This is a genomic window from Streptomyces sp. NPDC005808 (assembly GCF_042871385.1).
Lineage (GTDB): Bacteria > Actinomycetota > Actinomycetes > Streptomycetales > Streptomycetaceae > Streptomyces.
Genome location: NZ_JBIAIK010000006.1, coordinates 171,669 through 229,339, shown reverse-complemented (window position 1 = coordinate 229,339; position 57,671 = coordinate 171,669). Strand labels below are relative to the sequence as shown.

Genomic DNA, 57,671 nt, shown 5'->3' with positions numbered 1-57,671 from the left:
GACGGCGTACGGACGGTGTCCGCGGTGTCCCGGCTCGGGCCGGTCAGCCGGAGCATCGACCTGGTGGTCCGGGCGCTGTGGATCGGTACGCCGGTGCTGACGGCGTTCGTCGGGCTGCTGACCTGGTTCACCGTGGACCGCGCGCTGCGGCCGGTCGAGGCCATCCGCAAGAGGGCCGAGGCGATCAGCCACTCGACGCTCGGCGAACGGCTGCCCCGGCCGAGGACCGGCGACGAGGTGGAGCGGCTGACCACCACGCTGAACGCCATGCTGGACCGCATCGACGAGGGCGCCAGGCGGCAGCGCGAGTTCGTGTCGGACGCGTCCCATGAGCTGCGGACCCCACTCGCCGCGATCCGGGCGGAGCTTGAGGTTTCGCTGGCCCACCGGGGTCCCGACGACTGGCGGGGCGTCGCCGGGCGCCTGCTGGATGACCACCGGCGGCTCGACCGCCTCACCGGCGACCTGTTGATACTGGCCCGCACCGAGGATTCGGCGGTGTCCCGGCGGGCCGAAACCGTACGGCTGGACGAGGTCGTTGCCGGAGAGCTGGTTGCCGTGAGCAGGGTTGAGGTCGTTGCCTCGCTCGGGCAGCCGGTGGAGGTCACCGGTGTGGTCGCCGAACTGGCCCGGCTGGCCAGGAATCTGCTCGACAACGCCGACCGTCACGCGGCCGGCCGGGTGGAGGTGCGGGTCGGGACGGCCGGCGGCCGCGCCCTGTTGAGCGTGGACGACGACGGGCCCGGGATCCCCGTGGAGCAGCGGGCGCGGGTGTTCGAGCGGTTCGTGCGGCTGGGGGATGGCAGCCGGGCTCGGGGTGACGGGGGAGTCGGCCTCGGTCTCGCCATGGTGCGGGGCATCGCTCGTCGGCACGGCGGAGACGTCACGGTCACCGAGTCCCCGCTGGGGGGCGCCCGCTTCGAGGTTCAGCTGCCGCTCAGCCCGGCTCAGGTCGTCTGAAGGATTCCTCGCCACCGTGGTGGTCCGCACTCCTCACACAACCACGGAGGTGAACGGCCATGTCGCGTTCGATACGCGGTGGTTCGGTGGCGCTCCTGCTCTCTGTCGTGCTGTTTCCCGTCGCCCTGCTGCTGACCGGTTGCGGCGGCTCGGGCGGAGGCACGGAAGCCCAGCAGACCGAGCAGTCCCAACAGGACGACACGCAGGAAGCGATGCTGGAGTACGCCCAGTGCATGCGGCAGAACGGGGTGCAGGTACCGGATCCGCAAGCCGGCGATCCCGGCTCGCTCTATGACGGGGTCGACACCGCGGCGGCGGCGTTCAAGGCGGCCGACAAGGACTGCGCCCACCTGATCGCCGGGATCGTCCAGGACCGGGAGAAGCAGGACCCCGAGCAGGCGCAGGAGAACCAGGAGGAACTGCTCGCGCTCGCCAAGTGCCTGCGCGCGCACGGGATCGACGTCTCCGACCCGGTTCCCGGGCAGGCTGACGGGCCCTTCGGCAAGAGCCTGGACCGCACCGACCCGGCCGCGGCCACGGCACTGAAGGCGTGCCAGAAGTGATGACGACAGTGCGGAGGGAGAAGGCGGGAAAGCGGCGCGTCGGCGTGGCCGCGCTCTGCGTCTTCGTCGCGGTCACCGTCGTATCCGTGCTGCTGGTTCGGGCGTCGTCCACGACGGGGCCTTCGGACGGCGGCGGGCAGGGTTCGTACGCCACCGCCGAGGCCGCCGTCCGTGATCTGACGCTGACCCAGACGCTGAACGGCGTTGTCGCCTATCAGGGTCTGCGGGCCCTGTCGCCGGGGCGGAGCGGCGTGATCACACAACTGCCCGCCGTGGACGAGCAGTTCGGCCCCGGGGAGGTGCTGATGCGGATCGACGACCGGCCCGTGGTGCTGCTGGCGGGCAAGGTGCCCGCCTGGCGGGATCTGCGGCCCGGGATGTCCGACGGCGCCGATGTGAAGGAGCTGGAGGCGGCGCTGCTCGCGCTCGGCTACGGCACGAAGGGCGAGGGATATCCGGACGGCCACTGGGACTCGCGTACGACGGAGGAGGTCGAGGAGTTCCAGGGGAAGACGGGTGCCGTGGTCGACGGCGTGGTCTCCCTGGGGGACGTGGTCTTCGCCTCCGGACCGATCCGGGTCGCCAAGCTCGACGCCCACCCGGGCGCACCCGCCGCACCGGGAACGCCGGTGATGAAGGTCTCCGACACCGTCCGCGTGGTGATGCTCGACCTCGATCCGCTCGACCGGAACCTGATGAAGAAGGGCGCGCCGCTGGAGGTCGAGTTCCCCTCCGGGGACAAGGTCGCAGCGACGGTCCGGTCCATCAGTACGACGCTGGAGATGAACGCGGACAACAAGGGCGTCTACAAGGTCACGGCGAGCCTTGAGAAGCCGTCGGCGGGCAAGGACCTCGTGCTGGCGCCGGTGACGGTGCACTACACGACCGTCGTCGCCAAGGACGTGCTCTCCGTCCCGGCCACGGCGATCGTCGGGACGCCCGGGGGCGGTTACGTGGTGGATGTGATCTCGGCCAAGGACGGCGGCGGCCTCAAGAGGGTGCCGGTGAAGCTCGGGGCGTGGGGCGACGGCTTCGTCGCGATCACCGGGGATGTCCCGGCGGGCAGCCAGGTGGAGGTGCCGAAGTGACCGTGCCCGTGCCTGCAGTGCCCGTGCCTGCAGTGCCCGCACCCGAAGTGCCCGTCCCCGTGCCCGAAGTGCCCGTGCCTGCAGTGCCCGTGCCCGAAGTGCCCGTGCCCGTGCTCGAACTGGTCGATGTCGTGCACCAGTACCCGGGATCCCCGCCCGTACGGGCCCTCGACGGTGTGAACCTGACCGTGACGGCCGGGGAATGGGTCGCCATCGTCGGCCCGTCCGGCTCCGGCAAGTCCACGCTGCTCAGCCTGATGGGTGCCCTGTCCACGCCCACTTCGGGCGTCGTACGCATCGACGGTCACGACGTGAACCGGCTGGGCGACGGCGAACTCTCCGCGCTGCGCGGGCGGGCGCTCGGCTTCGTCTTCCAGTCCTTCCATCTGCTCCAGGGACTCACGGCGCTCGACAACGTCGCAACCGCCCTCCTCTACCGGGGGGTTGCGGTCGGGGAACGGCGGGAGAGGGCGGCGCAGGCGCTGGACCGGGTCGGTCTCGCGCGGCGGCTCGGGCACCGGCCGCCCCAACTGTCCGGCGGCGAGCGCCAGCGGGTCGCCATCGCCCGCGCGCTGGTCGGCGAACCGGCTCTGATACTCGCCGACGAGCCGACCGGGAACCTGGACTCGCGTACCGGTGAGGAGATCATGAACCTGTTCGGTGAGCTGCACGCGGCCGGCGCGACGCTCGCGCTCATCACCCACGACGAGGACATCGCCCGCGCGGCACCGCGGCGGCTCCATGTCCGCGACGGCCGGATCGTCGCCCAGGGGGTGGCGGCGTGAGGTCCATGGGCGACGGCGCGGGGTCTGCGAGTGGCGGCTTGAGGTCCGACGGCGGTCGATCGAAACCCGCCGGCGGTGGCTTGAGGTCCGACGGCGGTCGATCGAGGCCCGAGGGCGGCGCCTTGAGGTCCGACGGCGGTGGCTTGCGGTCCGTGCTGCGGCCCCGTGACGCGCTGGCCCTCGGTCTGCTCGGGCTGGTGGGTGGCGGCGGCCGGCGCGGGCGGGCGGTGCTGACGGCGATCGGCATCTCCATCGGCATCGCCGCCATCGTTGCCGTGGTCGGTATCTCGGCCTCCTCGAAGGCGAACGTCCTCGCGGTCCTCGACCGGCTCGGCACCAACTATCTGACGGTCACGCCGGGGCAGTCCCTGACCGGAGGCAGCGCCCAGCTCCCGGCGCAGGGGCCCGCCCGGCTGTCGCTCCTGGACCAGGTGCAGGCCGTGGCCACGACCGCCCAACTGGACATGACCGTACGGCGCAGCGACCGGCTTCCGCCGACCGACACCAGGGGTACGGCGGTGCTGGCGGCCGACGACGGCCTGCTGAGTACCTTGGGCGGCCAACTCGCCGCCGGACACTGGCTGGACCAGGGGACGAAGGGTTACCCCACGGTCGTGTTCGGCACGACGGCCGCGCGGCACCAGGGGGTCGACCTGGCCCGCGGGGACCAGCTCGTCTGGCTCGGGGACCGGTGGTTCGCGGTGGTCGGCGTGCTCAAGGCGATGCCGCTGGCGCCCGAGCTCGACAACGCGGCGCTCATCGACACCCGGATCGCCGAGCAGGAGTTCGGCTACGAGGGGTCGCCCACGACGGTGTACCTCAGGACCGACCCGCGGCACGTCAACACCGTGTACGAGGTGGCTGCCGGCACCGCCGACCCGCGCAGCCCGGGGGAGGTCGAGGTCACCAGGCCGGCCGACGCGCTGGAGGCACGCGCCGCTGCGGACACGTCGTTCACGGTGCTGCTGCTCGGGCTCGGCGGAGTCGCGCTGTTGGTGGGCGGGGTGGGCATCGCCAACATCATGGTCATTTCGGTGCTTGAGCGGCGGGGTGAGATCGGGGTGCGGCGCGCGCTCGGCGCCTCGCGGCGCCATATCAGGGTGCAGTTCCTGGTGGAGGCGCTGGCCCAGGCGGGAGCGGGCGGACTTGTCGGTGTGGCGCTGGGTGCCGCGATCACCGTCGGGTACGACGTCAGCGCGGACTGGCCGGTCGTCCTGCCCGTCCAGGGGCTGGCCGGCGGTGTACTGGCCGCCCTCGCGATCGGCGGCCTCGCCGGCCTCTACCCGGCGGGCCGTGCGGCCCGCCTCCAGCCGGCGGAGGCGGTGCGGTCGGCATGAGCCCCGGGGTTTCCCTGGGGCTCATGCCAACCGCTGCTCCACGCGCAATGACGCGGTCGGCATGAGCCCAGGGATTTCCGTTGCGCCGACGCCTACTCCACGCGCAGTGACTTCGCGAAGCAGCGGCTCAGCGGTGAGTCGCGGTAGTGGCCGAACTTGGTGCACAGTTCGTAGCCGCTCGACTCGTACAGGGCTATCGCCTCGGGCTGCTCGGTGCCCGTTTCCAGGACCATGCGGGTACGTCCGGCCGCGCGGGCGTCCGTCTCCAGGGCGGCCAGGATCCGGCGGGCGAGGCCGAGACCGCGTGCCTCCGGGATCACGTACATGCGCTTGAGCTCGGCGTCGCCGTCCGCGTACCCCCCGCCGTTCTCGTCCTGCGTGCGCCAGCCCCCGGTCGCCACCGGCCGGTCCCGGTCGTCGTACGCGACGAGGTACAGGCCGAGAGGCGGCTCGAACATCGTCGCGTCGAGCGGTGTGACATCGCCCTCGTCGCCGTAGCGCTCGGCGTATTCGGCCTGCACCTGGTCGTTGAGCTTGACGGCGTCCGGGTGGTCGAAGGGGACCTGACGGAAATCCATGCGAACCTTCGTAATTCTATGCGCAGGGCGGGCGGTACGGATTAAGTATCGTGCCCGCGTGCTGACTATTACCTCTGTGAACGTCAACGGGCTCCGGGCCGCCGCGAAGAAGGGTTTCGTGGAGTGGCTCGCCGAGACCTCCGCGGATGTGCTGTGCCTTCAGGAGGTGCGGGCCGAGCCGCTGCAGCTGCCGGACGAGGTCCGCGCGCCCGACGGCTGGCACGTCGTGCACGCGCCCGCCGCCGCCAAGGGGCGCGCGGGTGTGTCCCTTTACACACGGCGCGAGCCCGACCGGGTGCGGATCGGGTTCGGGTCCGCGGAGTTCGACGTCGGCGGGCGGTATGTGGAGGCCGACCTGCCCGGTGTCACCGTCGCCAGCCTCTATCTGCCCTCGGGGGAGGTCGGAACCGGCCGGCAGGACGAGAAGATCCGGTTCATGGGGGAGTTCCTCGCCTATCTGAAAGAGCTGCGTGAGCGGGCCGCCGCCGACGGGCGCGAGGTCGTGGTCTGCGGCGACTGGAACATCGCCCACCGGGAAGCCGACCTGAAGAACTGGCGGGCCAACAGGAAGAACTCCGGGTTCCTGCCCGAGGAACGGGAGTGGATGGGGCGTGTCCTCGACCCCGCCGAGGGCGGGTACGTCGATGTCGTGCGCGCGCTGCATCCGGATGTCGAGGGGCCGTACTCGTGGTGGTCGTACCGCGGGCGAGCCTTCGACGGCGACGCAGGCTGGCGGATCGACTACCAGATCTCGACACCGGGACTCGCGGACAAGGCCGTCAAGGGGTTCGTGGAGCGGGCGGCGACGCACGAGGAACGGTGGTCCGACCATGCGCCGGTGACGGTGGTCTACGACCTCTGATCGCGCATGTCTTCGATCCGCGGCCTTCGACCCGGGGCCTTCGACCCGGGGCCTACGGCCTCTGGCCGCGTAGCCGTCTGTCCATCGCCATCGACAGTTCCGCCTCCACCACGGTCTTCGCCAGTGGCCGCAGGCGCTGGAGGTCGGCCGGGGTGCGGTCGGCGGTGAGGACCAGGGCGATGAAGAGGTCGGCGAGTGCGTCTGCGTGGTCGCGTACCCGGCGGGCCGTCGACAGGACGTCCGCGAGCGGGATGCCCTCGTGGACCAGGGCGGCCGAGGCGTCGAGCAGGCGGCGGCTGACGTGGACGATCTCGCTGCCGTCGGTGCCGAGATAGCCGAGGTCGAGGGAGGCGGCGAGGTTCTCCGGGGTGGCCTGGCCGGCGAAGACGTCGGCCAGTTCCTCGGGGGAGAGACGGACCGGGGTTTCCTCGGAGGGCTCGCCGAGGCCCAGCAGCTCGCCCACGTCGCGGCCGTGGTCGAAGGCTTCCGCCAGCTCCGCGATGCCGTTCAGGGTGTGGCCGCGTTCCAGGAGTGCCGTGATCGTGCGCAGGCGGGCCAGGTGGGTGTTGTCGTACCAGGCGATACGGCCCTCGCGGCGGGGCGGCGGAATCAGTTTGCGCTCGCGGTAGAAACGCAGGGTGCGCACGGTGATGCCGGCCTCCTTGGCCAGCTCCGCCATCCGGTACTCGCGCTTCTCCGTCACGTCGGCACCCTACGACGTACCCACGGTAACTTTCGCTGCTGCACCCCCTACCCACGAGTACGAACCTGCTCTACTCTCCCCATTGCGCCAGTGTTCACTGGCAGAGTCGTGCGGCCAGGGAGGCTTCCGGATGACCGAGCACGAGCATGTGCGGGTGGCGGTGATCGGGTCGGGGTTCGGCGGACTGGGGGCAGCCGTGCGGCTCCGCCGTGAAGGGGTCACCGATTTCGTCGTCCTGGAGCGGGCCGACAGCGTGGGCGGCACCTGGCGTGACAACAGCTATCCCGGCTGCGCCTGCGACGTACCGTCCCATCTGTACTCGTTCTCGTTCGCTCCCCATCCCGACTGGCCGCGCACCTTCTCCGGGCAGGAGCACATCCGGGCCTATCTGGAGCACGTGGCGGACGTCTTCCGGCTGCGGTCGCACCTTCGTTTCAACTCCGAAGTGAAAACGCTGACTTGGGACGCGGAGGAGCTGCGGTGGGGGATCGAGACCAGTAGCGGGTTCCTCACCGCCGACGTCGTCGTGTCCGCCACCGGGGCGCTGTCCGACCCCAAGATCCCGGACATCGCGGGCATCGACACCTTCCCCGGCAAGGTCTTCCACTCCGCCCGCTGGGACCACGACCACGACCTGGGCGGCAAGCGCGTCGCCATGATCGGCACGGGAGCCTCGGCCATTCAGATCGTGCCGGCCATCCAGCCGGAGGTCGCGCACCTCACGCTCTTCCAGCGCACACCGCCGTGGGTGATGCCGCGCACCGACCGTGCCATCAGCGGCGTCGAGCGGTGGCTGCACCGGCAGTTGCCGTTCACGGCGCAGGCAAGGCGCGGACTCCTTTGGGGGATACGGGAGTTGCAGGTCCAGGCATTCACCAAGCGGCCGGGCGAGCTGGGGGTGGTTGAGCGGTTGGCCAAGCGCAATATCGCCCGCGCCATCAAGGACGCCGGTCTGCGGGCCCGGTTGACCCCGGACTACCGCATCGGCTGCAAGCGGATCCTGCTCTCCAACACCTACTATCCGGCGCTCGCCCAGCCCAACGTGGACCTGGTGGGGGGTCTCAGCGAGATCAGGGGCTCCACCCTTGTCGCGGCCGACGGCAGCGAGGCCGAGGCCGACGTGATCGTCTTCGGTACGGGATTCCACGTCACCGACATGCCGATCGCCGACCGGGTCGTCGGCGCGGACGGCCGGACGCTCGCCGAGTCCTGGAAGGACGGCATGAAATCGCTGCGCGGCGCCACCGCTGCCGGGTTCCCCAACTGGATGACGATCGTCGGGCCCAACACAGGGCTCGGGAACTCCAGCATGATTCTGATGATCGAGTCCCAGTTGAACTACATGGCCGACTTCGTACGGCAGTTGGACGTTCTCGGCGGGCGGGTGGCCCTCGATGCGCGCCCCCGCGCCGTGGACGCCTGGAACCGCGAGGTGCAGGGGCGGATGAAGCGCACGGTCTGGAACGTCGGCGGTTGCGAGAGTTGGTACCTGGACGCCAGCGGGGTCAACACGACCATCTGGCCCGGCACCACCACCGAGTTCCGCCGGGCGACGCGGCGAGTCGATCTGGCGGAGTACGAGGTGCTGCGGGCGACCGGGCCGCGCACCGGGAACACCGGCAAGAAGCGCACCGAGAACACCGCCAAGAAGGCCGTGGAGGCCGGAGCATGAGCCGGCTCATGCATGTGTCGCACGGGCCCTACGCCCCGCCCGTTCCCGCGCGCGAGCTGACCGCCGTCTCCGCCGACGGCGCGCGGCTGCACGTCGAGGTGCACGGCGTGGAGGGGGCGCCCGCTGTCGTCCTCGTGCACGGCTGGACCTGCTCAACCGCCTTCTGGGCGGCGCAGATCCGCGATCTTGCCGCCGACCACCGGGTCATCGCGTACGACCAGCGCGGGCACGGGCGCAGTCCCGCGAGCGACGCGTGCGGTACGGACGCGCTCGCCGACGACCTGGAGGCGGTGCTCGCGGCCACTCTCGCGCCGGGCGAGAAGGCCGTGCTGGTGGGCCACTCCATGGGCGGGATGACGCTGATGGCGGCCTCGGCGCGGCCGCGTCTGCGGGAGCACGCGGCGGCTGTACTGCTGTGCAGCACGGGCAGTTCGAAGCTGGTCGCCGAGTCGCTGGTGGTGCCGATGCGAGCCGGGCGGCTGCGGACCCGCCTCACCCGGTCGGTCCTCGGTTCGCGGGCGCCGCTCGGGCCGGTGACGCCGCTCGCCGGGCGGATCCTCAAGTACGCGACCATGGGCGCCGGTTCGTCGCCGGTCATGGTCGAGGCGTGTGCGCGGATCGTGCACGCGTGTCCGCGACGGGTGCGGTACGCATGGTCGGCCGTCCTCGATCTGCTCGATCTCGACAACGGCGTACGGGAGTTGGTGGCGCCGACCGCTGTGCTGGTGGGTACGGCGGACCGGATGACGCCTGCCGTGCACGCGCGTGCCCTGGTCGCCGCGCTGCCGAACTGTGTCGGCAGCACCGAGCTGGCCGGACTCGGGCACATGACGCCGGTGGAGGCGCCCGAGCTGGTGACCGGGCGGATACGTGAACTCGTCGCCACATACGCACAGATCAAGGAGGGCGCATGAGCAGGGTGAGCCTCGAAGGGCAGGTCGCGGTCGTCACGGGGGCCGCGCGGGGGGTCGGTGAACTCCTCGCCCGCAAGCTCTCCGCACGCGGGGCGAAGGTCGCGCTCGTCGGTCTGGAGGCGGACGAGCTGAAGCAGGTCTCGGAGCGGCTGCACGGCGAGAGCGGTCACTGGTACGCCGATGTCACCGACCACGAGGCGATGGCGCGGGTCGCCGAGGAGGTGAAGGAGCGGTTCGGGAAGGTGGACATCGTCGTCGCGAACGCGGGGGTGGCGAGCGGCGGGCCGTTCGTCGAGTCCGACCCTGTCGCCTGGCGGCGCGTGATCGAGGTCAACCTCATCGGGTCGGCGGTGACGGCTCGCGCCTTCCTGCCGGTACTGATGGAGAGCCGCGGCTATCTGCTCCAGATCGCCTCGCTCGCCGCGATCACTCCGGCCCCGATGATGACCGCGTACTGCGCGTCCAAGTCGGGTGTGGAGGCGTACGCGCACAGTCTGCGGGCCGAGGTCGGGTACAAGGGAGTGCGGGTCGGCGTCGGTTACCTGTCGTGGACCGACACCGACATGGTGCGCGGGGCCGACCAGGACGACGTGATGCGCGAACTGCGGCAGCGGCTGCCGTGGCCGGCCAACAAGACGTATCCGCTGGGTCCTGCCGTCGACCGGATCGTCGCCGGAATCGAGCGGCGGTCCAGTCATGTGTACGCGCAGTGGTGGCTGCGGGGTTCGCAGGGCATCCGCGGTTACCTGCCCGGGATCATCGCGGCGGTCGGGGAGCGGGAGATGCGGCGGTTGGAGCCTCGACTCAAGGGCGTGGGCAGGGGACTTGTGGGGGCGGGCGGGTTGGCGGACGAGCAGCAACGACAGGGCACCTGACCTGGGGTTCCTGGACGCACTCACCGTGAGTTATTGATCGAAATGCGCGCTTTGTGCCCCCGTGTAAGTCTGGTCGAGGCTTGACCCCCTCACCCACAAAACGGGAGTGAAAACTCATGGGCAAGAAGGACAAGTTCCAGGACAAGGCCGAAGAGATGAAGCACCGGGCCAAGGAGAAGATGGGCGAGAACCAGGACGAGGCGAGCGAGCGTTCCTCGCAGCAGCGCGAGCCCGGTCGGCAGGACCGCGAGCCCGGTCGGCAGGACCGCGAGCGCGGCCAGCAGGACCGTGCACGCGGCGAGCAGGACCGTGGCGAGCGCGGCACGGACCGCATGCAGCAGGAGGCTCAGGACCGCTTCGACCAGGACTATGACGTCTGAAGTGTGGTCACAGGTGCGACGTTCGACGATCCGGCCTCTGTCGCCCGGTCGTTGAGCCGCACGAGTTGAGCCGCACGAGCAGTACCTGAGTGGGGCGCCCATCTGAACGAGGGCGCCCCACCCCTGTGTTCAGGCGCGCGGCGGCAGCTTCGGCCTCGTCCGGTCCGGCACGTTCGAGTAGTCCGGCGGGGCGGCCGCCGGCTGCGTGTTCAGCAGGTCCAGGGCGAGTCGGACGGCGTCGTCCAGTTGCGCGTGGCGGCCCTCCGCCCAGTCCAGCGGAGTGCGGAGGATCTCCAGGTCCGGGTCGACACCTCTGTTCTCGATGGACCAGCCGTACTCGTCGAACCAGGCGGCGTTCATCGGGACCGTGATCACCGTCCCGTCGCCGAGGCGGTGCCGCCCGGTCATGCCGACGACTCCGCCCCAGGTGCGCTGGCCGACGACAGGCCCCAGCTTCAGCAGCTTGAAAGCGGCGGTGATCATGTCGCCGTCGGAGGAGGTCGCCTCGTCCGCCAGCGCGACCACCGGACCGCGCGGGGCGTTGGAGGCGTACGACACCGGCTGGGCGTCGCGTGTCAGGTCCCAGCCCAGGATCTTGCGGGTCAGCTTCTCGACGACCAGCTCGCTGATGTGACCGCCCGCGTTGCCGCGCACGTCGACGATGAGGGCGGGCCGGGACACCTCAAGGCGCAGGTCGCGGTTGAACTGGGCCCAGCCCGAGCCGCCCATGTCGGGGATGTGCAGATAGCCGCAGCGCCCGCCGCTCAACTCGCGCACGACGTCCCGGCGTTTGGCCACCCAGTCCTGGTAGCGCAGCGGCCGCTCGTCGATGAGCGGGACCACGGCGACCCGGCGGGAGCGTGCCTCGCCGCCCTCGGCCGGGGTGAACTCCGCCGGGGTGAACTCCGCCGGGGTGAACGTCAGCTCCACCGTCGTACCGCCCGCGCCCGCCAGCAACGGATACGGGCCAGTGACCGGGTCCACCGGCCGGCCGTCGACGTGGGTGAGCACCGCGCCCTCGCGGATCCCGGTGCCGGCCAGCGGTGAACGGGCCTTGGAGTCCGAGGACTCGCCGGGGAGGATCCGCTTGAGCATCCAACTGCCGTCCCTGCGGACGAAGTTGGCGCCGAGCAGGCCCTGCAGGCGCTGGTAGTGGGCCGGGCCTTCGTTGCGGCGGGCGGCGGAGACGTACGCGTGCGAGGTGCCCAGTTCGCCCAGCACCTCGCGGAGCAGATCGGCGAAGTCGTCGGGGGACGCGACCCGTTCGACCAGTGGGCGGTACTGCGCGAGCACCGCGTCCCAGTCGATACCGCACATGTGCGGCTCCCAGAAGTACGCGCGGATGATGCGGCCCGCCTCCTCGTACGCCTGGCGCCACTCGGCGGGCGGGTCGGCCTCGTGCAGGATGCGGCGCAGGTCGATCCAGACCGTGGAGTCGCCGTCGCCGGACTCGGTGGAGGGGACGGCGCGCAGGTCGGTTTCGTCGACCACGACAAGGCGGCTGCCGTCGCCGCTCACCGCGAACCAGTCGAGGTGGTCGACGAGTTCGGACTTCTTCGCCTTGGCGATGTTGAAGTACTCGAGGGTGGGGCGGCCGGACGTGTCGTCGGGGTTGGCGAAGGTCTCGCCGAGCGCGCCCGAGATCGGCCAGCGCAGCCAGACCAGGCCGCCGCCCGCGACCGGGTGGAGCGCCGAGTACTTGGACGCGGTGACCGGGAACGGCGTCACCCGGCTCTCCAGGCCCTCGATCTCGACGGTCACCGTGCTGCCGTCACCCGCGTCGTCCTCGACCGGGTCCAGGCCCCCCGCGACCGGCCGCCCGTCGGGGTTGAGCGCGAAGGGGGAAGGGGTCGCGGACGACAGGGGTACCAGGTAAGGACGGCAGCCGAGCGGGAAGGAGAGGTCGCCGGTGTGGACGTCGTACACCGGGTCGAAGCCGCGCCACGACAGGAAGGCCAGATAGCGGCCGTCCCGCGTGAACACCGGATTCTCGTCCTCGAAGCGGCCGTTGGTGACGTCGACGATCAGGCGGTCCTCTTGTCTTTTCGAGGAGATTCGCGCCATCTTGATCTGGCGCAGGGAGCGGCCGATCCCGGGGTGTGCCCAGGTCAGCCAGGCGCCGTCCGGTGAGAAGGCGAGATCGCGCACCGGCCCGTTGACCGACCGGATGAGCTCGGTGACCTCACCGTCGGACTCCTCGGACGCGTCCAGGAGCAGCAGCCGCCCGTCGTTCGACGCGACCGCGAGGCGCTCGCCCTGCGGGTCCGACACCATTTCCTGTACGCGGCCCAGTTCGCCGGAGGCCAGGCGGCGCGGTTCGCGTGCGCCGCTCGCGCGCGGGAGGTAGGCGATCTCGACGGCGTCCTCGCCCTCGGCGTCGGTGACGTAGGCGACCTGGCCGCCGGAGCCGAGCATCTCCGGGAGCCGGACCCGTACGCCGGGGGTGTCGGCGATGGTGCGGGCGGGGCCGTCGCGGTGGGTGAGCCAGTACAGGCTGCCGCGTACGACGACGGCGCTGGCCCGGCCCGTCTCGTCCATGGAGATGCCGTCGATGTGCTGGGTGGCCGGCACCTGGTACGTACGGCGTCCCGCGCGCGGACCGCCGAGACGGACGTCGAGCCGGCGCGGGACGGAGTCGGCGGACAGGTCCTCGACGATCCACAGGTCGCCCGCGCACTGGTAGACGACCCGGGTGCCGTCGCTGGAGGCGTGCCGGGCGTAGTACGCGTCGTGGTCGGTGTGGCGGCGCAGGCCGGAGCCGTCGTACGCGCACGAGTACAGGTTTCCGACGCCCTCGTGGTCGGAGAGGAAGGCGATACGGCCGCCGACGAACATGGGGGTGTCGAGATGGCCTTCGAGGCCGGCGAGGAGTCGCCTGCCGTGCAGCCAGAGCCGGCCTGTCGCGCCGCCCCGGTACCGCTTCCAGGCGGCCGGTTCGTGCGGCGGGGTGCCGGTGAGCAGCAGGGTCTGGCGCTCGCCGCCGATGTCGGCGACCGCGATGTCGGAGACCGGGCCCCAGGGGAGCCGGCCGCCGGGGTCGCCGGTGGTGGGGACGCTGTAGGCCCAGGTGAAGTAGGAGAAGGGCTGGCCGTGCGAGGCGACGGCGAGGATGTCGCAGTTTCCGTCCTTGTCAGGGGGTGACCAGCCGCAGACCTGGGTGTCGGCGCTGCCCCAGTAGGTGAGCTGTCGGCCGGGGCCGCCGTCCACCGGAGCCAGATGGATCTCCGGGACGAAGCTGCGCCAGCTCGTGTACGCGATGTGGCGGCCGTCGGGGGAGAAGCGGGGGTGGCCGACCTTTGTACGGTCGACGGTGAGGCGCCAGGCGCGGCCCCGCCCTTCAAGGGGGGCCACCCACAGGTCGTCCTCGGCCACGAAGCACAGCCGGTCGCCGCTGAGATGCGGGAAGCGCAGGTATCCGGGGGCGCTCTCCCCGGGGGTCGCGTTCTCGTACGTGTCCTTGGGTTCGTCCTCGTGCGCGTCGCTCACCTCCCTATGCTTTTCCGCTCGGAGGGCCTCGGCAACTTGTGCGCGGGGGTCGGTTGGGTGGTTGAGCCAGGAACCCGTGACACATGACACGTACGAAACGGTTTCGTTTCGCTCGCTCTCCGGGTATGTTCAGAGATGTAAGAGCCGCGTCGTCCGGAGTTCCCCGCTCCGTGCGCCGAGCAGGAGAAGGAGAGTGCGATGACTGAAGCCGCAACGGCGCGACGCAGTCGGATCACGCCCGAGCGTGAGGCCGAGTTGTACGCGGCTGTGCTGGACCTGCTCCGGGAGGTCGGTTACGACGCCCTGACGATGGACGCCGTCGCCGCCCGCACGAAGTCGAGCAAGGCCACCCTCTACCGCCAGTGGGGCGGCAAGGCGGAGCTCGTCGCCAGGGCGATGCGGCATGGGAAGCCGGTCCATCTCGGCGCCGTCGACACCGGGTCCCTGCGGGGTGACTTCCATGCGATGGTCACGCGTGACGACGACTGTCACATGGAGCAGAACTCCGCGCTGATGCGGGGTCTTGCCGTGGCGATGCACACGAACCCCGATCTCCGGCGCGCCTTCAGGGAGTTGCTCATCGAGCCGGAGATGGCGGAGGTGCGGCGCGTGCTGCAACGCGCGATCGACCGGGGTGAGGTCCGTCCGGACAACCCCGCGATCGACTACGTGATGCACATGATGATGGGTGGCTTCGCGGCCCGTACCATGATCGACGAACTGCCGCCGAGCCAGGCCTTCCTCACCTCGTACGTCGACGCGGTGGTCCTCCCTGCCCTCTGCGCCTGAACCCTCAACCCCCTTGCCATTCCCTGCAGTTGTACCTGACGCGACCGCTCACGTCGTCGGGCTGATCCCTCCTGCCCTCACCCGTTCCCCAGCGGGTGATCGCACCAGGCCCCTGCCATCCCACGACCTGACCGGGAGTACGCCCTCGTGGCTACGTTTCTCTATAAACTCGGCCGATTCGCCTTCAGGCGACGGCACTTCGTCGCCCTGATCTGGGTGGCGCTGCTCACCCTCGCTGGTGTCGGCGCGGCAAGTGCACCCGCCGCGGGCACCAGTTCCTTCTCGATACCCGGCACGGAGGCGCAGAAGGCCTTCGACCTGCTGGAGCAGCGCAACCCCGGCATGAGCGCCGACGGAGCTACCGCGCGAGTCGTCTTCAAGGCGCCCAGCGGCGAGAAGATGGAGGACGCGGAGAACAAGGCGACCGTCGAGAAGGCCGTCGAGGCACTCGGCGACGGTACCGAGGTCACCTCCGTCACGGACCCCTACAAGGCCAAGTCGATCTCCAAGGACGGGACGGTCGCCTACGCGCAGGTCTCGTACAAGGTCTCCGGCATGGAGTTGAAGGACTCCTCTAAGGAGGCCCTGGAGGACACGGCGAAGGAGGCACGGGCCGGCGGGCTGACCGTCGAGATCGGCGGTGACGCGCTCCAGGCCGCGCCCGAGACCGGGTCCACCGAGATCATCGGTATCGCGGTCGCCGCGGTCGTCCTCGTCATCACCTTCGGCTCGCTGATCGCGGCCGGACTGCCGCTGCTGACCGCGCTGATCGGCGTGGGCATCGGCATCTCGACGATCACCGCCCTGGCCAAGACGCTCGACCTCGGCAGCACCACCTCCACACTCGCGATGATGATCGGGCTCGCGGTCGGCATCGACTACGCGCTGTTCATCGTCTCCCGCTACCGGGCCGAGCTGGCCGAGGGCCGCGAACGCGAGGAAGCGGCCGGGCGGGCCGTCGGCACGGCGGGCTCCGCGGTCGTCTTCGCAGGTCTCACCGTGGTCATCGCCCTGGTCGGCCTGTCGGTCGTGAACATCCCGATGCTGACGAAGATGGGTGTCGCGGCGGCGGGCACGGTCGTGATCGCCGTACTGATCGCTCTCACCATGATCCCGGCGCTGCTCGGTTACGTCGGCAAGAAGGTCCAGCCCGCGGGCAGGAAGAGCAGGCTGCTCGGGGGAGGGCGCGCCGCCAAGAAGGAGGGCAGGCCCAACATGGGCACCCGCTGGGCGAGCTTCGTCGTACGCCGTCCGGTCGCCGTCCTCCTCTTCGGCGTGGTCGCGCTCGGCGCCGCCGCGATTCCGGCGGCCTCGCTCGAACTGGGCCTGGGCGACGACGGTTCACAGCCGACGTCCACGACTCAGCGCCGGGCGTACGACCTGCTGTCGGACGGTTTCGGGCCCGGCTTCAACGGACCGCTGATGGTCGTCGTGGACGCGAAGGGGGCCACGGACCCGGAGGGCGCGGTCACCACGGTGTCCGACAAGGTCAAGGGCCTCGACGACGTCGTGTCGGTGATCCCGTCACCGCTCAACGAGGCCGGGGACACCGCGACGATCACTGTGATCCCGGACTCCAAGCCGTCCTCGATCACCACCGAGGACCTGGTGTACGCCATCCGTGACGCGGGCGGCGCACTCAAGGCGGACACCGGAGCGCAGGTGCTGGTCACCGGCACGACGGCGATGAACATCGACTTCTCGCAGAAGCTCAACGACGCGCTGCTCCCGTACCTGGCGCTGGTCGTCGGCCTAGCCTTCCTCCTCCTGATCGTGGTCTTCCGCTCGATCCTGGTCCCGCTGAAGGCGGCCCTCGGCTTCCTGCTCTCGGTGCTGGCCGCGCTCGGTGCCGTCGTCGCGGTCTTCCAGTGGGGCTGGTTCGCCGGCCTGGTGGGCGTCGAGGAGACCGGCCCGATCATGTCGATGATGCCGATCTTCATGGTGGGCGTCGTCTTCGGTCTCGCGATGGACTACGAGGTCTTCCTCGTGACGCGCATGCGCGAGGCGTTCGTCCACGGCGAGAAGCCCAGCCAGGCGATCGTGACCGGCTTCAACCACGGAGCCCGCGTCGTCACCGCGGCCGCTGTCATCATGATGGCCGTCTTCGGCGGCTTCATCGGCTCCACCGAGTCGATGATCAAGATGATCGGCTTCGGCCTCGCGATCGCGGTGTTCTTCGACGCCTTCATCGTCCGCATGGCGATCGTCCCGGCGGTCCTGGCCCTGCTCGGCAAGAAGGCCTGGTGGCTGCCGAAGTGGCTCGACCGCGCCCTTCCGAACGTCGACGTCGAGGGCGAGGGCCTGCGCAAGCTGGACGAGGAGCGGCGCGGCAGGGACGAGGACCGGGAGCTGGTGCGCGCATAACCGTTCTACGGGCCTGAGGCTCGCCGCGTAACAGCTGACGGGGCGTCCCACCTGCGAGGTGGGGCGCCCCGCACTGCTGTCCGTGGTGCGGTGGTGCGGTGGTGCGAATGAGGTGGAGGCTTACCAGCGTACGGCGGATTCCTGGACAGGATCACGGCCGCACAGGCCCGGACTTGCTCGGGGAAGTGCTCGGGGATGTGCTCGGGGATGTGCTCAGGAAGTGTTCAGGGAAGTTCACCGAGGATGACCGAATTCTCCTCGGCGACCTGTAGGCGCACGCGGGAACAGGCTTCGGAGAGCGTCGACGTCCACTGCTGATCACCGTCCGGGCGGACCGCGAGCGACATTCGCATGGTGATCGGGAACCTGGCGAGCTTTCTGATCGCGACGCGCCGCGAGGTCACCGCACTCACCGCCGTCGGATACACCAGGGTCCAGCCGGCCGAGCCTGCGCCGATCTCGGCCAGGGTGTCCTGAAGGCCGGTGAAGGGCGGGCCGATCAGTGGCTCGAAGCCGGCTTCCCGGCAGGCGAACAGCACCGAGTCGTAGAGCACCGAGTTCTGGCCCCGGTCGGCGATGCGCAGTGGGATGTCGGCAAGATCATGTAGGTCAAGAGCTGCTTTCTCGGCCAAGGGGTGGGCGGCCGGCAGGGCCACCATCAGCGGGTCGTACCACAGGGTGAGCAGCTTCAGCCCCGGTACGCTCTCGACTCCGCGGATGAAGGCGGCGTCCAGCGCGCCGGAGCGCAGCTCCTCCAGACGTTCCTGCACGCCGAGCGTCTGGAATTCGAAGCGGATTCTCGAACCGTTTCGGGGCAGGGCGTCCAGGAAATAGTCGAGACGTGTCCCGAGCGCCGAACTGATACCGAGCCGGAAAGTGTCGCTCTCCCGCGCCACCGCTTTTCTGGCCTTGGCCGAAAAGGCGTCGACTGCCCGGAGGATTTCCTGACCCTCGGCCAGGAGCTCGCGGCCGACCGGAGTGAGCTGGATGTTTCGCCGGGACCGGTCGAACAGATCCGCACCCAACTCCCGTTCCAGCCGCCGGATCTGTTGGCTCACCGCCGGCTGTCCGATGTTGAGACGCTCGGCGGCCCGGCCGAAATGCAATTCCTCGGCCACGGCCACGAAGTACTGGATCTGACGCAATTCCACTGAGCCCCCCGTACCCGCTGCGATGCGGGGTCACTGACACGGAGGGGATCTTCTCATGTTCCGCGGAATTCGCGACCGAAACTTACCCAACGTCTACCCTGCCACCCCCGCCCGCACCACAGGGGCTGGGGGTTCCTCGGCCGCCCTCCCTCGCGCGGCCGACCGCAGGAGGGACCCGAAGGCCACGATTCCCAACAGGGAGGTGATGACGACGTACCAGCCGAGGCCGAACAGGTCCCCTGCGGGCAGCTGACTGACCGTGAGGATGCCGAGTGACGCGCCGAGCAGTTGGAGCGCGCCCATCAGGCCGGAGGCGGAACCCGCGGTGGACCGGAAGGCGGTGACTCCCGCGCTCATGGACAGCGGCAGCAGGAACCCGTTCCCGAAGGTCATCACCGGCATGAAAACCAGGACCAGCAGCCCCCAGCGCCCGCCCACTCCGCTGAGCCCGAGCGCCAGCATCATCAGGGCCCCGGCAAGGAAGAAGCCGTGCCCCCACCACAGGAGCCGGTCGATCGCGCGGGTGCGCACCAGGGCGCGCGAGGTCAGATTGCCCGCCACATAGGCGATCGAGACGCTGATGTAGCAGTAGCTCGTGGTCACGGTGGCCAGCCCCATCCGCTCGAAGATCAGCGGGGAGGCGGCCAGGTAGCCGAAGTAACCGCCGTACGCCACCACCAGGTTGAGCGTGTATGCCCAGAAGAGGGGGCGGGTGAGCAGCCGCGGGTAGCCGCGCAGCGTGGCGCCCAGGTGCCGGCTGCGCCGCTCCGGCGGCAGGCTCTCGGGCACCCAGCCGATCATGGCGACGAGGGTCAGGGCTCCGATGAGCGCGGTCACCACGAAGGGGGCCCGCCAGCTCACGTATGTGGTCAGGTAACCGCCGACCAGCGGGGCGACGGAGGGGGAGACGCCCACGATCGGCATGACGGTGGCGAACATCCGGGCCGCGTCCTTCTCCTCGTACAGATCGCTGATGACCGCGCGGCCGATCACCATGCCCGAGCCGGCGCCGAGTGCCTGGAGCAGCCGACCGGCTCCGAAGACGCCGATGCCGGGAGCCGCCGCGCAGATCAGGGAGGCGACGATGAAGACGCCGAGTCCGGACACGATGACGCGCTTGCGGCCGTAGGCGTCGGACAGCGGCCCGTACACCGCCTGGGAAACCGCGATCCCGACCATGAAGGCGCTGAAAGTCCACTGGACCGAGGAGACCGGGGCGCCCAGGGCGTGTGCGGTGGCGGGGACGCCGGGGAGGTTGATGTCGGAGGCGAACAGGCCACCTGCGTTGAGCGAGCACAGCACGGCGAGCAGCAGTGCGTAGGGGGTGCGGGCCGGGGCGGTCGTCATGGACTTCCTGAGGTCAAAGGGGTTCCGCTCCGCATACGGCGGGCGGTCCGTCACGGATCAGTCCAGCACCGGAGGGCGGGCCGTCCCAGACGCAATCCGCTCTGGTGGCGATCACGAATCGTGATGAGTCCTGAGCGCGTGCACGAACAACAGGTCGCGCCCTGAATCCGCGTGCGGCTCCGGCGGGTTGAGCCGGGGGAGTCGGTCACCTCGGGTGTCCGTAACCTCGATGCGGAGCGCTGGGGGAACCTTGACCGAGTGATGCCAATCGGAAAGCGGTGAGGATGTCGAACTATTCGGACTGGCAGGACAGGATGCTGCGAGCCGTCTGGCGGTACGGGGACAACGTCTCGGCAGAGGTAGTGGCGTGGATGTCTGAGCTGTACGGCGAATTCGGAGGAATTCCGGAAAGGGAATTCTGTGAACTTTGGACAGAGCGGACCTTTTCGCTGGCGAGGTCGGCCTTCCGGCTGGTCAGTGCGTCAGTGGAGGGGGAGATCGGGAAAAGGGTCGATGGAGAGGAATTTTGTTACATCGACTACTTTCGTGACCCGGAATTTGGGCCGGTCGGCGTAGTCCGCATCAAGTCGACGGAGGTCTCGACGCCGGACTGGACCGATGTTCTGGGCGTTATGGCGGAAGGGGTGCAGGAGTTTGTTATGGGCCACTATCGAATGGTCTGGCCTGTCTGCGGTCAGCACGGCCTCGGTCTGCACGTGGGTTATTTGCAGGAGGCGGCAGTCTGGAAATGCAAGGGAGAGGGTTCAGGTGGGCATGTGGTAAGGGCCATTGATTCTGCCGTTCAGCTGTAGATCATGGCTGAAGCGCTGTCCCGGCAATACGTCAGCGAGCCACCGGCGCCGCCGCCAGGTACGTACGCCGCAGGAACCGCACCAGCGTCTTCGACTCGAACTGCACGACCGCCACGCCCTCCGTGGAATGGAACTCCATGACGGCCTGGACGCGGCCGCAGGGCCAGACGCGGATGTCGCCGCTGCTGACGGGAACGCGGAGGCCCTGTTCGAGGAGCTCGCGGGCCACGACCCACTCGTGGGGCCCGGGCAGGGTGACGTGCACCTGGCGGGGGTCGGCCTCGGGGTCGTAGCGAAGGGCGATCGGGACGGCCCGGTGTTCGTCGGCGGCGGTGTCCGCGGTGTCGGTGACGATGTGAGCCCGTGCGTACTGTTCGACAGCGGACATGAGCCGACTCCTTACGCTGCGTAACCTGTGCGGAATCTGTGAATCCGTCACCTCTCCAATGTCGCACACTCGGCGGATTCCGCTTCCGCTGCCGGCGCGCGCCTGACCTCCTCAGGACCTCTCCCAGTGCTCCTGCCCGATACCCGCCCGCTTATTCGTGGCCATCCCGCTCTTGCGAACCCTTCGCAACAAGGCGCTATCCTCGTACGGTGCATGTGCCAGATGGATTCATCAACGCTCCCGTCTCCGCGGTCACCGGAGTAGTCGCCGCCGGTGCCATCGCCGTGAGCCTCAAAGGGGCGCGCCGCGAGCTGGACGAGAGGACCGCGCCGCTCGCCGGCCTGGTCGCCGCCTTCATCTTCGCCGTGCAGATGCTGAACTTCCCGGTCGCGGCCGGGACCAGCGGACACCTGCTGGGAGGTGCGCTGGCGGCGATACTCGTCGGCCCCTACACAGGGGTCCTCTGCGTCTCCGTCGTCCTGCTGATGCAGGGCATCCTCTTCGCGGACGGCGGCCTCACCGCGCTCGGCGTGAACATCACGGACATGGCGATCGTCACCACGGTCGTCGCGTACGCCGTCTTCCGCGGCCTGGTGAAGGTGCTCCCGCGCGGACGCCGCTCCATCACCGCCGCCGCTTTCGTCTCGGCGCTCCTTTCCGTACCGGCAGCCGCCGTCGCCTTCACCCTCATCTACGCGCTCGGCGGCACCACCGACGTCTCGATCGACAAGGTCGCCACCGCCATGGTCGGCGTCCACATCCTCATCGGCATCGGCGAGGCCGCGATCACCGCGCTCACTGTCGGCGCCGTCATCGCCGTACGACCGGATCTCGTGTACGGAGCGCGTGGCCTCACCCAGCAGCTGAAGCTGCGCGTCAACGGTGAGCTGGTCGACGCGCCCGAGGCCGCTCCCGCCCCCGTCGCAGCCCGCACCTCCCACCGCAAGGTGTGGATCACCGGGCTCGTCGCCTCCCTGGTCCTCGCCGGGTTCGTCAGCTTCTACGCCTCCGCCAGCCCCGACGGCCTGGAGAAGGTCGCCACGGACAAGGGCATCGACAAGAACGTGGAGGAGCACGCCGCCGCCGACTCCCCGCTCGCCGACTACGGCGTCAAGGACGTCTCGAACGCCCGGCTCTCCGGCGGCCTCGCGGGCGTCATCGGCGTCGGCGTCACCGTCGTCGCGGGCACCGGCGTCTTCTGGGCGGTCCGCAAGCGCCGTACGGCCGAGGCGACCGAAGTGTCACCCTCGCAGGTCGCCTGACATGGGCGCCGGCCACGCCCACAAGCTCTACCGGCGCGGCCACTCGCGCGTGCACGCCCTGCCCCCGCACACCAAACTCGCCGCCACCTTCGCCTTCGTGATCGTGGTCGTCTCCACGCCGCGCGAGGCGATGTGGGCGTTCGCGCTCTACGCCGTCCTCCTCGCGGTGGTCGCCCACCAGGCCCGGGTGCCCGCCCCCTTCCTGCTGAAGCGGCTGCTCATCGAGGTCCCGTTCGTCGCCTTCGCGGTGCTCATGCCGTTCGTCGCGGAGGGCGAGCGGGTGGACGTCCTCGGCATGTCGCTGAGCGTGAACGGGCTGTGGGGCGCCTGGAACGTCCTCGCCAAGGGAACCCTGGGCGTCGCCGCCTCCGTACTCCTCGCCTCCACCACCGAACTGCGCGAACTGCTCCTTGGCCTGCAGCGGTTGAAGCTCCCGCCCCTCCTCGTGCAGATCGCGTCCTTCATGATCCGGTACGGCGATGTCATCGCGGACGAGATGCGGCGGATGCGGATCGCGCGGGAGTCGCGCGGCTTCGAGGCGAGCGGCGTCAAGCACTGGGGGGTGCTCGCGAAGTCCGCGGGCGCCCTGTTCATCCGCTCCTACGAGCGCGGGGAGCGCGTGCACCTCGCCATGATCAGCCGGGGGTACGCCGGTTCGATGCCGGTCATCGACGAGGTGACCGCCTCCCGGGCGCAGTGGTCCTACGCCCTCGCCCTCCCGTCCGCCGCGCTCGCCGTATGTCTGTTGGGATGGACCTTGTGACGGACCTTGTGACAACCCCCTCTCTCCAAGTCGCCGGACTGGCCTTCGCCTACCCCGACGGGCACCAGGCCCTCTTCGGCGTCGACTTCACCGTCGCCCGCGGTGAGCGCGTCGCGCTGCTCGGGCCGAACGGCGCCGGCAAGACCACCCTCGTACTGCACCTCAACGGCATCCTGAACGGCGGCGCCGGGACCGTGACGGTGGCCGGACTGCCCGTCGGCAAGCAGCACATGGCGGAGATCCGGCGCAAGGTCGGCATCGTCTTCCAGGACCCGGACGACCAGCTCTTCATGCCGAGCGTGCGCGAGGACGTCGCCTTCGGGCCGGCCGCCGCGGGGATGAAGGGCGCCGAACTGGAGGCGCGTGTCCGCGCGGCCCTGGAGCAGGTCGGCATGGAGGATTTCGCCGACCGCCCGCCGCACCACCTCTCCTTCGGGCAGCGGCGCCGGGTGGCCGTGGCGACGGTCCTGGCGATGGAGCCGGAGATCCTCGTCCTCGACGAACCGTCCTCCAACCTCGACCCGGCTTCACGGCGCGAACTCGCCGACATCCTGCGGTCGTTGGACGTGACCGTCCTCATGGTCACGCACGACCTGCCGTACGCCCTGGAACTGTGCCCCCGCGCCCTCGTCCTCAGCGACGGCGTGATCGCTGCCGACGGCAGGACCGGCGAACTGCTCTCCGACGACGAGCTGATGCGCACCCACCGTCTGGAGCTGCCCTTCGGCTTCGACCCGCGCTCCGTGACGATGGGCGCGTGACCGATTCCACGGGCGCTGAGTGTGGCCCGTTGTGGCACCTTCCCTGGGCGTGGCCGTATCTCATCGCGTCGGCCGCGATCCACATCGCCTACTACGTCCAGCTCGGCGGGGAGGACCCGCAGGCTGCGTCCGGCCGCTGGGAGAGAGCCACGCCCCAGGGCGGTCCGTTCGGGACAATAATGTCAATGTTCTTATCAGCCGAACCGTATTGAGATCGTTTATCCGGCTGTAGGCTCCCCCCTGTCATGACTCGGACCACCGCTTTCAGTAACGGTCCGTCATCACTCACACGCCGGGAACCCCAGTGGCACTCCACGCCCGAACCTCACCAGCCGCGAGCCGTCCGACAGGTCAAGAGACGGTTCCCAAGCGCCGGATGTCGCTGCGGACGATCCTGTTCGCACTCGCCTTGGTGCCCTGCCTCGTCCTGGTCGTCCTGGCAGTGACGAACTCGGCCCAGCAGTACGGGGAGTGGCGGGAGGTGCACGACCGGCAGGGGTCGACAGAGCGCTTCACCGAACCGCTTCTCGACGTCGCCTCCGCTGTGCAGACGGAGCGGCGGCTGACCTCGATGGCCTTGTCGGCTCCCGAGGCGGACCGGTCCGAACTGACGCGTCAGCGTGGGCTCACCGACACAGCCGTGCGACGCCTCGACGCGCTGTCCGGTTCAGTACCGGACGACCTCGGCGAAACGTTCCGGAAGCTCGACCTGGCCATGGAACGACTCCCCGGCCGGCGTGACGCCCTGGACCGGGGATCCGCCGACCCCGAGCAGACCTTCGACGACTACACAGAGATCATCACCTGGGACCTGGAGATGTTCGAGGGCTTCAGCAACGTGGGCTTCGGCGAACAGGCCGAGCTCAGCCGGCCGACGTTCGACGCCTTGTGGGGCCTGGAGATGATCGCTCGCGAGGACGCGGTCATCGCCTCCGGGGCGGCGAGCGGCCGGCTCACCAGTGAACAGCGCTTCCAGCTCGCCGACGCGATCGGCGCCCAGCGGCACATCTACGACGACAAGATCGTGGCGCAGCTGCCCGCGCCGTTGGCCAAGGCCTACGAGAGCGTGTTCTCCAGTGCCGACTGGAAGGAGAAGGCCCGGATCGAGACGGCTCTCCTCAGCTCCGACAAGGAGGACGACGCCGGCCGGAGCCCCGTGGCCGCCTCGGTCGGCCAACAGTGGCAGCAGGTCCGCACCGACATCACGCCCGAACTGGAGAAGGCCGGCGACGCAGTCGCTTCGGACCTCGACGCCGTCACCAACGGCGAACTCGACGGCCTGGTGCAAACCTTGATCATCACAGCCGTAGCGAGCGCGGCGGCGGTGCTGCTGCTGTTCCTGTTCACACTGCGTCTGACCGGAATCCTGCGCCTGCGGATCTTCGCGCTCCGCTCGGAGGCCCTGGAACTGCAGAGCCGGCTGCCCGACATGGTGGAGCGGCTGCGCCGGGGCGAGAAGGTCGACACCGACGCCGAACTGCCGGAGATCCGCCACGCCGACGACGAACTCGGCCAGCTCGGCCAGGCCCTCAACCAGGCCCGCGGTTCGTCCCTGGAGATCGCCGTACGAGAGGTCGAGCTGTACCGCGGCTTCGAGCGCCTGTTGCAACGTATCGCCAGGCGGACCCAGTTGCTCATCGGCATGCAGCTCAGGCGGCTCGGTGAGATGCAGCGCCAGCACGAGGACCCCGCGGTCCTCGAAGGTCTCTTCGACCTCGACCACCTGGCTGCCCGGCTGCGCCGCTACGAGGAGAACCTGGTCATCCTCGGCAACGGCCAACCGCAGCGCCGCTGGCGCAGGCCCGTCCTCCTGCTGGACGTCCTGCGTTCCGCGCAGAGCGAGGTGCAGGACTACCGCCGCATCCGGATCGACATCGACGGCGAGGCCTGGCTGTCCGAGCGCGCCGTCGGTCCCGTGGCACACGTGCTGGCGGAGCTGATGGAGAACGCGGTGTCCTTCTCCAAGCCGCCGACGCCGGTCGAGGTGACCGTGTCCCAGGTGGGCCGCGGCGTCGCGATCGAGATCGAGGACCGCGGCATGGGCATGGAGCCCGAGCAGTACGACGCGGCCAACGCCCTGATGGCCCAGCCGCCCCGGATGGACGTCATGTCCCGCGCCGACGACGCCCGGCTGGGCCTCTACGTCGTGGCCAGGCTCTCCGCCAACCTGGGTCTCAAGGTGGAGCTACGGCCCTCGTCCTTCGGGGGCACCCGGGTGGTCGTCCTGGTGCCCGGGGAGCTGATCACCGACGGCGGACCGCTCCCGGAGGAGAACCCGACCGACGCCTTGCATGCCTACCCCGACCAGCTCGCGCCGCACAGCACGTCCACACAGGCCGACACCCACTCCGATCTCCGGCCGCGGCTCCGGCCCGGCGACCGGGAGGAGTTCACCCGTCCGCTCGTCGGTCCCTGGATCGAGCCGCACGCCCGGCCCGCTCCGGTTCCGGTTCCGGTTCCGGCTCCGGCTGCGAGGCAGGCCAACGACCCACTGCCCCGGCGGGTCCGGCAGGCCAGCCTCGCCACCGAACTCCGGCAGCCTCCCCCCGCGCGCCCCGAGACGCCGTACACGGACCCGGCCGAAGCCCAGCCCCTGCCCCGTCGGAACGGGGCACGCCCCGGCGCCACTGTCGGCGCCTTCCAACGCCAGTCCCGGGCCGCCCGGCTCAGACACACCTCCGATCACCAACCCGACGATCCCGCACCGGGACCCGAACGGACCCGGAAGGAAGACGGACGATGACTCTGCGAAGCACCGCCACCAACTCTGACCTCGACTGGCTGCTCGATCGTCTGGTCGACCAGGTTCCCGGCACCCGGAACGCCGTCGTGCTGTCCGACGACGGTCTGCTCGTCAGTCAGTCCAGCAGCATCGCCCGGGTCGACGCCGAACGGCTGGCCGCCATCGCCACCGGGCAGCAGAGCCTGGCGCGCGGAGTCGGCGAGGTGTTCGGCGGCGGCGCGGTCCGCCAACTGATCGTCGAACTCGACGAACTGTGGCTGTTCATCAGCTCCGCCGGCCGGGGCACCCACCTGGCGGTCGTTGCGGACCAGGAGGTGGACGCGGAGGTGATGGCCGTGGCGATAGACACCCTCGTACAGCAAGTGGGACAGCATCTGGGCACCGAGGTACGGGTCGTCCAGGGGCTCACGCAGGACTGGGGATCCTCCCGCTCCGGCGTGGCAGGAACGGGGGGAGGACGTGAGTGAGGCACTGGGCCGACGCGGCGGCGGACGACGATGACTCCGAGGACAGCCTGGTCAGGGCGTACACGATCACCCAGGGTCGCACCGCCTCGGTGCGGGGCGACCTCACCCTCATCACGGTGATCGCCACTGTCTCCGGCCTCGGCGACCAGCAGGGCGACCGCAGCCTGCAACCCGAACACCGGTTGATTCTGAAGCAGTGCCGCACACCCGTGGCGCTCGCCGAGGTCTCCGCCATGCTGCGGCAGCCCGTTGCGGTCACGAAGATCCTCGTCGACGACCTGCTGGGCATCGGACGAGTGGCGATCCGGCCACCGCTCACGGTGGTGGCCGGCGAGGAACCGGACATGATTCTTCTTCAGGCGGTGAAGGATGCCCTACTCAGACTCTGACGAACAGCAGACCGGGGTACCGGTGTCGAAGGCGGTGGCGTCCACGGCACCCGCCGCGGTGAAGATCCTGATCGCCGGCGGGTTCGGCGTCGGCAAGACCACCATGGTCGGCTCCGTGAGCGAGATCCCGCCCCTGAACACGGAGGAGCAGCTGACCGTCGCGGGCCTCGGAGTGGACGACCTCGACGGGGTGGAGGACAAGACCACCACAACCGTGGCGCTGGACTTCGGCCGGATCACGGTGAGTTCAGAGCTCGTCCTGTACCTCTTCGGCACCCCCGGCCAGGAACGCTTCTGGTTCATGTGGAACGACCTGGTGCACGGCGCCCTCGGTGCCGTCGTCCTCGCGGACACCCGGCGACTCGAGAGCAGTTTCGCGGCGATCGACTTCTTCGAGAGCCGCCGCGTCCCGTTCGTGATCGGCGTCAACTGCTTCCACGGACAGCAGGACCGCACCGTGTCCGAGGTCAAGGACGCACTCGACCTCGACCCTGCCGTCCCCGTGGTCATGGGCGACCTGCGCGAACGACGGGCGAGCCGGGATCTGCTGCTCGCCCTCGTCAACCGGCTGATGGGCGGTCGCGTGGCGCTCCCGATCCGCCATTGACACACCGGTGAGGTCCGGGACAGCAGCCCCCGGACCGAACATCGAGGTCACGATCCTGCGCGGGCAGGAATCGCGGGTGCTCGGTGAAGGTTGCACCGATCGTTGCCGGCGAGTGGAACAGGGAGTGCGGACGTGGACGTGAACGGCACAGTGGCCGAGGGCTTCGAGCCGGTCAGGGCGGCGTTCGCGGCGAACTTCGAGGCGCTCGGGGACCGGGGCGCCGCCGTCGCCGTGTACCGCGACGGGCACAAGGTCGTCGACCTGTGGGGCGGCACGCGGGACGTCGACGGCGCCGAGCCCTGGGAGCACGGCACCGCGCAGATCGTGCGCTCCGCGACGAAGGGCGTCGCCGCCGCCGTACTGCTCATGCTCGCCGAGCGCGGCCAACTGGACCTCGACGCTCCGGTCGGCGCGTACTGGCCGGAGTTCAAGGCGCAGGGCAAGGAACGGACCCTCGTACGGCACGTCCTCACGCACCGGGCCGGTGTACCCGTCCTCGACCGCCCTCTCACACCCGCCGAGGCGGCGGATCCCGATCGCGGGGCCGCGGCGGTGGCCGCGCAGGCCCCGGTGTGGGAGCCGGGCACCGACCACGGCTATCACGCGCAGACGTACAGCTGGCTGACGGGAGAGCTCGTACGGCGGGTGAGCGGGCGCTCGATGGGTGACTGGATCGCCGAGGAGATCGCCGGGCCGCTGGGACTGGACCTGTGGGTCGGGCTGCCCGACGCGGTGGCAGGACGAGTCGGCCGGGTCGGCCAGGTCGAGGCACCGCCGACGGCGGGCGGTCTGCGGACCCGGCCCAAGCGGTCGGTCTCCGAGGCGTACGCGGATCCCTCGTCGCTGACCCGCCGCGCCTTCGCCGCGATCACCCCGCTGCCGGACGAGAACGACGCCGCCTACCGCGCGGCCGTCCTCCCCGCCTCCAACGGGATCGCCACGGCGGAGGGCCTCGCGCGCTTCTACGCCTCACTGATCGGGGAGGTGGGCGGCGTGCGGCTGTTCTCCCCGGCCACCGTCGCGGCGGCCCGTGCGGAACAGTCCGCGGGACCGGACCGCGTCCTGGTCGTCAACACCCGCTTCGGGCATGGCTACATGCTCCACGGCAGCGCGTCCCCCCTGCTGTCTCCGGGCTCCTTCGGGCACCCCGGCCGCGGCGGCGCGCTCGGCTTCGCCGACCCCGAGTCGGGGATCGCCTTCGGGTACGTCACGAACGGCTTCCGCAAGAGCGTGACGGCGGATGCGCGGGCACAGGCGCTGGTGGAGGCGGTGCGGCGGGCCCTCGGAGGCTGAAGCACCCGGCGGGGTCGAGGTAGGTGAGGGCCATCCGGAACCCGCCGCCGGGCCGGGGATCCCACCGCTCGATCCGTCCGCGCATGCCCTCAGGCGGCAACCAGGTTTCCAGGGACTCCCGGTCGATGAGGGCGCCGTAGACGGTCGCCGGTGACGCGGCGATCACCCGGTCGGCGCGGTCGGTCCTGTCCATGGTCCGAGTCTAGGACCGGACTTCGGCGGGAAGGAATCCCGTGCAGCTGTCCGTACCTGCACTCCGAGGTGGGCGAGACCCATGGCCGCCCGGACCCGGATCTGGAACCGACGATCGCGCGGGCCCGGCACGGCGTCGGCGACGGGCGGAGCTGACCCGCTTCGCCGCGCGGTACGCGATTCACCCGGTGTGGAGCATCAGTCCGATCCCCACCACCAGAAGCCCCGCCGCCGCGATCCGGGGCGCCCCGAACCGTTCCTTGAAGAAGACCGCGCCGATGGCCGCGCCGACGATGACGGAGGATTCGCGCAGGGCCGCGATCGGGGCCAGTTCCGCCCGGGTCTGGGCCCAGAGGACCAGCCCGTACGCGGCGACGGAGAGGGCCGCGCCGAGCAGGCCGAGGGTGGCGAACGGGCGTAGGACGGTGACGAGTTCGCCGCGCCAGTGGTACGCCGCGTACGCCGGGATCACGACGCCCTCCATGGCCATCAGCCAGGCGACGTACCCGAGCGAGGAGCCGGAGGCGCGTACGCCCAGGCCGTCCACGACGGTGTACGCGGCGATCGACACCCCCGTCGCCAACGCCGCGCCGATCGCCGCCCAGTTGGGGCGATGCCCCCGGAGCCCCCACAGCGCGACGCCGGTCAGCCCCGCGCAGGACAGCGCGATCCCCGCCGCCGCCCACCCGTTGGGCACCTCGTGCGCGAATACCGCCGCAAGCACGGTGACGACGAGGGGGGCCGTGCCGCGGGCGATGGGATAGGCCTGGCCGAAATCGCCCAGCCGGAACGACCGCATCAGCAGGGCGTAGTACGCGATGTGGATCACGGCCGACCCGACCAGATACGGCCACGCCCCGGACTCGGGCACCGGCACGAACGGCGCCATGACCAGCCCGATCAGCATGCCGCCGCCCGATATCAGCGTGAAGCCGGCCAGCTTGTCGGTGATGCGGTGCGCGATCGCGTTCCAGCATGCGTGGGTGACCGCGGCGAGCAGGACGGCCGCGGTGACCAGCGGGGTCACTGGGTCTGCTCGCGCACGTCCACCACAGTGCCGCCGGCGTGGGCGATCAGGGTCTTGGGGTCCATCGGGAAGACGGCGTACGGGGTGCCCGCGGCGGCCCACACCGTTTCGTGGTCGAGCAGCGAACGGTCGGCCAGCACCCGGGTCCTGGAGCGGTGTCCGAAGGGCGGCACGCCGCCGATGGCGTACCCCGTCGTCTCCCGCACGAGGTCCGCCTTCGCCCGCGTCACCTTCTCGGCGCCCAACTCCCGCCGCACGAGCTCGACATCGACGCGGGACGCGCCGTCCATGAGGACGAGTACGGGCACCCCGTCCGCCGCGAAGATCAGCGACTTGCAGATCTGGCTCAGCTCGCAGCCGATCGCCGCGGCGGCCTCGGCGGCGGTGCGGGTCGCGTCCGGGAAGCGCCGGACCTGGGGGATCAGTTCGCCGAGACCCAGCTCACGCAGGGCCTCGGCGAAACGGGGGTTGGCGGCGTTCTCTTCTGGTGCGGTCATGAAGGGCACCGTAGCGGTGGGTGTACGGGGCACGCGAACGGGTTCCGGTGGGTGGGCCGGGGTGGTGTTGACGTCGGGGTGGGTGCGCAGCCCGGCGCTTACGGGGTGCCGCCCCTTTGGGACGGGCGCCGCCCCAGCGGCACGATTGCCCGCAGCTGGAGCGAGGAAGGCCGGCACGCCCGCCGCGCGGGAGTGGCTAGCTCCCCGCCTTCAGCAGCGCCGCGACGATCGGTCCCGCCGTGTCGCCCCCGTGGCCGCCCTGCTGGACGACGCCCGCGGCCGCCAAGTCGCCCTTGTACGCCGTGAACCAGCCGTTCGGCTTGTCCTGGCCGTCGACCTCGGCGGAGCCGGTCTTCGCGCCGTAGTCGGGGCCGAGGCCGGACATCGCCTCGGCGGCGGTGCCGGACGAGGCGGTGTACTGCATGAGTTCGCGAAGCTGGGAGAGGGTGTCCGCGGACAGGGTGCGGGAGGCCGTGGCCAGCTCGCGGTCGTCCACCGTCGGGGCCACCAGGTACGGCTGGTGGAAGGTGCCCGACTTGACCGTGGCGGCGACCGACGCCATGTTCAGCGGGTTCATGCGGACCCCGCCCTGGCCGATCAGCGAGGCCGCCATCTGCGCCTCCGACTGCACGGGCACCGCGCCGTCGAAGGACGAGACGCCGATGGCCCAGTCGTTCAGGCCGAGGCCGAACACCTGCTGGGCCTGCTTGGTGAGGCTGTCGTCCTCCAGCTCGGGAGCCTGGCTGATGAAGGCGGTGTTGCAGGAGCGCGCGAAGCTCGCCTTGAACGTGCCGTTCTTGATCTCGAAGTCGTCGTCGTTGTGGAACTTCCAGTTGCCGTACGTGAAGGTCTTGGGGCACGGGTGCGGTTCGTCCGCCGAGGCGAGGCCCTGCTCGATGAGCAGCGACGCCGTGATGACCTTCATCGTGGAGCCGGGGGCGAGGGAGCCCTGGAAGGCGGTGTTGAAGCCGTGGCTCTGATTCGCGACGGCGAGGATCTCGCCCGTCGAGGCGCTCATCAGAACCACTGACGACTTGGCCTTCGTGAGCACTTCCTTCTCGGCGGCGGCCTGGAGGGTGGGGCTGAGCGTCGTCTTCACGGTCCCCGGCGTGCCCTCGCTGAGCGTCAGCAGCGACTTGTCGGGGGTCTTCTCCTCGCCCTCCGCGGCGGCCTTGCGGATCACCTGGAGCTCGACACCCGCCTTGCCGCCGGCCGTCTTGCCGTACTTCTCGCGCAGCCCGTCGAGGACCGTGCCCAGGGACGGGTACTTGGCCGTGGTCAGCTCGCCTCCCTCCTTGTCGAGGGCCTTGACCGGGGGCGTACCGGACTCGCCGGTGACCAGCCGGTCGCCGTCCTGGAGGTCGGGGTGCACGACGGACGGCTGCCAGCTCACCAGCGGAACACCGTCCTCGGCCCGTCGCACGACCGTCAGCTTCGACTCGTACGAGAGCGGCTTACTCGTGTCCTCGTAGGTGACCGTGCCCTTGACGGTGAACGGGACGACGGCTCCCGACGGGGTGCCGCTCGTCAGCGTCACGCCGGTGATGTGCGCGTCCTTGGTGTAGCCGGTCAGCAGGGTCTTGGCGGCCGCCGCGTCGTCGGTGGCCGCGGACGCCGTCGTGACGTCACCGCCCTGCCAGGCGGTGAGGAACTTCGTGGCCGCGGCGGTCACCTCGGCGGCGGACAGCGGGCCGGTCTTGACGGCCTTGTCGTCGGCGGTCGTCGTCGCCGCCCTGTTCTCGGCCGCCGCGTCACCGCCGTACAGGCTGTAGGCACCGAAAGCCCCACCCGCGACGACCACGGCGATCACCCCGCCGAGGACGGCCGGCTTCGTCTTCTTCTTGCTCTTGCCCTCGGCGACGCGTCTTCTGTTGCCCACAGGTAAATGTCCTCCGCTGTTTCCCCTGATGCCCCCGTGCCCACATGCTCCTCAACGAGGGGCACCACCCTAGGGTCCCGCCCTGTGAGGAACGAACTCAGCCGCCGGTTCGTAGCACAGCTGCGACGATCGGGCCCGCCGCGTCGCCTCCGTGGCCGCCGCCCTGGACCAGCGCGGCGGCCGAGACGTCGTTCCGGTAGCCGGTGAACCAGCTGTCGGACACGGCCTCGCCGTCGACCTCGGCGGAGCCGGTCTTGGCGCCGATGCTGCCGCCGAGTCCGGCCATGACCTTGGCGGCGGTGCCGCTGACGGCGGTGGCGTTCATCATGGAGCGGAGCTGCGAGACCGTGTTCGACGGCAGCCCCTTGGCGGTGGCCAGTTGGCGGTCGTCGAGCTCGGGCGACACGACGACCGGCTGCCGGAAGGTGCCGGTGATGGCGGTCGCCGTCACCGAGGCCAGGTTCAGCGGGTTCATCTGGACCTCGCCCTGGCCGATCGCGTTCGCAGCGCGGTCCGGGCCGCCGGAGGCCGGGACACTCCCGTCGAAGGACGCGATGCCGGTCTTCCAGTTGTCCTGGCCCAGGCCGAACCGGGTCTGCGCCTCGGTCGTCAGCGACTCGTCGGTGAGCGGGGCCGTGTCGGTGCCGTCGATGAGGTTGATGAAGGCGGTGTTGCAGGACCGCATGAAGCTGTTGGCGAGGCTCGCGTTCTCGTCGGGCTCCATGCCGGTGAGGTTCTTGAAGGTCTGGCTCTGCCAGACGGCGGTCGGCGTACAGGGCGCCGGGCCGTTCATCGTGGTCACGCCGTTGTCGATGAACATCGACGCGGTGATGATCTTCATCGTGGAGCCGGGCGCCACCTTGCCGAGGAACGCCGCGTTGAAGCCGTCCGCACGGTTGTTGGCGACCGCGAGGACCTCACCGGTGCTCGGCTTCACTGCGACCACGGAGGAGTTGTCGTACTCCTTGACCGCCTTCTCGGCCGCCGCCTGCACGCTCGCGCTGAACGTCGTCCGCAGCTTGCCCGGCTCGCCCTTCGCGAGGGTCAGGAGCGTCGTGTCGCCCGCGGCCTCGTCCGCGTGCCGGATCGCCAGCTCGACGCCTGCCGTGCCGCCCGCGGACTGGCCGTACTTGCCGCGCAGTTCGTCCAGGACCGGGCCCAGCGACGGGTACTTCTCGGCGGTCAGGACAACGTTGTTCCGGTCCACGGCCTCGATCGGCGGGTCCGCCGCCTCGCCCGTGACGAACGTGTCGCCCTTCTCCAGCTGGGGATGGATGACCGACGGCTGCCAGTCGACCAGCGCCTTCCCGGTGGTGAGCCCGCGTACGACGGTCAGCTTCGAGTCGTACGAGAGCGGCTTGCTCTTCCCGTCGAAGGACACCGTCGCCTTCACCGAGAACGGCACGGTCGCACCGGACGGTGTGCCCGGCGTGATCCGCACCCCGGTGATGTGTCCGGCGGCGCTGTAGCTGTCCAGCACCGGCGTCGCGTCCGCGTCGTTGTTCGTCAGCGCCGCCGCCGTGACCGCGTTGCCCTTCTCCCAGGCCGCGAAGAACTCGTCCGACGCGTCCTTGACCTCGTCGGCGCCCGGCGGCCCGGTCTTCACCGGCGCGGGCCCGGACGACCCGATGCTTGCCCCGTCCCCGCTGATCGCGGACACCACGTTGTACGCGCCGTACCCGGCGCCCCCCACCATCACCGCGAACACACTGCCGACGATGGTGGCCTTTGCCCCCTTGCGCATCGCGCGTTCCCCTCCCCGTGGACCCCTTCCCGAACTTCTGAACGCGTTCAGAAACGGTCCGTCTCCTGGCACTCTATGCGGGGGGAGTGACACGGGGGGAGGGAGTTTCCCTGATTGTTAGGCCCAGGTGCTGAGCAGACACCCGAACGCGAGGCGCCGCGGGCGGCTCGGGCATCGGTGGACGCGACAACCGACGTAAGGCGTGCGCAGGACGCTCCGGCAGGTCCATCCTGATGGGGACGAGGGGGCTCACATGGAGGTGCGACAGGATCATCCCGTGGTGTTCGGAAGCTACTTCACGCCTGACCTGAACGAGATCAGGGCGGCGATCACCATGGCCTTCAGCGATCTGCGGCTTGACGTGAGGGGAGACGCAAGTGACTTTGCCGCCAGCCTTACCGTGGTCGATCTGGGCGCACTGAAGATCGGCAGGCTGAGCTTCGGTGCGCAGATCAGGGGACGAACCGGCACATTGGGCGACTACAACGTGGGGGTGCCGGTCAGCGGCTCCTTCAGTGTGCGGCAGGGCCAGATGCCGGTCTCGTACGCCGGCCCTCGCCGCGCGGTGGTCACTGATCCGGGGGGCGACGTCCTCACCGACGACTGGGCGCCCAACTCCGACGTGTTCAACGTGAGCGTCGACAAGGCGGCGCTGGTACAGCAGTTGGAGAGGCTGCTGGGCCGGCCGGTACACCGCCGCCCGGTCTTCACGCCGTCCTTCGACGTCGGCGACGGCCCGGGGCGGAGCTGGCTGAACCTGGTGTCGTGGTGTCTGCAGGAAAGGGATGTGCCCCATGGCCTGCTGCGGCAGCCGATGTTCGCCGGCCGGATCGAACAGGCCCTGCTGGAGGGCTTGTTGCTGTCGAGCGACCACCAGTACCGCGATGCGCTGGAGGCGCCACCCCCGTCCATGCGGCCCACGGCCGTCAAGCGGGTGATGGACGCGGTGCGCGAGCGGCCCGCCGAGCCCTACGACGTGGCCCAGCTCGCCGCCATCGCCCAGGTGAGCGTGCGCACTCTGCAGGAGGCGTTCCGCAAAAATCTTGGCATGTCCCCGATGAATTACGTGCACGAGGTCAGGCTGCAGCGGGTGCGGGAGCAACTGCTCATCGCGGCCCCCGGGACGGTGACCGTCACGGACGTGGCCTACCAGTGGGGATTCGCGCACCTCGGCCGGTTCGCACAGCGCTACCGGGCCCGGTTCGGGGAGGTGCCGTCCCAGACCCTGCAGTCCGCGTGACCGACGGTCGGCGCGGTGGTCTGCCGCGCCGACCCCGGTGCAACCGCCAGGGAAGGTCCTAGACCCAGGTGTCGAGCCACATGCGCGAGCGCCACGAGTCGATGGGGATCGCCTGGCCGGTGTAGATCGGCCAGAAATAGATGAAGTTCCAGGCGATCAGCAGGACCAGGACGCCCGCTGCTGTGGCGCCGACGACGCGGCGGCGTTCGGTGGAGCCCGGTGGGCCGATGATGGCGCCGATCATCATCGCGACGGCCAGGCAGAGGAAGGGCACGAAGACGACGGCGTAGAAGAAGAAGATCGTGCGCTCCTGGTACAGGAACCAGGGGAGATAGCCGGCAGCGACGGCGCAGGCGATCGCGCCCGCGCGCCAGTCGCGGCGGAAGGCCCAGCGCCACAGGACGTAGAGGATCGCGAAGCAGGCCGCCCACCACAGGAGCGGAGTGCCCAGCGCCAGCACCTCACGGGCACACTTCTCACCCGCGTCCGCGGGGCAGCCGTCCTTGCCGGGAGCCGGGGACTCGTAGAAGTAGGAGACCGGGCGGCCGACGACGATCCAGCTCCACGGGTTCGACTGGTAGGGGTGCGGGGACGAGAGACCGACGTGGAAGTCGTACACCTGGTTCTCGTAGTGCCACAGGCTGCGCAGCCAGTCGGGGAGCCAGGTGAAGCTGCCGCCCTTGCCGTCGGTCACGGCCCAGTTGCGGAAGTAGCCGCCCTTGCCGTTGTCCGGGGAGAGGATCCAGCCGGTCCAGGAGGCCAGGTACGTGACGAGCACGACCGGGACCGTGGACAGGAACGTGATGCCCGTGTCGTGCTTCAGGACCGCGATGTACGGGTGGCGGGCACCGGCGACGCGGCGCGCGGCGACGTCCCAGAGGAGGGTCATCACGATGAACGCGGCCAGGAAGTAGAGGGCGTTCCACTTGGTGCCCAGCGCCAGGCCCAGCATGAGGCCGGCCCCCCAGCGCCAGGGGCGCAGGCCGAGGCGGGTGCTCTCGGCGACGTACGCGTCGGGGCGTACGAAACCGTCCTCGTCCGGCGGGAGCGCGGCCGCCAGCCTGGCGCGGGACCTGTCGCGGTCGACGACCAGGCAGCCGAAGGCGGCGAGGATGAAGAACATGAGTACACCGTCGAGCAGCGCGGTGCGGCTCATCACGAAGTGCAGGCCGTCGACCGTCATCAGCGCCCCGGCCAGACATCCGAGGAAGGTCGAGCGGAAGAGGCGGCGGCCGATCCGGCACAGCAGCAGCACCGACAGCGTGCCGAGCACCGCCGTCATGAACCGCCAGCCGAAGGGGTTGAACCCGAACATCCACTCGCCGAGCCCGATGACGTACTTGCCGACCGGCGGGTGCACGACATAGGCGGCGTCGGTCGGGATCCGGACGTTGCCGTTGCCCTGCAGGATCAGGTCGTTGGCGTCCTTGGCCCAGTTGACCTCGAAGCCGCGGTTGAAGAGCGCCCAGGCGTCCTTCGCGTAGTACGTCTCGTCGAATATCACCGCCCTGGGGTTGCCCAGGTTCCAGAACCGCATCACCCCGGCGACCAGCGTCACCAGGAGCGGTCCCACCCACGCCGACCAGCGCGTGAGGCGCTCGGCGAGCTCGTGGCGCAGGCCGATCGTCGCCCAGATACGGGGGCTGGGCTCGGCGTACGGCGGCACCAGCCGGTCCCGTACGTCGATCGTCGGCCCTGCCGTGTATCCGAAGCGGCGCAGCCGCTGCTGCCACGACGGCCGCTGGTCTTCGGCGGCCTGGCCCTGCCGGGTGTCCGTGGAGGACGCGGTACTGGTCACCGCGCCATCGTAGGGAACCCTTCTGTGGGAGTCCCGCGCCCGGGCCCTTCCGGCCGGATGAGGTTCTCCCGCCGGGGCCCTGCGAGGATGGGCCCGTGACAGGAATCCTCGTGTTGGCAGGCACCCCCATCGGTGACATCTCGGACGCGCCGCCCCGGCTCGCCCAGGAACTGGCCGGGGCCGATGTCGTCGCCGCCGAGGACACCCGGCGGCTGCGGCGGCTCACCCAGGCGCTGGGCGTACAGGTCGGCGGGCGCGTGGTCTCGTACTTCGAGGGCAACGAAGCGGCCCGGACGCCCGAGCTCGTCGAGGCGCTGGTCGGCGGGGCGCGGGTGGTGCTCGTCACCGACGCCGGGATGCCTTCCGTCTCGGACCCCGGGTACCGGCTGGTCGCGGCGGCCGTCGAGAAGGACATCAAGGTCACCGCCGTACCGGGGCCGTCCGCCGTGCTCACCGCGCTCGCGCTGTCGGGGCTGCCCGTCGACCGCTTCTGCTTCGAGGGCTTCCTGCCGCGGAAGGCGGGCGAACGGCTGTCCCGGCTGCGCGAAGTCGCCGACGAGCGCCGTACGTTGGTCTATTTCGAGGCACCGCACCGCGTCGACGACACCCTCGCCGCGATGGCCGAGGCCTTCGGCACCGAGCGCCGCGCCGCCGTCTGCCGCGAGCTGACGAAGACGTACGAGGAGGTCAAGCGCGGCCCGCTGGGCGAGCTCGCCGCTTGGGCCGCCGAGGGCGTACGCGGTGAGATCACCGTCGTCGTCGAGGGCGCCCCCGAGAGGACCGAGCAGTTGGACGCCGCCGAACTGGTGCGCAGGGTCCAGGTGCGCGAGGAGGCGGGGGAACGGCGCAAGGAGGCGATCGCGGTGGTGGCGGAGGAGGCCGGGCTTCCGAAGCGGGAGGTCTTCGACGCGGTGGTCGCGGCGAAGAACGCGGCCCGGAGCGGCATGTCGTAGGTCCGGAGCGGCAGTCAGCGTAGGTCCGGCGCGGCACTCGGCGCAGGCCCGGAGCGGCACTCGGCGTAGGGTCCGGCGCGGCACATCGGCCGTCCCGTGGGCACCATCAGAAACGCCCCGGGGAAGCCCGCCCCGGGGCCCGCCATAAGCACGCTGTAGGCACTGCCCCATAGGCGGGCAAAGGGCTACCGTTGAAGGCAAAGCACAGGACCCCCACCAGGACCATTGTGGCAAGGAAAGGCCAAGACGGCTCCAACACTCGGCAGGTCTCGTGCACTCGCGCCGGGAGAAGCGTCCACTGAACGAAGGGACGCACCGTCCCTCCGCCTCCGCCAGCCGGAGGCGCTTGTCCAGCGGACAGAGGAGCTGGCATGAGTGAGATCGCAGGACAGACCGGTCCCCGCAGCGCAGCGGCCACCGCCGTCGTCAACGAGTCGTATTCCTTCGCCTGCATGCGTTGCGGGCACGGGTGGGAGCAGTCGTACGAGATTGAGCACCACCGCGACGCCGAGGGCGCGGAGTTCGTGATGTACGTCGCGAACGGTCGTGTCGTGCCGTCGCCGCTGAGCCGCCCCAGTTGCCTGAACTGCGACAACCACGTGGTGCGCATCATGCGTGCCGGTCAGGTGTCCTCCGTCCAGGAGTCTCTCCAGCGCCTGCAGCAGCAGACCCAGCCGCGGCGCAAGCCCGAGGTGGCGCGCGACGAGGCCCCCGGGGAGTCCCCGGAGGCGCCCGTGGAACCGCACCACTGGCACCTCGCGGATCTGCTGCACCCCTTCGCGCACCGCAAGGCGGGCTGATCCCGGCGGCGTCGTAAGCCGGCTGACCCGGTGCGAGCGCGGACCCGGTGTGAGCGCGGGCTCGGGGTGAGTGCGGGCGTGCCCCTTTCGTAGGATCGGGGCATGCCTACCCGGACGACCGAAGCCCCGCCCCTCCCCGCGCCGCTGCGCGTGCCCGTCGCCGACTCGCACACCCACCTCGACATGCAGTCCGGCACGGTGGACGAGGGCCTCGCCAAGGCCGCGTCGGTCGGCGTGACGACGGTCGTACAGGTCGGCTGCGACGTGAAGGGCTCGCGCTGGGCGGCCGAGACGGCTGCCGCGTACGAGGCCGTCCACGCGACGGTCGCACTGCACCCCAACGAAGCGCCCCGCATCGTGCACGGCGACCCCGACGGCTGGTCCCGCCAGGGCGAGCGCGCGCCGGGCGGTGACGCCGCGCTGGACGAGGCGCTCGCCGAGATAGACCGACTGGCCGCCCTGCCGCAGGTCAAGGGCGTCGGCGAGACCGGGCTCGACCACTTCCGCACCGGCCCCGAGGGCAAGGACGCCCAGGAGCGGTCCTTCCGGGCCCACATCGAGATCGCCAAGCGGCACGGCAAGGCCCTGGTCATCCACGACCGCGACGCCCACGCCGACGTGCTGCGCATCCTCAGGGAGGAGGGCGCCCCCGAGCGGACCGTGTTCCACTGCTACTCCGGTGACGCCGCGATGGCCGAGGTGTGCGCCCGTGCCGGTTACTTCATGTCCTTCGCCGGCAACATGACCTTCAAGAACGCCAAGCCGCTGCGCGACGCGCTCGCCGTGGCGCCGCTGGAACTCGTCCTCGTGGAGACCGACGCGCCCTTCCTGACCCCCGCGCCGTACCGCGGACGGCCTAACGCGCCGTATCTCATTCCGGTCACGGTACGTGCCATGGCGGCGGTGCGGGGCATCGACGAGGACGCGCTCGCGACCTCGATCTCCGCGAACACCGCGCGTGCGTTTGATTACTGACGGATAACGTTCCGGCTGTTCTTCCCGGTCGCACTCCGGGGCAGTGTCGCGACACAGCGTAGCCGCGTTGCTTTGGAGAGTGACGGCCGCTCCGCTAGGTTCTGGTCGCCCGATCCGGACTCTCCTGGAGCGTGTCGTCGTGAGCAACTCGCAGTACGAGACGTACGGAACGACTGGAACCACAGGAACGACAGGAACGACAGGCACGACAGGAACCACAGGAACGCCCTACGAACCGCCGTACGAGCCGCTGTACGGCCGTGGTGGCGGCTACGAGGACACCTACGCGCCCGCCTACGAGGGCACCTACGAGGACACCTACGAGGCGTACGCGCCGGAGGCCGGCCTTCCCACCGAGCCCCGGCTGCCCCGGCAGGCCGCAGGACACGCCGCTCCCCGGCACGGTGGCCGTGCCGCGGCCCGGCGCGCGGCACGGCGCAAGGGCACCGGCGAACGCCCCGACTCTCTGCGGCGGCTGCTCCCGCAGACGCTGGTGGTCGCGTTCCTGGCCGGCGGCACCTCCGCCTTCGTCGCCAACGACAAGGCGATCGAGCTCACCGTCGACGGGAAGCCGCGCACGCTGCACACCTTCGCGGACGACGTCACCGAATTACTCGCCGACGAGGGCGTCGCCGTAGGGGCGCATGACGTGGTCGCGCCCGCCCCCGGCACAGCGCTCGCGACCGGCGACGAGGTCGCGGTCCACTACGGGCGCCCCGTGCACCTCACCCTCGACGGTGAACGGCGCAAGGTGTGGACGACGGCGCACACGGTGGACGGGGCGCTCAGGCAGCTCGGGGTGCGTGCGGAGGGGGCGTATCTGTCGACCTCGCGCTCCCAGCGGATCGGCCGCGCCGGCCTGACCCTCGATGTCCGCACCGAGCGCACGGTGACGATCATGTCGGACGGGCGGGCGCGGACGATCCGTACGAACGCGGCGAGCGTGCGCGAGGCCCTCGACGAGGCCGGGATCACGCTCCGCGGGCAGGACACCACCTCCGTCGCGCCCGGCAGTTTCCCCCGAGACGGGCAGACCGTCACCGTCATGCGGATCACCGGGACCAAGGAGGTCCGCGAGGAGTCGATTCCGTTCGCCGTGGAGCGGACCCAGGATTCCTCGCTGTTCCGGGGCACCGAGGTGGTCGAGCGGGCCGGGCAGCCGGGCGCCCGGCGCATCACGTATCTCCTGCGGACCGTCAACGGCGTCAAGCAGAAGCCGCGGCACGTCCGTTCCGAGGTGGTGCGGGAGCCGCGGGCCCAGCTGGTGAGGGTCGGCACGAAGCCGATGCCCACGTCCGTCGGCGGGGCCGATCACCTGAACTGGTCCGGGCTCGCCGCGTGTGAGTCCGGGGGGCGGCCGGGGGCGGTGGATCCCTCCGGTACGTACGGCGGGCTCTACCAGTTCGACACCCGGACGTGGCAGGGCCTCGGGGGCACGGGAAGGCCGCAGGACGCGCCCGCGGCCGAGCAGACCTTCCGTGCGAAGAAGCTGTACGTGCGACGCGGGGCGAGCCCGTGGCCGCATTGTGGGGCGCGGTTGGGTGGGTGAGGGCCCGCGGCGGAGCCGCTGAGGGATGGGGTTCGCCTCCTCCGCCCCTGCCCGTCCCGCTTCTGGGGGCTGCCGCCCAGGCCCCCGGCTTCGGCCCGGACGGCCTCGTCCTCGGAGTCCTCGGACGCCGGACGGGCTGGAAATCTCCAGCCCGTACCCTTGGTCCGTGACCAGCCCCACCCCCGACGCCCTCCTGGGCCCCGCCGAGATCCGCGAACTCGCGGGAGCCCTCGGCGTGCGGCCCACCAAGCAGCGCGGCCAGAACTTCGTGATCGACGCGAACACGGTGCGCCGCATCGTCCGCACCGCCGGCGTCCGCCCCGACGACGTGGTCGTCGAGGTGGGCCCAGGGCTCGGCTCGCTGACCCTCGCACTGCTGGAAGCGGCGGACAGGGTCGTCGCCGTGGAGATCGACGACGTACTCGCCGGAGCGCTCCCCGCGACCATCGCGGCGCGCATGCCGGACCGCGCCGGGCGCTTCTCGCTCGTGCACTCCGACGCGATGCAGGTACGGGAGCTGCCCGGCCCCGCCCCCACCGCGCTCGTCGCGAACCTGCCGTACAACGTCGCCGTTCCGGTACTGCTGCACATGCTCGACACCTTCCCGACCATCGAGCGCACGCTGGTGATGGTGCAGGCCGAGGTCGCCGACCGGCTCGCGGCCCCGCCCGGCTCGAAGGTGTACGGCGTCCCGTCGGTGAAGGCCAACTGGCACGCGGAGGTGAAGCGGGCCGGTTCCATCGGGCGCAACGTCTTCTGGCCCGCGCCGAACGTCGACAGCGGGCTGGTGTCGCTCACCAGGCGAACCGAGCCCGTGAAGACCACTGCCACGAAGCGTGAGGTGTTCGCGGTGGTGGACGCCGCGTTCGCGCAGCGGCGCAAGACGCTGCGCGCCGCCCTCGCCGGGTGGGCGGGTTCCGCAGCCGCCGCCGAGACGGCGCTCGTCGCCGCGGGTGTCTCACCGCAGGCCCGCGGCGAGTCCCTCACGGTCGAGGAGTTCGCCCGTATCGCCGAGAACAAGGAGTCAGCTCAGCCGTGACGGTGACCGTACGCGTCCCTGCCAAGGTCAACGTCCAGCTCGCGGTGGGCGGCGCCCGCCCCGACGGCTTCCACGACCTGGCCAACGTCTTTCTCGCCGTCGGCCTGTACGACGAGGTCACGGTGACGCCGGCGGACGAGCTGCGCGTCACCTGCACCGGCCCCGACGCCGACCAGGTTCCCCTCGACGCGACGAACCTGGCGGCCCGCGCGGCCGTCGAGCTCGCCCGCCGGTACGACATCGACCCCGCCGTCCACCTCCACATCGCCAAGGACATCCCCGTCGCGGGCGGCATGGCGGGCGGCAGCGCCGACGGCGCAGGCGCCCTGCTCGCCTGCGACACCCTGTGGGGTACGAACGCCTCGCGCGAGGAACTCCTCGACATCTGCGCCCAGTTGGGCAGCGATGTGCCGTTCAGCCTGGTGGGCGGGGCGGCGCTCGGCCTCGGCCGGGGCGAGCGGCTGCGGGTGCTGGAGGTCGGCGGGACCTTCCACTGGGTGTTCGCGATGGCCGGGCGCGGGCTGTCCACCCCGGCGGTGTTCCGCGAGTTCGACCGGATGAACGACGGCGTACGCATCCCCGAGCCCGTCGCCTCGCAGGAACTGCTCGACGCACTCGCGAAGGGAGACGCCGCCGCCCTCGCGGCCGCCGTCTCCAACGATCTCCAGCCCGCGGCCCTTTCCCTCTTCCCGGAGCTCGCCGACACCCTGGCCGCCGGCCGTGCCGCCGGCACGCTGGCCGCACTCGTCTCCGGTTCGGGCCCGACCACGGCGTTCCTCGCACCCGACCCGGAGTCGGCGGCCGAGGTGGCCCGTGCGCTGTCCGCCTCCGGCACCTGCCGGACGGTGCGCACGGCGGCCGGGGCGGCGCCGGGGGCCACGATCCGCACCGGCTGACCCGTACGACGGCTGGCTGGGGGTGGGTTTTTCGCCCCCGCCGCCCCTGCCCGTCCCGTACCTGGGGGCTGCGCCCCCAGAGCCCCGCTTCGGCCTGGACGGCCTCGTCCTCAAACGCCGGACGGGCTGAAACCCCGTGCGGAGGGGGCGAAGAAGGCCACGGCTCGGCCCACCTCGGCTCGCGGATTACCCTTGAGGGTCGATCGTCCCCCTTGTCAGGAGAGAAATGGCCGTCAACCTGGTCAATGTCGAGTCCGTCAGCAAGGTGTACGGCACCCGTGCACTGCTCGACGGGGTCTCCCTCGGCGTCAGCGAGGGCGACCGTATCGGCGTGGTCGGCCGCAACGGCGACGGGAAGACGACCCTCATCCGGTTGCTCGCCAAGCTGGAGGAGGCCGACACCGGGCGGGTCACCCACTCCGGCGGGCTGACCCTCGGCGTCCTGACGCAGCACGACTCCCTCGACCCCGAGGCCACCGTCCGGCACGAGGTCATCCGGGACATGGCCGACCACGAGTGGGCGGGCAACGCCAAGATCAGGGACGTGCTGACCGGCCTGTTCGGCGGCCTCGACCTGCCCGGCTTCCCGCAGGGACTCGACACCGTCATCGGCCCGCTGTCCGGTGGTGAGCGGCGCCGCATCGCGCTGGCCAAGCTCCTCATCGAGGACCAGGACCTGGTCATCCTCGACGAGCCCACCAACCACCTGGACGTCGAGGGCATCTCCTGGCTCGCCCGCCACCTGCGCGAGCGCCGTTCCGCCCTCGTCTGCGTCACCCACGACCGCTGGTTCCTCGACCAGGTCTGCACCCGCATGTGGGATGTGCAGAAGGGCGACGTGTACGAGTACGAGGGCGGCTACTCGGACTACGTCTTCGCGCGCGCCGAGCGTGAGCGGATCGCCGCCACGGAGGAAGTGAAGCGGCAGAACCTGGTGCGCAAGGAGCTGGCCTGGCTGCGGCGAGGCGCCCCCGCCCGTACGTCCAAGCCGCGCTTCCGCGTCGAGGCCGCCAACGAACTGATCGCGGACGTGCCGCCGCCGCGGGACAGCTCCGAGCTGATGAAGTTCGCCAGCTCCCGGCTCGGCAGGACCGTCTTCGACCTCAAGGACGTCACCGTCCAGGCCGGGCCCAAGGTGCTGCTCAAGCATCTGACCTGGCACCTCGGCCCCGGGGACCGGGTCGGGCTCGTCGGCGTCAACGGCGCGGGCAAGACCTCGCTCCTGAAGGCCATGGCCGACGCCGCCCGCAGCGACGGCGACAAGCAGCCCGTCGCCGGACAGATCGTCACCGGCAAGACCGTCAAGCTCGCCTACCTCTCCCAGGAGGTCGCCGAACTCGACCCCACCTGGCGGGTGTTGCAGGCCGTCCAGGCCGTACGCGACCGGGTCGACCTCGGCAAGGGGCGCGAGCTGACCGCGGGACAGCTCTGCGAGACGTTCGGCTTCAACAAGGACAAGCAGTGGACGCCCGTCGGGGACCTGTCCGGTGGTGAGCGGCGGCGGCTCCAGCTGCTGCGCCTGCTGATGGACGAGCCCAACGTCCTCTTCCTCGACGAACCCACCAACGACCTCGACATCGAGACCCTCACCCAGCTGGAGGACCTGCTCGACGGGTGGCCCGGGTCGATGATCGTGATCTCCCACGACCGGTTCTTCATCGAGCGGACGACGGACAACGTGTACGCGCTGCTCGGCGACGCCACGCTGCGGATGCTGCCGCGCGGGATCGACGAGTACCTGGAGCGGCGCCGGAAGATGGAGGAGGTCGCGGCCGCCGCCGTACTCGCCTCCTCGCCGGCACCCACCAGCAAGGCCGCCTCTTCCGCGACTGCGTCTTCCAAAGAGGGCCGCGCCGCCAAGAAGGAACTCCAGAAGGTCGAGCGGCAGTTGGACAAGGTCTCGGAGAAGGAGACCAAGCTGCACGCCCAGATCGCCGACAACGCCACGGACTTCGCGAAGGTCGCCAAACTCGACGCGGAGCTGCGGGAGTTGGTGGGGGAGCGCGAGGAACTGGAGCTGCGCTGGCTGGAGCTGGCGGAGGACGCCTGACCGAGCGCACATCCGGCTGCGCAAGGCCGGGCGCGTGCGCTGTGGCGGTCAGGGCGGTCAGGGCGTCAGCCCGCGCAGGGCGTGAAGGGCTCGTGAAGGCGCATAACGACCCCATTACGGGCCGGTCCTCCCTTGGGAACAGGGGAAGCACCGGCCCCGTGTCACAGGTCCCCACAGTGATAGAAAGAGCCGTCTGAGAAAAGTCTGAGAACCACCGGGTATGGCGGGAATCCAGTGCCGCCGGTGGAGCGCCACATCAGTGAAACGGGGGACGCGCTGATGAGCCAGCCGTCGAATCAGCCGCCGCAGGGCGGCTTCGGAGCACCGCAGGACCAGCCCGGGGCAGGTGATTCCGGCCCGCCGCAGGATCAGGCGGGGGTAGCACCGCAGGGTGCGCCGCCTCCGCCCGCGCAACCCCCGCAGGCCCCTGCACCCCCGCAGGCGCCGCCCACCGGAGCCCCCCAGCCGGGTTACGGAGCCCCCCAGCCGGGTTACGGATATCCCCAACAGCCCGCCCCCTACGGCCAGCCGGGCCCGTACCAGCCGCAGCAACCCGGCCCGTACGGCGAGCCGCAGCAACCGGGCCCGTACGGCCAGCCGCAGCAACCGGGCCCGTACGGCCAAGCTCCTTACGGCCAAGCTCCTTACGGGCAGCCGGGCCCCTACGGCCAGCAGCCCGGCTACGGCTATCCGCCCCCGGCGCAGTACCCGGGCGCACCCGGCATGCCGCCTCCCGGAGGCGGTTCCAAGAGCCCCTTCAAGGGCAAGCCGGCTGTGATCATCGGCGCCGCGGTGGCCGCACTGCTCGTCATCGGCGGCACCGTGTTCGCCGTCAGCGGTGGCGACGACGGCAAGAAGAAGCCGGTCGCGGAGAAGAGCGACGACGGCAAGGCCACGGGCTCCGCCGCCCCGGTCAACCCGGGTGACGGCAGCGGCGACGGCGGTGAGGACCCGGAGAACCTCAACGAGGGCCGCCAGGCAGGTGAGTCGAAGGTGCTCTGGTACAAGGAGGCGCCGGACGCGCCCGGTTCCGGCGCCGACGCCCCCGGCCAGTGGGTCACCGACAAGGTCGCGGTGAAGGCGGCGTACAAGCAGGTCTTCGCGTACAACGTCGGTGACGGGCAGCCCGCCTGGGACGCGCTCACGTTCCCGCAGAAGATCTGCGCGGTCACCCCGCAGAAGACGTCCGCGGACAAGATCGTCATCGCCTACATGAACGGTGCGAGCGACAGCGCCAAGTGCAACCAGCTCCAGGAGATCGACCTCGCCACCGGCGCGAAGGGCTGGACCGCGGAGGTCGCCGACGGTGACCTCTTCGACAGCGCCCTGTCCATCGAGCTCTCCCTCGTCGGCGACACCCTGATGGTCGGCCGCTCGATGTCGGGCACCGCGTACGACGCCACCACCGGCAGGAAGCTCTGGGACAAGAAGAAGTACGGGCAGGCCTGCTACCCCGCCGCGTTCACGGGCGGCGCCAAACTGCTCACCGTCTCCTCCTGCGGCGTAAGCACCGACAACGAGCACGACGAGGTGCAGGAGCTGGACCCGGCGACCGGCAAGGCCAAGTGGACCAACACGATCCCCAAGGGCTGGACGGTCGCGCGTACTTACTCCGTCGACCCCGTCGTCCTCTACCTCACCAACGAGGACAAGGACCAGTGGAACGTCTCCACGCTGAAGAGCGACGGCACGCTCCGCTCCCAGGTCGACGTCGACGAGTCCTTCGCGCCCGAGTGCGGCTGGGCCATCCTCGCCCGTGACCTCCAGGGCTGCACGGGCACGGCCGCCGACGCCGACACCCTCTACCTGCCGACCGAGGCGACGACCGGCGCCAACGAGATCGTCGCGATCAGCCTGGCGACCGGCAAGGAGAAGTGGCGCGTCAAGTCCCCGGCGGACGAGTCGATGCTGCCGCTGAAGATGGACGGCACCAACCTCATCGCCTACGTCCAGCCGTCGTACGACGCCGGTGGCCAGGTCGTGTCGATCCCGACGACCGGGAGCAGCCACAAGACCACCAGGCTGCTGCAGAACCCGCAGGGCACCGCGGACATCGAGAGCGGCTTCTACTCGAAGGCGGTCGACTATGTGGACGGGCGCTTCTACATCTCCACCACCCGGCTGACCGGCACGGGCGACGAGCAGGAGAAGCTGATGCTGGCGTTCGGCGAGTGACCTTCCTCCTCCCTTAGTTCCGGTAGTTCCGGTAGTTCCGGCCCGCCATTCGTTCGCATTCCGACGTACTCCGAGGTACCCACGTCATGAGCCAGTCGCCGCCCCCGCCACCCCCGAACCAGCCCCCGCAGGGAGGCTTCGGCGCGCCCCAGGACCCGCCTCCGGGTGGTTTCGGTGCCCCGCAGGACCCGCCCCCTGGCGGTTTCGGCGCTCCCCAGCCCCCGCCCCCTGGTGGTTTCGGTGCCCCGCCACCCCCGCCGCCCGCCCAGGGCCCCGGCCCTGGCTACGGCTATCCGCAGGCGGGTCCACCCGGTCCGTCCGGTCCGCCCACCCCGCCGCAGCAGCTGTACGGCTATCCGCAGACCCCGCCGCCGCCCCAGGTCGGCGGTCAGCAGCCGGGCTACGGATACCCCCAGCAGCAGCCTTCGTACGGCTACCCGCCGCAGCAGCCCTACGGGCCGGTGCCCCAAGGCGGGGGCGGCGGGCGGAAGTTCAACAGCTCGGTGGTCATCATCGTGGCGGCCGTGGTGGCCGTCGCGCTGATCATCGGCGGCGGTGTCTGGTACGCGAAGTCCTCCGACAAGGACGACAGCAAGAACAACTCCTCGGGTACGACGGGTGGTACCGGCGGTAAGGACGACGAGGGCGACAAGGGTGCGGACACCCCTGGTGGCGGCGGAGGCAAGGAGAAGGCCCCGGCCGACCCGAGCGCCGAGGTCCTCTTCCAGGTGCCCGCGCCGGAGGTCAAGGACGACCAGATCGACAGCGTCGCGGGCTCCTGGCTCACCGACTCGGTGTACGCCAAGAGCGGTGTCAACGAGATCGTGGGCTACGACCCGGACACCGGCACCGAGAAGTGGACGCTTCCACTGTCCGGCCAGGCCTGCGCGGGCTCGCGGGAGGTCACCGAGGACGGGATCGCCGCGGTGGTCTCGGAGGAGACCGAGCGCAACAGCGAGGGCGACCACGAGCCCTGCACACAGATCACCGCCTTCGACGTGAACACCGGTAAGCAGCTCTGGTCGAAGAGCGCCGGGAGCAGCGGCCGGAAGGTGGCGTTCGAGGAGGTCACCATCTCCGGCACCACCGTCGCGGTGGGCGGCGGCTACGACGGTGGAGCAGCCTTCGAGGTGAAGTCCGGCAAGGTGCTGTGGCAGCCGAAGGTCGACACCTGCATGGACGTCGGCTACGCGGGCGGGGAGCAGCTCGTCGCGGTCCGCAAGTGCGGTGACTACGGCAGCGAGACCTTCGAGGTCCAGCTTCTCGACCCGTCGTCGGGCAGCGTGGAGTGGACCTACAAGCTGCCCAAGGGCATCGACAACGCAAAGGTGATCTCCACCAAGCCCGTCGTCTTCGGCGTGGACTCCGCCGACATCACCGCCAGCGGTGCCACAGACGTCTTCTCCATCGACGACAACGGCAAGCTGCGCATCAAGATCACGCTGGAGGACGGCAAGTACGCCCACGACTGCGGTGTCGGAGAGGTGTACGCCTGCAAGGCGATCGTGGTGGGCAACGACAAGCTCTACGTCCCGACCACGCAGCACGACGGCACCGCCGAGTACAGCCAGACCAACGAGATCGTCTCCTTCTCGCTGGCCACCGGCAAGACCACCGGCGACCGGATCGACGCGGGCGACGGCAACGAGATCTTCCCGATCCGCATGGACGGCGGGAACATCCTCGTCTACCGGGCCGGTTCGACCGACAAGGGTCCGCAAATCCTCTCCGTGGACGGTACGTCGCTGAAGCAGACGACTCTGCTGGAGACCCCGGCCTCCGACAGCGTCCTGAGCGCCATCAGTTCCATGGTCCCCAAGAGCTCCGAGCTGCTGTTCACCAGCGGTCGCCTGTTCATGGGGAAGGACCTGATCAGCAAGCCGTACTCCGCGGACGACAAGGAGTACACGGCACTCGGGTTCGGGCCGAGCAACGCTTAACCTCGCATCACTCCCGAATGCGAGGAATTTCGGTAATCCGGGGCACTTCTCTCCAGTAGGGGAAGCGCAACGTCGAACAAGCGTGTAGCTTCCGGTGGATGGAGAGCCGGGGGGCTCCTAATCCACGGGGAACCAGTGGGGATGCTCGGGGGAACTGGGGGGTTGCTCGATGGGAGTGCGGCTCATGGTGGTCGACGACCACCGTCTGCTCGCCGAGGCGTTGGCCTCGGCGTTGAAGCTGCGCGGGCACCGGGTGCTCGCCGCCGCGGCGCCTGCCGCGGGGGCGGCGGAGTTGGTGATCACAAGGGCGCCCGAGGTGTGCCTGATCGGTACGGCGACACCCGCCGAGCCGGGCATCTTCGATCCGGTGGTGAAGATCAAGAAGGAGCGCCCGCAGGTGGCGGTCCTGGTCCTGGGCCCGGTCCCGAACCCACGCGGCATCGCCGCCGCGTTCGCGGCCGGTGCCTCCGGATACGTACGTCATGACGAGCGCATCGAGGGCGTCGAGCGCGCGATCATGAAGGCGAGGGCGGGGGAGGCGGCCGTCGCCCCACAGCTCCTCCAGGGTGCCTTCAGCGAACTGCTCAACCCGGCCGCCCAGCCCGACGACGAGGGCCAGCGGCTGCTCCAGATGCTGACACCGCGGGAGGTGGAAGTCCTGGTACGGGTCGCCGACGGCGAGGACACGCGACTCATCGCAGCCGGCATGGGAATCGCGCCGTCCACGGCACGGACCCACGTCCAGCGGGTGCTGATGAAGCTGGGAGTGGGGTCGCGCCTGGAGGCGGCGGCCCTGGCGGCCCGCACGGGGCTGCTGGACAGGGCGGGACCGGTGACGCCGCCGTCAGCGGATGCCCCGCAGGATCTGCGGTATACGCAGTAGCTGCTGCACAGAAATACGGCAGGTGGTCCAGGTCGCCGTGACAACAGTGGCCCCGGAAGGAGATTCCTGGAGATTCCTTCCGGGGCCGCTTACGTTCGGCGGGCTGGCGAATGGCCATGCCGAAGGCCTTGCCGGTGAGGGGCAGGCCGTCTTTCTGTCCGTCACGATCGCGTGGCCGTTCCGCACTCCGCTGCGCCGGCTTCTTGCAGGCGCGCGTCCATCGATTTGCTCCGGTCGTAAGGGTCCACCTCGGGGCCGCTCCCTGGACCCTTTGCCGCATGGTCGGCGGTGAACTCGGGGATGAAGTAGCCCGTGAAGTTGTCGCAGCCGCCGTTGGCGGTGTCCACCTTGTAGGAGACGAGGGAGAACGTCCCCGGCTCGGTGATCACCTTCACCGGGTCATCCCAGCTCATCACCGTCTCGCGGCGCACGATGGTGCGCGCGACTTCGTCGCTGCCCGTTGCGGCGCGGACGACCGGGTAGACGTAGGTGACATCACTGGTCACCTCGACCGCGCCACGCTCGCCCTCGCGGAACGTGATCGATCCTTGCGTCTTGACCACGTCCCCCACGAGCCGCACCTTCGTCTGCGCGAAGCGGCTGAACAACAACAGAGGGTCATTCTCTTCGCTGGGCTCGCGGAACGCGGTCGACAAGTAGTCCTGGACATCGCGCTGGTGTGGATTGATCAACGCGGTCGCCTTCTCCGGCCGCTCCCCCCGCAGCACATCAGGATCCAGACTGGACGCGGCAAGGAATTCCAGGCTCTGATCGAGCGCCTGCGCAACCTGTCTCTCGGTCATCCAACCGGTCGCCCGCGCCGCGGGCACGCGGATCCCGGCCGTCCCGTCGTCCCATGCCGTCGCCGGCGATCCCCTGAACGGCTCCTCGGGTGTGGGCAGTTGGGACGCCGACTCCGCGGTGGGCGACGCACTCCCGCGGTCTCCGTCGCCGTGCGGCCGCGGCTTCCCCAGGGCCGTTCGCCATCCTCATATCATCAGGTAGCTGACCTGGGCGAACCAAGATCCCCGCCGCCAGGCCCGAATGCGACATGCGGGCCACGACTGTGGGCCGGGCTCTGTCTCCCAGAGAGCCCGGCCCACATCGGTCGCTACGCACGAGGGACGAACACGTCCACCAGCCTGACCGCCCGGGCCCGCGTTGCGGGCCCCGGCGAGGGCGCTTAGCGGATCGTCGTTCCGAAGGCGATGCCCGCGGCGGGCAGGCCGTTCTGGCCGGGCTGGTAGGTCGTGACCGCCCCGGTCGTGCCGATGGCGGCGGTCGCCCAGGGCAGGGCGTGCACGGCGCCGTAGGTGGCGGGGCCGTTGGGCATACCGATGTAGAGCTGGGTGCCGGTGGCGTGGATGAAGTTGCCGACCAGCTGGCTGCTGCCCGGGGTGCCCGGCAGACCGGCGCCATTGCCGGCCTCGATCCAGAAGTCGGTGTCACCCGGCGCACCGAGGAGCGAGAAGGTCTGGACGGCGCCCGCGGCGCTCGCCGTACCGATGTCCTCGCCCGGCGAGCCGACCGCCAGCCGCAGGCTGGCTGCGGTGCTCACCTCGTCCGGTGCGGTGTTGACAGCGGACACCTTCGCACCGAAGCGGTCGTTGAACGCGATGGCGTTGGCAACGCCCTCGGCGTCCTGCCCGATGTCGGCGAGCTCGCTGATCGCTCCGGCCGCGGTCACCCGGAGCGTGACCACTCGCCCGGCGTCGGTCAGGTTGGTGGTGCCCACTGTGAAGGCCTCACCGGGGGCGCCGACGGCGAGGATGGAGTCGGTCGCGGCCGCGGCGCCGGAGGGGCGGTACGCCACCGCAGAGAGCGACGATCCGAACTCGTCGTTGGCCTCCGCAGCGCCGCTGATCCCGGCGGTGTCCTGGTCGATGTTCGCCACGGGAGTCGGGATGCGAACCGAGTTCAGCGCGTGCGCGAACACCCACACCGCACCGGAGGCCGCGTTGTCGCCGACGGCCTCCGTCGGGGCGCCGATCGTGATGTGGTTCGGCGAGGCCGTGATGGACGTACCGAACCGGTCGCCTGCCTCTCCGATGCCGACCACGGTCTCCGTGTCCTGGTTGATGTTGACGTTGGCGCTGCCGCGCAGGTAGTAGATGCCGCCGGCGTCCGTGATGGTGGCGATGTCCTCGCCGGGCACGCCGATCACCAAGTACGGCTCGCCGAGGAGGGTGTGACCGGCAGCCAGGGCGTGGCCCATCCGGTCCGCGGTCTCCGAGGCGGACAAGGGGATGGCGCCCGAGTCGCCCTGTTCCAGGGTCACGGACGTCTCGCCCGTGGTGAGGCCGCCGGGGGCGCCGTACAGCACCTGCGCCTGGCCGGCGTCGACCACGGTGCCGACGTCCTCGGCGGGGACGCCGACGACCAGGTCGGTGCAACCGTCCTCGTTGCGGTCGAACACCGCGAGCTGCTCGCCGAACCCGTCTCCGGCCTCGGAGCCGCCCGGCACGGAGGCGAGGTCCTGCGTGAGTTCCGCGTTCCCCTTGCCGTTCCCGTACACGACCCGCACCAGCCCGGCGTTCGCGTCACCGCCGACGGTCGCCTTGGGGTCGCCGGCCGCTACGTCCTCTACGCCGTCGCAGTTGAAGTCGGAGACGCGGGGTGCGCCTACCTTGTCGGCGACCCAGGTGGCGAGGTCGTCGGCGCGGGAGGCGACGGCGCCAGTGCGGGTTTCCGACTCGTTGAAGCAACCGCCTTGCCAAGAACGGGAGTTGACGCCGACCAGCTGGGCAGTGCCGCCTGTCTCGCGGAGCAGCGGACCACCGGTGTCGCCTTTGCAGAGGGCGGCGTTCACGCCAGTGGCGGCGATGTCGTCGGTGCCGACCGAGTCGACGGTGAAGGTGGCGGTGTGCTGTGTGCCGGGAAACCATTCCGTCTTCGTGCGGCCGAAGCCGGTGGCTTTCAGCTGTTCGCCTGCGGTGGCGGGGGTGGTCGACAGGGCGACGGGGGTGATCCCGGCGAGGCTCCTCGCGAGCCGGGCCAGCACGACATCACGCCCTGCGCGCGGCACCAGTTCCACGACCTCGCCGGTCTTGCCGGAGACCGTGGCGGTGGTCTTGAGGACGGGTTTGCCCGGGGCGACGGTGGCGGTCTCGGGGTCGGTGGCGAAGCAGCTCGCGGCGGTGAGGATCCACTGTGGGGCGACGAGGGAGCCGGTGCAGGAGCGGGCGGTCTCGTCGGCGCCGATGGCCAGGTCGGCGGTGAAGGCGTAGCTGCCCGCGGGGACGGCGTCGCCGGAGACGGCGTGGGCGGGGGTGGTGACCAGGGCACTCGCGGCGGCGACGGCGGCCAGCAGGGCGGCGGTCGCGGTGCGTCTGGGACGTATGGAGTTCACGTTTCTCGCTTCCTTGGCGGTGGGCGCGGCCGGGTCAGCCGGTGACGCGGATCTCGACAAGGACGGCTCGGGCGCCGCCGGTGACGCCTTCACCCACGCTCTTGAAGCCGCCCTCGGCGATGTCGACGCTGGTGGTGACGTCGTTCGCGGTGAGGTCGGCGCTGATGGGGTGCTCGCCGGTCTCCAGTGCGAAGACACGGGGCAGTTCGAGCGTGAGGTACCCGCTGGCCGCGGTGGGCTGGAAGCAGTAGTCGCCCCTGCGGCCGGCGGCGCTGTCCGCCACGGTGTAGACCCTGATCTGGTCGGGCGCGGTGTCGCACTCCACGAGCAGGATGTGTCCGTCGCCCTTGTTCAGCTTGATGCCCTCGGTCGCCAGGATGTCGGCGGCACCGGGGTAGCCGTAGTCCTCCACCGCGACCGGCGGGACGTCGGCCGCCGCCTGCGAGGCGGAGTCGTCGGCGACGGCAAGCGGAATTCCGATGACCGCCGCGAGGGCGCAGAGAACTCCGGAAATCATAAATCTTCGAATGCGGATGGGCACCGCAAACTCCTTTCGGGCGCGGCGCATCGAATAAAAGAAGGCCGTCGCCTGACGGGTAATTAGAGATCAAAAGATGCTCCGCAGAATAGCTGTTTGTTTTGTCGATCGTCAAACGAATTCTCACTCCATAAGGCTGGATGAAATGTCCCCTGCGTGGGGTTATTTGGCAGACTGTCACCCCTCATCTGAGTGATGTGGCAGAACCTGAGGGGGTCTCATTCGCGGATTTTTGCATTGAGAGTCGGCGGATTGGGGCGAATATTATTAAGAAGAAGATCAAGGATCATTTCGCCTAATTGGTCCGTGGTTGAATATTCGATCCACCGGGAAATCGTGAGCGTTATGCTCGCTTCCCGGATATTCGGTAAACGCCGTATACGTCGCCGGTTGCTGAGAAAGGTTCCTGATGAATCGAAGAACGAACGGATTCGATCTGGCGAGAGGGCCGTCACGCGTGATACGTGCGACGGTACTGAGCCTGCTGCCCTTGGTCCTGACCGCCGGCCTGCTCGGCTCCGCGCCCGCGGTGGCTGAGGAACTCCCTGCGGACGGTGGGGAGATCGTCGCGCTGGCGGGGGTGATCCCCACCGAGCGCGGCGCGGTCGTCGACTCGTGGAAGACAGGTGGTCCTGGCGTCAAGGCGGCTGCCGAGGCGGCCCTGACCGGCAGCGAAGCGGATGTGCAGGCGTTCCTCGCTGCTGTGGACGATCTGTCCTTCCAGGACAACCGGGTTAGCGCCGCCCAGCTCGCCTCGTTGGGCGGCACAGAGTTGCTGGCCGCTGCCCGAAAGGCGCTCGCAGGGACTCCGGAGGAGCTGGACGACTTCCTGGACGACGGCTGGGAAGACCCTCTGGAGCAGGACCAGAGGGTCCGGGTCGCCCAGATCATCGACGCGGGCGGGCCCATAGTTCAGGACGCCGGGCGGGCCGCGCTGAGTGGCACGGCCGACGACGTCAGGGCGTTCCTCACGGAGGGGCAATACCTCCAGCGTGAGCAGGACGAGCGCGTGCAGCTCGTCCAGATCATCGGCACAGGTGGCACCAATGTGCAGACAGCCGGGCGCATCGCGCTGAACGGCAGCGCCGAGGACATTCGAGAGTTCCTGGAAGTCGGACAGTTCGTCGCGCTCGCCAAGGATCAAGAACACGCCACTGTCGCCCAGCTCGCCGCGCAGGCCAAGGAAGCGGGCAGGCAGGCGGCCGCGGAGACCGCGGCCGCCCAGGCCGAGTCCGCCAAGGCGGTTTCGGCCGCGCAACTCGCCAAGGAAGCGGCGCTGAGGGCCGCGTCCGAGGCGGAGGCTGCCAAGGACGACACCGACAAGGCCGCGAGTGCGGCCAAGCGTGCCGCCACGGCGGCGTCCCAGGCAGCCGCCTCGGCGCAGCAGGCGATCGAAGCGTCGCTCGCCGCGAACAACTCGGCGCGTGTCGCTGCGAACGCCGCCTCCCAGGCTGCCGCCGCGGCAGCCGGTGCTTCCCAGGCGGCGTCCCGTGCGCGCAGCGCGGCGGCCGATGCCGCGGTGGACGCGTCCGACGCGGATGCCGCACGGGAGGCGGCTGAAAACGCCCGCACCGCTGCGGCAGGCGCTGGCCGTGCTGCCGACGCAGCCGATCAGGCGGCTGTAGCGGCCGATGCGGCGGGTGACGCCGCGCGCTCGGCCGCGGGCGCGGGTGCCAACGCCATCGTCGCCGCCAACGCGGCCATCGAGGCCGGCAATTACGCGGGCGAGTCCAGCGCGGCCGCCGCCGAGGCGCGCGCCGCCGCCGCGAGTGCCAAGCGTCATGCCGATGAAGCCAACCGTGCTGCGTCCGCTGCTGAAGCGCTGGCCCGCAAGGCGGCCACGGCGGCGCGCGAGGCGCGCGATGCCGCCAGATCGGCGGCCACGCACGCGAACAATGCGGCCGATGCCGCCGAGGAAGCGGCGGAGCACGCGGGTGACGCCGCACAGGCCGCGACGAGGTCCACGGCACACGCCAACGCCGCCACCGAGGCCGCGAACGCGGCGACCGCTGCTGTGATCAAGGCCCAGCAGATCTACACGATCGCCCGCGAGGTGGAGGCCGCGGAACTGCTCGGCCGTACCAACGCGGGCATCGAGCGAGCGAAGGACCAAAAGGCGGCGGCTGACGCCGGCACCGCCGAACTGGCCGAGCGGGCGCAGGCGGTCAAGGACCAGGACACCGAGCGGAACCGGCTGGTGACCGAGGCCGCCAAGCCCGGAGCCGACCTTGCGGCCCTCGCCGGCCAGGGCCGCGAGCTCGCCGTGCTGGTGATGGGGAACGGGACGGCGTGGGGGCGTGCCGCTGCCGAGGCCGCCCTCGCAGGCCCCGACGAGGTCGTCATCGACTACCTGCGCAACGGCTGGCAGACCGCCGAGCAGCAGGACGACCGTTCCTACGTAGAACGCCTCGCGGAAGAGAGCGAGGACAAGGCTGTACGCGACGCGGCCGAGACCGCCCTCGACGGCGACGCCGCCACCATCACCGAATTCGTCCGGAACGGCCAGTACCAGGTCAGTGCCGAGAGCATGCGCGTTGCCATCGCACAGGTGGTCTCCGGCGCCGGGCCGGTCCTCACCGACGCCGGCAGGCAGGCTCTGGCCACGGGAGACCCCAAGAAGTACAGCGAGTTCCTGGTCAAGGCGCAGCACACTGCGCGCACCCAGGACGAGCGGGTCAGGGCGGCGCAGCTCATCGACTCCGGAAGCCCCGAGGTGAAATCGGCAGCCCGGATTGCGCTGGAGGGCTCATCCCAGACGCTGCACGCCTTCATCGTCTCGGGTCAGTACACGGCACAGCGCAAGGACGA

Annotated in this window: 48 protein-coding genes and 1 pseudogene (2 of these 49 cut by a window edge); 33 read left to right on the top strand and 16 right to left on the bottom strand. The window is 70.2% G+C overall.

The window, feature by feature from the left end:
- The 4 genes from ACFYPC_RS15950 to ACFYPC_RS15935 form a co-directional block, all read left to right on the top strand.
- A protein-coding gene (locus ACFYPC_RS15950; RefSeq protein WP_388675695.1) for a sensor histidine kinase crosses the window boundary here: on the top strand, positions 1-960 show its 3' portion. It extends 432 nt beyond the left edge of the window; the window shows 960 of its 1,392 coding nt (coding positions 433-1,392); the start codon falls outside the window, past its left edge; the stop codon is at positions 958-960.
- A gap of 59 nt (positions 961-1,019) precedes the next feature.
- Positions 1,020-1,523, top strand: a complete 504-nt coding sequence (locus tag ACFYPC_RS15945) for a hypothetical protein (protein WP_388675692.1) — start codon at positions 1,020-1,022, stop codon at positions 1,521-1,523.
- Positions 1,523-2,611, top strand: a complete 1,089-nt coding sequence (locus ACFYPC_RS15940) for a peptidoglycan-binding protein (RefSeq protein ID WP_388675689.1) — start codon at positions 1,523-1,525, stop codon at positions 2,609-2,611. Before ACFYPC_RS15945 ends, ACFYPC_RS15940 begins: the two co-directional genes overlap by 1 nt.
- 110 nt (positions 2,612-2,721) lie before the next feature.
- Positions 2,722-3,396 (top strand): ABC transporter ATP-binding protein, encoded by a 675-nt coding sequence (locus tag ACFYPC_RS15935; RefSeq protein ID WP_388676223.1) that lies wholly within the window; start codon positions 2,722-2,724, stop codon positions 3,394-3,396.
- A 71-nt stretch (positions 3,397-3,467) separates the two neighbouring features.
- Here the strand turns inward: ACFYPC_RS15935 and ACFYPC_RS15930 are convergent.
- Positions 3,468-3,740: pseudogene (locus ACFYPC_RS15930) on the bottom strand (hypothetical protein); the annotation flags it as partial.
- Between ACFYPC_RS15930 and ACFYPC_RS15925 the strand changes: the two are divergent.
- Positions 3,624-4,733: an ABC transporter permease gene (locus ACFYPC_RS15925; RefSeq protein WP_388676221.1), complete on the top strand. Its 1,110-nt coding sequence runs from the start codon at positions 3,624-3,626 to the stop codon at positions 4,731-4,733. The pseudogene ACFYPC_RS15930 and the gene ACFYPC_RS15925 overlap by 117 nt on opposite strands.
- A 92-nt stretch (positions 4,734-4,825) precedes the next feature.
- On the opposite strand, the gene ACFYPC_RS15920 is transcribed toward ACFYPC_RS15925, so the two are convergent.
- Complete coding sequence (locus ACFYPC_RS15920; RefSeq protein WP_388675686.1) at positions 4,826-5,311, bottom strand: GNAT family N-acetyltransferase; 486 nt, start codon at positions 5,309-5,311, stop codon at positions 4,826-4,828.
- A 58-nt stretch (positions 5,312-5,369) separates the two neighbouring features.
- Between ACFYPC_RS15920 and ACFYPC_RS15915 the strand changes: the two genes are divergently transcribed.
- Complete coding sequence (locus ACFYPC_RS15915; protein WP_388675684.1) at positions 5,370-6,173, top strand: exodeoxyribonuclease III; 804 nt, start codon at positions 5,370-5,372, stop codon at positions 6,171-6,173.
- Between the two features lie 52 nt (positions 6,174-6,225).
- Here ACFYPC_RS15915 and ACFYPC_RS15910 read toward each other — a convergent pair whose 3' ends face one another.
- On the bottom strand, positions 6,226-6,852 hold the full coding sequence (locus ACFYPC_RS15910) for a MerR family transcriptional regulator (protein ID WP_388676218.1): 627 nt from the start codon (positions 6,850-6,852) through the stop codon (positions 6,226-6,228).
- 154 nt (positions 6,853-7,006) lie between these two features.
- On the opposite strand from ACFYPC_RS15910, the gene ACFYPC_RS15905 reads away from it, so the two are divergent.
- The 4 genes from ACFYPC_RS15905 (at position 7,007) to ACFYPC_RS15890 (ending at position 10,717) form a co-directional block, all read left to right on the top strand.
- Positions 7,007-8,548 carry a flavin-containing monooxygenase gene (locus ACFYPC_RS15905; protein WP_388675681.1) on the top strand — a complete coding sequence of 514 codons (1,542 nt, stop codon included), beginning with the start codon at positions 7,007-7,009 and terminating at the stop codon, positions 8,546-8,548.
- Entirely contained in the window at positions 8,545-9,462 is a 918-nt protein-coding gene (locus ACFYPC_RS15900) for an alpha/beta fold hydrolase (protein WP_388675678.1), read from the top strand. Before ACFYPC_RS15905 ends, ACFYPC_RS15900 begins: the two co-directional genes overlap by 4 nt.
- Positions 9,459-10,337 (top strand): SDR family oxidoreductase, encoded by an 879-nt coding sequence (locus tag ACFYPC_RS15895; RefSeq protein ID WP_388675676.1) that lies wholly within the window; start codon positions 9,459-9,461, stop codon positions 10,335-10,337. Before ACFYPC_RS15900 ends, ACFYPC_RS15895 begins: the two co-directional genes overlap by 4 nt.
- Positions 10,338-10,453: 116 nt before the next feature.
- Positions 10,454-10,717 carry a hypothetical protein gene (locus ACFYPC_RS15890; RefSeq protein WP_388675674.1) on the top strand — a complete coding sequence of 88 codons (264 nt, stop codon included), beginning with the start codon at positions 10,454-10,456 and terminating at the stop codon, positions 10,715-10,717.
- 129 nt (positions 10,718-10,846) lie between these two features.
- Here the strand turns inward: ACFYPC_RS15890 and ACFYPC_RS15885 are convergent, their stop codons facing one another.
- Positions 10,847-14,128, bottom strand: a complete 3,282-nt coding sequence (locus tag ACFYPC_RS15885; RefSeq protein WP_388676215.1) for a S41 family peptidase — start codon at positions 14,126-14,128, stop codon at positions 10,847-10,849.
- Between the two features lie 273 nt (positions 14,129-14,401).
- Between ACFYPC_RS15885 and ACFYPC_RS15880 the strand changes: the two genes are divergently transcribed.
- Together ACFYPC_RS15880 and ACFYPC_RS15875 are read left to right on the top strand one after the other, a co-directional pair.
- Positions 14,402-14,992 carry a TetR/AcrR family transcriptional regulator gene (locus ACFYPC_RS15880; protein ID WP_388675671.1) on the top strand — a complete coding sequence of 197 codons (591 nt, stop codon included), beginning with the start codon at positions 14,402-14,404 and terminating at the stop codon, positions 14,990-14,992.
- A 147-nt stretch (positions 14,993-15,139) separates the two neighbouring features.
- Positions 15,140-17,356, top strand: a complete 2,217-nt coding sequence (locus tag ACFYPC_RS15875) for an MMPL family transporter (protein WP_388675668.1) — start codon at positions 15,140-15,142, stop codon at positions 17,354-17,356.
- A 224-nt stretch (positions 17,357-17,580) separates the two neighbouring features.
- Here ACFYPC_RS15875 and ACFYPC_RS15870 read toward each other — a convergent pair whose 3' ends face one another.
- Together ACFYPC_RS15870 and ACFYPC_RS15865 are read right to left on the bottom strand one after the other, a co-directional pair.
- A complete protein-coding gene (locus ACFYPC_RS15870; RefSeq protein ID WP_388675666.1) occupies positions 17,581-18,507 on the bottom strand; it encodes a LysR family transcriptional regulator in 927 nt (308 codons plus the stop codon).
- Positions 18,508-18,600: 93 nt separating this feature from the next.
- Positions 18,601-19,854, bottom strand: a complete 1,254-nt coding sequence (locus ACFYPC_RS15865) for a multidrug effflux MFS transporter (protein ID WP_388675664.1) — start codon at positions 19,852-19,854, stop codon at positions 18,601-18,603.
- 371 nt (positions 19,855-20,225) lie between these two features.
- On the opposite strand from ACFYPC_RS15865, the gene ACFYPC_RS15860 reads away from it, so the two are divergent.
- A complete protein-coding gene (locus tag ACFYPC_RS15860; RefSeq protein WP_388675661.1) occupies positions 20,226-20,666 on the top strand; it encodes a hypothetical protein in 441 nt (146 codons plus the stop codon).
- A gap of 31 nt (positions 20,667-20,697) precedes the next feature.
- On the opposite strand, the gene ACFYPC_RS15855 is transcribed toward ACFYPC_RS15860, so the two are convergent.
- Positions 20,698-21,054 carry an SsgA family sporulation/cell division regulator gene (locus ACFYPC_RS15855; protein WP_388675659.1) on the bottom strand — a complete coding sequence of 119 codons (357 nt, stop codon included), beginning with the start codon at positions 21,052-21,054 and terminating at the stop codon, positions 20,698-20,700.
- 209 nt (positions 21,055-21,263) lie between these two features.
- Here ACFYPC_RS15855 and ACFYPC_RS15850 point away from each other — a divergent pair, with 209 nt between their 5' ends.
- The 8 genes from ACFYPC_RS15850 to ACFYPC_RS15815 all read left to right on the top strand — a co-directional run bounded on the left by ACFYPC_RS15850 (position 21,264) and on the right by ACFYPC_RS15815 (position 29,339).
- The gene (locus ACFYPC_RS15850) at positions 21,264-22,316 is read left to right on the top strand and encodes an energy-coupling factor ABC transporter permease (RefSeq protein ID WP_388675656.1); all 1,053 of its coding nucleotides are present in this window, start codon (positions 21,264-21,266) and stop codon (positions 22,314-22,316) included.
- Between the two features lies 1 nt (position 22,317).
- Positions 22,318-23,079: a cobalt ECF transporter T component CbiQ gene (gene cbiQ, locus ACFYPC_RS15845; RefSeq protein WP_388675654.1), complete on the top strand. Its 762-nt coding sequence runs from the start codon at positions 22,318-22,320 to the stop codon at positions 23,077-23,079.
- A complete protein-coding gene (locus ACFYPC_RS15840) occupies positions 23,067-23,840 on the top strand; it encodes an energy-coupling factor ABC transporter ATP-binding protein (protein WP_388675651.1) in 774 nt (257 codons plus the stop codon). Before cbiQ ends, ACFYPC_RS15840 begins: the two co-directional genes overlap by 13 nt.
- Positions 23,841-24,216: 376 nt before the next feature.
- Positions 24,217-26,583 carry a nitrate- and nitrite sensing domain-containing protein gene (locus ACFYPC_RS15835; protein WP_388675648.1) on the top strand — a complete coding sequence of 789 codons (2,367 nt, stop codon included), beginning with the start codon at positions 24,217-24,219 and terminating at the stop codon, positions 26,581-26,583.
- Positions 26,580-27,050, top strand: coding sequence for a roadblock/LC7 domain-containing protein (locus ACFYPC_RS15830; protein ID WP_388675646.1), 471 nt, complete (start codon positions 26,580-26,582; stop codon positions 27,048-27,050). Before ACFYPC_RS15835 ends, ACFYPC_RS15830 begins: the two co-directional genes overlap by 4 nt.
- A complete protein-coding gene (locus ACFYPC_RS15825; protein WP_388675643.1) occupies positions 27,047-27,439 on the top strand; it encodes a DUF742 domain-containing protein in 393 nt (130 codons plus the stop codon). The genes ACFYPC_RS15830 and ACFYPC_RS15825 overlap by 4 nt, the downstream gene beginning before the upstream one ends.
- Positions 27,420-28,046, top strand: coding sequence for an ATP/GTP-binding protein (locus ACFYPC_RS15820; protein WP_388675641.1), 627 nt, complete (start codon positions 27,420-27,422; stop codon positions 28,044-28,046). Before ACFYPC_RS15825 ends, ACFYPC_RS15820 begins: the two co-directional genes overlap by 20 nt.
- Positions 28,047-28,178: 132 nt before the next feature.
- The gene (locus tag ACFYPC_RS15815) at positions 28,179-29,339 is read left to right on the top strand and encodes a serine hydrolase domain-containing protein (RefSeq protein ID WP_388675639.1); all 1,161 of its coding nucleotides are present in this window, start codon (positions 28,179-28,181) and stop codon (positions 29,337-29,339) included.
- Here the strand turns inward: ACFYPC_RS15815 and ACFYPC_RS15810 are convergent.
- The 5 genes from ACFYPC_RS15810 to ACFYPC_RS15790 form a co-directional block, all read right to left on the bottom strand.
- Positions 29,254-29,532 carry an SRPBCC domain-containing protein gene (locus ACFYPC_RS15810; protein ID WP_388675637.1) on the bottom strand — a complete coding sequence of 93 codons (279 nt, stop codon included), beginning with the start codon at positions 29,530-29,532 and terminating at the stop codon, positions 29,254-29,256. The genes ACFYPC_RS15815 and ACFYPC_RS15810 overlap by 86 nt on opposite strands.
- 180 nt (positions 29,533-29,712) lie before the next feature.
- Positions 29,713-30,558 carry an EamA family transporter gene (locus tag ACFYPC_RS15805; RefSeq protein WP_388675635.1) on the bottom strand — a complete coding sequence of 282 codons (846 nt, stop codon included), beginning with the start codon at positions 30,556-30,558 and terminating at the stop codon, positions 29,713-29,715.
- Complete coding sequence (locus tag ACFYPC_RS15800) at positions 30,555-31,055, bottom strand: YbaK/EbsC family protein (protein WP_388675632.1); 501 nt, start codon at positions 31,053-31,055, stop codon at positions 30,555-30,557. Before ACFYPC_RS15800 ends, ACFYPC_RS15805 begins: the two co-directional genes overlap by 4 nt.
- Positions 31,056-31,251: 196 nt before the next feature.
- Entirely contained in the window at positions 31,252-32,934 is a 1,683-nt protein-coding gene (locus tag ACFYPC_RS15795) for a penicillin-binding transpeptidase domain-containing protein (RefSeq protein ID WP_388675630.1), read from the bottom strand.
- Positions 32,935-33,031: 97 nt separating this feature from the next.
- Complete coding sequence (locus ACFYPC_RS15790) at positions 33,032-34,678, bottom strand: penicillin-binding transpeptidase domain-containing protein (RefSeq protein WP_388675627.1); 1,647 nt, start codon at positions 34,676-34,678, stop codon at positions 33,032-33,034.
- Positions 34,679-34,931: 253 nt separating this feature from the next.
- On the opposite strand from ACFYPC_RS15790, the gene ACFYPC_RS15785 reads away from it, so the two are divergent.
- Positions 34,932-35,918: an AraC family transcriptional regulator gene (locus ACFYPC_RS15785; RefSeq protein ID WP_388675625.1), complete on the top strand. Its 987-nt coding sequence runs from the start codon at positions 34,932-34,934 to the stop codon at positions 35,916-35,918.
- A gap of 58 nt (positions 35,919-35,976) precedes the next feature.
- Here ACFYPC_RS15785 and ACFYPC_RS15780 read toward each other — a convergent pair whose 3' ends face one another.
- The gene (locus ACFYPC_RS15780; RefSeq protein WP_388675623.1) at positions 35,977-37,716 is read right to left on the bottom strand and encodes a dolichyl-phosphate-mannose--protein mannosyltransferase; all 1,740 of its coding nucleotides are present in this window, start codon (positions 37,714-37,716) and stop codon (positions 35,977-35,979) included.
- A 95-nt stretch (positions 37,717-37,811) separates the two neighbouring features.
- Between ACFYPC_RS15780 and rsmI the strand changes: the two genes are divergently transcribed.
- The 10 genes from rsmI to ACFYPC_RS15730 all read left to right on the top strand — a co-directional run bounded on the left by rsmI (position 37,812) and on the right by ACFYPC_RS15730 (position 50,976).
- Positions 37,812-38,669: a 16S rRNA (cytidine(1402)-2'-O)-methyltransferase gene (gene rsmI / locus ACFYPC_RS15775; protein WP_388675621.1), complete on the top strand. Its 858-nt coding sequence runs from the start codon at positions 37,812-37,814 to the stop codon at positions 38,667-38,669.
- Between the two features lie 371 nt (positions 38,670-39,040).
- Positions 39,041-39,469, top strand: coding sequence for a hypothetical protein (locus tag ACFYPC_RS15770; protein WP_388675618.1), 429 nt, complete (start codon positions 39,041-39,043; stop codon positions 39,467-39,469).
- Positions 39,470-39,571: 102 nt separating this feature from the next.
- Entirely contained in the window at positions 39,572-40,444 is an 873-nt protein-coding gene (locus tag ACFYPC_RS15765; RefSeq protein ID WP_388675615.1) for a TatD family hydrolase, read from the top strand.
- A 139-nt stretch (positions 40,445-40,583) separates the two neighbouring features.
- Positions 40,584-41,993, top strand: a complete 1,410-nt coding sequence (locus tag ACFYPC_RS15760) for a ubiquitin-like domain-containing protein (RefSeq protein WP_388675612.1) — start codon at positions 40,584-40,586, stop codon at positions 41,991-41,993.
- A 166-nt stretch (positions 41,994-42,159) separates the two neighbouring features.
- Positions 42,160-43,032 (top strand): 16S rRNA (adenine(1518)-N(6)/adenine(1519)-N(6))-dimethyltransferase RsmA, encoded by an 873-nt coding sequence (gene rsmA, locus ACFYPC_RS15755; RefSeq protein ID WP_388675610.1) that lies wholly within the window; start codon positions 42,160-42,162, stop codon positions 43,030-43,032.
- A complete protein-coding gene (locus tag ACFYPC_RS15750; RefSeq protein ID WP_388675607.1) occupies positions 43,029-43,928 on the top strand; it encodes a 4-(cytidine 5'-diphospho)-2-C-methyl-D-erythritol kinase in 900 nt (299 codons plus the stop codon). Before rsmA ends, ACFYPC_RS15750 begins: the two co-directional genes overlap by 4 nt.
- Before the next feature lie 226 nt (positions 43,929-44,154).
- A complete protein-coding gene (locus tag ACFYPC_RS15745; protein WP_388675604.1) occupies positions 44,155-45,978 on the top strand; it encodes an ABC-F family ATP-binding cassette domain-containing protein in 1,824 nt (607 codons plus the stop codon).
- Between the two features lie 279 nt (positions 45,979-46,257).
- Entirely contained in the window at positions 46,258-48,153 is a 1,896-nt protein-coding gene (locus tag ACFYPC_RS15740; RefSeq protein WP_388675601.1) for a PQQ-binding-like beta-propeller repeat protein, read from the top strand.
- An 86-nt stretch (positions 48,154-48,239) separates the two neighbouring features.
- Complete coding sequence (locus tag ACFYPC_RS15735; protein WP_388675599.1) at positions 48,240-50,093, top strand: PQQ-binding-like beta-propeller repeat protein; 1,854 nt, start codon at positions 48,240-48,242, stop codon at positions 50,091-50,093.
- A 169-nt stretch (positions 50,094-50,262) separates the two neighbouring features.
- On the top strand, positions 50,263-50,976 hold the full coding sequence (locus ACFYPC_RS15730; protein ID WP_388675596.1) for a LuxR C-terminal-related transcriptional regulator: 714 nt from the start codon (positions 50,263-50,265) through the stop codon (positions 50,974-50,976).
- A 161-nt stretch (positions 50,977-51,137) separates the two neighbouring features.
- On the opposite strand, the gene ACFYPC_RS15725 is transcribed toward ACFYPC_RS15730, so the two are convergent.
- The 3 genes from ACFYPC_RS15725 to ACFYPC_RS15715 form a co-directional block, all read right to left on the bottom strand.
- Positions 51,138-51,779 carry a hypothetical protein gene (locus tag ACFYPC_RS15725; RefSeq protein ID WP_388675593.1) on the bottom strand — a complete coding sequence of 214 codons (642 nt, stop codon included), beginning with the start codon at positions 51,777-51,779 and terminating at the stop codon, positions 51,138-51,140.
- Positions 51,780-52,159: 380 nt separating this feature from the next.
- Positions 52,160-54,325 carry a trypsin-like serine protease gene (locus ACFYPC_RS15720; RefSeq protein ID WP_388675591.1) on the bottom strand — a complete coding sequence of 722 codons (2,166 nt, stop codon included), beginning with the start codon at positions 54,323-54,325 and terminating at the stop codon, positions 52,160-52,162.
- Between the two features lie 34 nt (positions 54,326-54,359).
- The gene (locus ACFYPC_RS15715; RefSeq protein ID WP_388675589.1) at positions 54,360-54,842 is read right to left on the bottom strand and encodes a hypothetical protein; all 483 of its coding nucleotides are present in this window, start codon (positions 54,840-54,842) and stop codon (positions 54,360-54,362) included.
- A 478-nt stretch (positions 54,843-55,320) separates the two neighbouring features.
- Here ACFYPC_RS15715 and ACFYPC_RS15710 point away from each other — a divergent pair, with 478 nt between their 5' ends.
- Positions 55,321-57,671, top strand: the 5' portion of a protein-coding gene (locus ACFYPC_RS15710; protein ID WP_388675586.1) for an ALF repeat-containing protein. It continues 1,261 nt past the right edge of the window; the window shows 2,351 of its 3,612 coding nt (coding positions 1-2,351); it begins with the start codon at positions 55,321-55,323; its stop codon lies off the right edge, out of view.

Coding starts and splice junctions, on each gene's coding strand:
- ACFYPC_RS15865 (WP_388675664.1), bottom strand. CDS start 19,854: ATGACGACCGCCCCGGCCCGCACCCCCTACGCACTGCTGCTCGCCGTG.
- ACFYPC_RS15880 (WP_388675671.1), top strand. CDS start 14,402: ATGACTGAAGCCGCAACGGCGCGACGCAGTCGGATCACGCCCGAGCGT.
- ACFYPC_RS15790 (WP_388675627.1), bottom strand. CDS start 34,678: ATGCGCAAGGGGGCAAAGGCCACCATCGTCGGCAGTGTGTTCGCGGTG.
- ACFYPC_RS15900 (WP_388675678.1), top strand. CDS start 8,545: ATGAGCCGGCTCATGCATGTGTCGCACGGGCCCTACGCCCCGCCCGTT.
- ACFYPC_RS15785 (WP_388675625.1), top strand. CDS start 34,932: ATGGAGGTGCGACAGGATCATCCCGTGGTGTTCGGAAGCTACTTCACG.
- ACFYPC_RS15910 (WP_388676218.1), bottom strand. CDS start 6,852: ATGGCGGAGCTGGCCAAGGAGGCCGGCATCACCGTGCGCACCCTGCGT.
- ACFYPC_RS15905 (WP_388675681.1), top strand. CDS start 7,007: ATGACCGAGCACGAGCATGTGCGGGTGGCGGTGATCGGGTCGGGGTTC.
- ACFYPC_RS15895 (WP_388675676.1), top strand. CDS start 9,459: ATGAGCAGGGTGAGCCTCGAAGGGCAGGTCGCGGTCGTCACGGGGGCC.
- ACFYPC_RS15820 (WP_388675641.1), top strand. CDS start 27,420: ATGCCCTACTCAGACTCTGACGAACAGCAGACCGGGGTACCGGTGTCG.
- cbiQ (WP_388675654.1), top strand. CDS start 22,318: ATGGGCGCCGGCCACGCCCACAAGCTCTACCGGCGCGGCCACTCGCGC.
- ACFYPC_RS15735 (WP_388675599.1), top strand. CDS start 48,240: ATGAGCCAGTCGCCGCCCCCGCCACCCCCGAACCAGCCCCCGCAGGGA.
- ACFYPC_RS15740 (WP_388675601.1), top strand. CDS start 46,258: ATGAGCCAGCCGTCGAATCAGCCGCCGCAGGGCGGCTTCGGAGCACCG.
- ACFYPC_RS15830 (WP_388675646.1), top strand. CDS start 26,580: ATGACTCTGCGAAGCACCGCCACCAACTCTGACCTCGACTGGCTGCTC.
- ACFYPC_RS15770 (WP_388675618.1), top strand. CDS start 39,041: ATGAGTGAGATCGCAGGACAGACCGGTCCCCGCAGCGCAGCGGCCACC.
- ACFYPC_RS15745 (WP_388675604.1), top strand. CDS start 44,155: ATGGCCGTCAACCTGGTCAATGTCGAGTCCGTCAGCAAGGTGTACGGC.
- ACFYPC_RS15855 (WP_388675659.1), bottom strand. CDS start 21,054: ATGTCCGCTGTCGAACAGTACGCACGGGCTCACATCGTCACCGACACC.
- ACFYPC_RS15715 (WP_388675589.1), bottom strand. CDS start 54,842: ATGATTTCCGGAGTTCTCTGCGCCCTCGCGGCGGTCATCGGAATTCCG.
- ACFYPC_RS15890 (WP_388675674.1), top strand. CDS start 10,454: ATGGGCAAGAAGGACAAGTTCCAGGACAAGGCCGAAGAGATGAAGCAC.
- ACFYPC_RS15730 (WP_388675596.1), top strand. CDS start 50,263: ATGGGAGTGCGGCTCATGGTGGTCGACGACCACCGTCTGCTCGCCGAG.
- ACFYPC_RS15945 (WP_388675692.1), top strand. CDS start 1,020: ATGTCGCGTTCGATACGCGGTGGTTCGGTGGCGCTCCTGCTCTCTGTC.
- ACFYPC_RS15940 (WP_388675689.1), top strand. CDS start 1,523: ATGACGACAGTGCGGAGGGAGAAGGCGGGAAAGCGGCGCGTCGGCGTG.
- ACFYPC_RS15840 (WP_388675651.1), top strand. CDS start 23,067: ATGGACCTTGTGACGGACCTTGTGACAACCCCCTCTCTCCAAGTCGCC.
- ACFYPC_RS15835 (WP_388675648.1), top strand. CDS start 24,217: ATGTCGCTGCGGACGATCCTGTTCGCACTCGCCTTGGTGCCCTGCCTC.
- ACFYPC_RS15810 (WP_388675637.1), bottom strand. CDS start 29,532: ATGGACAGGACCGACCGCGCCGACCGGGTGATCGCCGCGTCACCGGCG.
- ACFYPC_RS15765 (WP_388675615.1), top strand. CDS start 39,572: ATGCCTACCCGGACGACCGAAGCCCCGCCCCTCCCCGCGCCGCTGCGC.
- ACFYPC_RS15860 (WP_388675661.1), top strand. CDS start 20,226: ATGTCTGAGCTGTACGGCGAATTCGGAGGAATTCCGGAAAGGGAATTC.
- ACFYPC_RS15725 (WP_388675593.1), bottom strand. CDS start 51,779: ATGACCGAGAGACAGGTTGCGCAGGCGCTCGATCAGAGCCTGGAATTC.
- ACFYPC_RS15920 (WP_388675686.1), bottom strand. CDS start 5,311: ATGGATTTCCGTCAGGTCCCCTTCGACCACCCGGACGCCGTCAAGCTC.
- ACFYPC_RS15800 (WP_388675632.1), bottom strand. CDS start 31,055: ATGACCGCACCAGAAGAGAACGCCGCCAACCCCCGTTTCGCCGAGGCC.